The 51,393-nt window shown below is 39.2% G+C and carries 43 protein-coding genes; 16 read left to right on the forward strand and 27 right to left on the reverse strand.

Annotated features, from left to right (window positions below):
• The 3 genes from I6F44_RS16390 to gltB form a co-directional block, all read right to left on the reverse strand.
• A partial coding sequence (locus I6F44_RS16390; RefSeq protein ID WP_197174199.1) for a transposase domain-containing protein occupies window positions 1–361 on the reverse strand: 361 nt, incomplete at its 3' end.
• 136 nt (window positions 362–497) lie between these two features.
• Window positions 498–1,913 (reverse strand): FAD-dependent oxidoreductase, encoded by a 1,416-nt coding sequence (locus I6F44_RS16395; RefSeq protein WP_197174200.1) that lies wholly within the window; start codon window positions 1,911–1,913, stop codon window positions 498–500.
• A gap of 9 nt (window positions 1,914–1,922) precedes the next feature.
• Window positions 1,923–6,380 carry a glutamate synthase large subunit gene (gltB, locus tag I6F44_RS16400; RefSeq protein WP_197174201.1) on the reverse strand — a complete coding sequence of 1,486 codons (4,458 nt, stop codon included), beginning with the start codon at window positions 6,378–6,380 and terminating at the stop codon, window positions 1,923–1,925.
• A gap of 698 nt (window positions 6,381–7,078) precedes the next feature.
• On the opposite strand from gltB, the gene I6F44_RS16405 reads away from it, so the two are divergent.
• The 6 genes from I6F44_RS16405 (at window position 7,079) to I6F44_RS16430 (ending at window position 14,388) form a co-directional block, all read left to right on the forward strand.
• Window positions 7,079–8,332 carry an efflux RND transporter periplasmic adaptor subunit gene (locus I6F44_RS16405; RefSeq protein WP_197174202.1) on the forward strand — a complete coding sequence of 418 codons (1,254 nt, stop codon included), beginning with the start codon at window positions 7,079–7,081 and terminating at the stop codon, window positions 8,330–8,332.
• Window positions 8,333–8,374: 42 nt separating this feature from the next.
• Complete coding sequence (locus tag I6F44_RS16410) at window positions 8,375–9,085, forward strand: ABC transporter ATP-binding protein (protein ID WP_004335374.1); 711 nt, start codon at window positions 8,375–8,377, stop codon at window positions 9,083–9,085.
• 3 nt (window positions 9,086–9,088) lie between these two features.
• A complete protein-coding gene (locus I6F44_RS16415; protein ID WP_197174203.1) occupies window positions 9,089–10,402 on the forward strand; it encodes an ABC transporter permease in 1,314 nt (437 codons plus the stop codon).
• 11 nt (window positions 10,403–10,413) lie between these two features.
• Window positions 10,414–11,622 (forward strand): ABC transporter permease, encoded by a 1,209-nt coding sequence (locus I6F44_RS16420; protein ID WP_024607684.1) that lies wholly within the window; start codon window positions 10,414–10,416, stop codon window positions 11,620–11,622.
• 121 nt (window positions 11,623–11,743) lie between these two features.
• On the forward strand, window positions 11,744–13,075 hold the full coding sequence (locus I6F44_RS16425; RefSeq protein WP_197174204.1) for a sigma-54-dependent transcriptional regulator: 1,332 nt from the start codon (window positions 11,744–11,746) through the stop codon (window positions 13,073–13,075).
• A complete protein-coding gene (locus I6F44_RS16430; protein WP_007584583.1) occupies window positions 13,075–14,388 on the forward strand; it encodes a sensor histidine kinase in 1,314 nt (437 codons plus the stop codon). The genes I6F44_RS16425 and I6F44_RS16430 overlap by 1 nt, the downstream gene beginning before the upstream one ends.
• Before the next feature lie 90 nt (window positions 14,389–14,478).
• Here the strand turns inward: I6F44_RS16430 and I6F44_RS16435 are convergent, their stop codons facing one another.
• Window positions 14,479–14,817, reverse strand: a complete 339-nt coding sequence (locus I6F44_RS16435; RefSeq protein ID WP_004335359.1) for a Grx4 family monothiol glutaredoxin — start codon at window positions 14,815–14,817, stop codon at window positions 14,479–14,481.
• 266 nt (window positions 14,818–15,083) lie between these two features.
• Between I6F44_RS16435 and I6F44_RS16440 the strand changes: the two genes are divergently transcribed.
• The 4 genes from I6F44_RS16440 (at window position 15,084) to I6F44_RS16455 (ending at window position 20,647) form a co-directional block, all read left to right on the forward strand.
• On the forward strand, window positions 15,084–15,665 hold the full coding sequence (locus I6F44_RS16440; protein ID WP_197174205.1) for a superoxide dismutase: 582 nt from the start codon (window positions 15,084–15,086) through the stop codon (window positions 15,663–15,665).
• 210 nt (window positions 15,666–15,875) lie between these two features.
• Complete coding sequence (locus I6F44_RS16445; protein WP_165722493.1) at window positions 15,876–17,798, forward strand: PrkA family serine protein kinase; 1,923 nt, start codon at window positions 15,876–15,878, stop codon at window positions 17,796–17,798.
• A gap of 31 nt (window positions 17,799–17,829) precedes the next feature.
• Window positions 17,830–19,113, forward strand: coding sequence for a YeaH/YhbH family protein (locus tag I6F44_RS16450; protein WP_197174206.1), 1,284 nt, complete (start codon window positions 17,830–17,832; stop codon window positions 19,111–19,113).
• 19 nt (window positions 19,114–19,132) lie between these two features.
• Window positions 19,133–20,647: a SpoVR family protein gene (locus I6F44_RS16455; RefSeq protein WP_197174207.1), complete on the forward strand. Its 1,515-nt coding sequence runs from the start codon at window positions 19,133–19,135 to the stop codon at window positions 20,645–20,647.
• Between the two features lie 100 nt (window positions 20,648–20,747).
• Here I6F44_RS16455 and I6F44_RS16460 read toward each other — a convergent pair whose 3' ends face one another.
• Window positions 20,748–21,719, reverse strand: a complete 972-nt coding sequence (locus I6F44_RS16460; RefSeq protein ID WP_024590826.1) for a sensor domain-containing diguanylate cyclase — start codon at window positions 21,717–21,719, stop codon at window positions 20,748–20,750.
• 3 nt (window positions 21,720–21,722) lie between these two features.
• Window positions 21,723–22,727, reverse strand: a complete 1,005-nt coding sequence (locus I6F44_RS16465) for a response regulator (RefSeq protein WP_007584074.1) — start codon at window positions 22,725–22,727, stop codon at window positions 21,723–21,725.
• A gap of 233 nt (window positions 22,728–22,960) precedes the next feature.
• On the opposite strand from I6F44_RS16465, the gene tpx reads away from it, so the two are divergent.
• Window positions 22,961–23,542, forward strand: coding sequence for a thiol peroxidase (gene tpx, locus I6F44_RS16470; RefSeq protein ID WP_024598337.1), 582 nt, complete (start codon window positions 22,961–22,963; stop codon window positions 23,540–23,542).
• Window positions 23,543–23,630: 88 nt separating this feature from the next.
• Here the strand turns inward: tpx and adk are convergent, their stop codons facing one another.
• From adk to I6F44_RS16525, 12 genes are all read right to left on the reverse strand, one after another.
• Window positions 23,631–24,275, reverse strand: a complete 645-nt coding sequence (adk, locus tag I6F44_RS16475; RefSeq protein ID WP_010553395.1) for an adenylate kinase — start codon at window positions 24,273–24,275, stop codon at window positions 23,631–23,633.
• A gap of 188 nt (window positions 24,276–24,463) precedes the next feature.
• A complete protein-coding gene (gene htpG, locus I6F44_RS16480) occupies window positions 24,464–26,377 on the reverse strand; it encodes a molecular chaperone HtpG (protein WP_197174208.1) in 1,914 nt (637 codons plus the stop codon).
• A gap of 118 nt (window positions 26,378–26,495) precedes the next feature.
• Window positions 26,496–27,221, reverse strand: coding sequence for an RluA family pseudouridine synthase (locus I6F44_RS16485; protein ID WP_197174209.1), 726 nt, complete (start codon window positions 27,219–27,221; stop codon window positions 26,496–26,498).
• A 4-nt stretch (window positions 27,222–27,225) separates the two neighbouring features.
• Window positions 27,226–29,127 carry an MFS transporter gene (locus I6F44_RS16490; protein WP_197174210.1) on the reverse strand — a complete coding sequence of 634 codons (1,902 nt, stop codon included), beginning with the start codon at window positions 29,125–29,127 and terminating at the stop codon, window positions 27,226–27,228.
• 295 nt (window positions 29,128–29,422) lie between these two features.
• On the reverse strand, window positions 29,423–30,031 hold the full coding sequence (recR, locus tag I6F44_RS16495) for a recombination mediator RecR (RefSeq protein WP_008165968.1): 609 nt from the start codon (window positions 30,029–30,031) through the stop codon (window positions 29,423–29,425).
• Between the two features lie 7 nt (window positions 30,032–30,038).
• Window positions 30,039–30,365 (reverse strand): YbaB/EbfC family nucleoid-associated protein, encoded by a 327-nt coding sequence (locus I6F44_RS16500; RefSeq protein ID WP_002962306.1) that lies wholly within the window; start codon window positions 30,363–30,365, stop codon window positions 30,039–30,041.
• Between the two features lie 60 nt (window positions 30,366–30,425).
• Window positions 30,426–32,951 (reverse strand): DNA polymerase III subunit gamma/tau, encoded by a 2,526-nt coding sequence (dnaX, locus tag I6F44_RS16505; RefSeq protein ID WP_197174211.1) that lies wholly within the window; start codon window positions 32,949–32,951, stop codon window positions 30,426–30,428.
• A 3-nt stretch (window positions 32,952–32,954) separates the two neighbouring features.
• The gene (apt, locus tag I6F44_RS16510) at window positions 32,955–33,500 is read right to left on the reverse strand and encodes an adenine phosphoribosyltransferase (protein ID WP_007584093.1); all 546 of its coding nucleotides are present in this window, start codon (window positions 33,498–33,500) and stop codon (window positions 32,955–32,957) included.
• Between the two features lie 170 nt (window positions 33,501–33,670).
• Window positions 33,671–33,793 (reverse strand): hypothetical protein, encoded by a 123-nt coding sequence (locus I6F44_RS19690; RefSeq protein WP_002962301.1) that lies wholly within the window; start codon window positions 33,791–33,793, stop codon window positions 33,671–33,673.
• Between the two features lie 72 nt (window positions 33,794–33,865).
• Entirely contained in the window at window positions 33,866–34,618 is a 753-nt protein-coding gene (locus tag I6F44_RS16515; protein ID WP_101217249.1) for an HvfC family RiPP maturation protein, read from the reverse strand.
• Between the two features lie 36 nt (window positions 34,619–34,654).
• The gene (locus I6F44_RS16520) at window positions 34,655–35,512 is read right to left on the reverse strand and encodes an HvfB family MNIO-type RiPP peptide maturase (RefSeq protein WP_101217250.1); all 858 of its coding nucleotides are present in this window, start codon (window positions 35,510–35,512) and stop codon (window positions 34,655–34,657) included.
• Window positions 35,513–35,579: 67 nt separating this feature from the next.
• Window positions 35,580–36,113 (reverse strand): HvfA family oxazolone/thioamide-modified RiPP metallophore, encoded by a 534-nt coding sequence (locus I6F44_RS16525; RefSeq protein WP_197174212.1) that lies wholly within the window; start codon window positions 36,111–36,113, stop codon window positions 35,580–35,582.
• A gap of 225 nt (window positions 36,114–36,338) precedes the next feature.
• Between I6F44_RS16525 and I6F44_RS16530 the strand changes: the two genes are divergently transcribed.
• Both I6F44_RS16530 and I6F44_RS16535 read left to right on the forward strand, forming a co-directional pair.
• Complete coding sequence (locus tag I6F44_RS16530; protein ID WP_197174213.1) at window positions 36,339–37,319, forward strand: tRNA-dihydrouridine synthase; 981 nt, start codon at window positions 36,339–36,341, stop codon at window positions 37,317–37,319.
• A 61-nt stretch (window positions 37,320–37,380) separates the two neighbouring features.
• The gene (locus tag I6F44_RS16535) at window positions 37,381–37,707 is read left to right on the forward strand and encodes a TraR/DksA C4-type zinc finger protein (RefSeq protein ID WP_024590816.1); all 327 of its coding nucleotides are present in this window, start codon (window positions 37,381–37,383) and stop codon (window positions 37,705–37,707) included.
• 16 nt (window positions 37,708–37,723) lie between these two features.
• Here I6F44_RS16535 and I6F44_RS16540 read toward each other — a convergent pair whose 3' ends face one another.
• The 9 genes from I6F44_RS16540 to pyrC form a co-directional block, all read right to left on the reverse strand.
• Window positions 37,724–38,767, reverse strand: a complete 1,044-nt coding sequence (locus tag I6F44_RS16540; RefSeq protein ID WP_197174214.1) for a hypothetical protein — start codon at window positions 38,765–38,767, stop codon at window positions 37,724–37,726.
• Window positions 38,768–38,828: 61 nt separating this feature from the next.
• Window positions 38,829–40,088 (reverse strand): tetratricopeptide repeat protein, encoded by a 1,260-nt coding sequence (locus I6F44_RS16545; RefSeq protein WP_010553387.1) that lies wholly within the window; start codon window positions 40,086–40,088, stop codon window positions 38,829–38,831.
• Between the two features lie 11 nt (window positions 40,089–40,099).
• Complete coding sequence (locus I6F44_RS16550) at window positions 40,100–40,717, reverse strand: energy transducer TonB (protein ID WP_007583869.1); 618 nt, start codon at window positions 40,715–40,717, stop codon at window positions 40,100–40,102.
• Complete coding sequence (locus tag I6F44_RS16555) at window positions 40,717–41,121, reverse strand: ExbD/TolR family protein (protein WP_007583867.1); 405 nt, start codon at window positions 41,119–41,121, stop codon at window positions 40,717–40,719. The genes I6F44_RS16550 and I6F44_RS16555 overlap by 1 nt, the downstream gene beginning before the upstream one ends.
• Window positions 41,122–41,135: 14 nt before the next feature.
• Window positions 41,136–41,660 carry a MotA/TolQ/ExbB proton channel family protein gene (locus tag I6F44_RS16560; protein ID WP_002961709.1) on the reverse strand — a complete coding sequence of 175 codons (525 nt, stop codon included), beginning with the start codon at window positions 41,658–41,660 and terminating at the stop codon, window positions 41,136–41,138.
• A complete protein-coding gene (locus I6F44_RS16565) occupies window positions 41,660–43,024 on the reverse strand; it encodes a MotA/TolQ/ExbB proton channel family protein (protein WP_007583865.1) in 1,365 nt (454 codons plus the stop codon). Before I6F44_RS16565 ends, I6F44_RS16560 begins: the two co-directional genes overlap by 1 nt.
• Before the next feature lie 6 nt (window positions 43,025–43,030).
• A complete protein-coding gene (locus I6F44_RS16570; RefSeq protein WP_024590812.1) occupies window positions 43,031–43,801 on the reverse strand; it encodes a DUF3450 domain-containing protein in 771 nt (256 codons plus the stop codon).
• A gap of 1,097 nt (window positions 43,802–44,898) precedes the next feature.
• Entirely contained in the window at window positions 44,899–45,102 is a 204-nt protein-coding gene (locus tag I6F44_RS16575; protein WP_002961702.1) for a cold-shock protein, read from the reverse strand.
• A 332-nt stretch (window positions 45,103–45,434) separates the two neighbouring features.
• A complete protein-coding gene (pyrC, locus tag I6F44_RS16580; protein WP_024606980.1) occupies window positions 45,435–46,487 on the reverse strand; it encodes a dihydroorotase in 1,053 nt (350 codons plus the stop codon).
• Between the two features lie 290 nt (window positions 46,488–46,777).
• On the opposite strand from pyrC, the gene I6F44_RS16585 reads away from it, so the two are divergent.
• The 3 genes from I6F44_RS16585 to I6F44_RS16595 all read left to right on the forward strand — a co-directional run bounded on the left by I6F44_RS16585 (window position 46,778) and on the right by I6F44_RS16595 (window position 51,262).
• A complete protein-coding gene (locus I6F44_RS16585; protein ID WP_197174215.1) occupies window positions 46,778–49,147 on the forward strand; it encodes a GGDEF domain-containing protein in 2,370 nt (789 codons plus the stop codon).
• Between the two features lie 408 nt (window positions 49,148–49,555).
• Window positions 49,556–50,443 carry a LysR family transcriptional regulator gene (locus tag I6F44_RS16590; RefSeq protein WP_002961689.1) on the forward strand — a complete coding sequence of 296 codons (888 nt, stop codon included), beginning with the start codon at window positions 49,556–49,558 and terminating at the stop codon, window positions 50,441–50,443.
• A gap of 54 nt (window positions 50,444–50,497) precedes the next feature.
• Complete coding sequence (locus tag I6F44_RS16595; RefSeq protein ID WP_197174216.1) at window positions 50,498–51,262, forward strand: YdcF family protein; 765 nt, start codon at window positions 50,498–50,500, stop codon at window positions 51,260–51,262.
• The last annotated feature ends 131 nt before the right edge of the window (window positions 51,263–51,393 follow it).

Below are 51,393 nucleotides of genomic sequence, written 5' to 3' on the forward strand. Positions count from 1 at the left end.
GAGGATGATTAGCGCCATTATTCCAATGCCTTTGGGTGCATTCAAATAAGGCTTTCATGGCGGCTTCACCTAGGTTTTTACGACGCTGAGTTAAAGCACTTGGCGCAACAAATGGCTTACCCTCGCGGTCAACAATGTCGAGCATATTAACGACATCGGCCATCGATTTGTCATTATAAATAACCATCCCGATCAACAACCAAGCCATCGATTCTAGAGTTAGTTTTCTTTTTCGTAGTGTAACGGTTTCGGTCAGTGCATAGGCTTCTTCGATAAGAGATAAAGGGAGTAAGTCTGCGAGTGTTTCAACGTCATTAGGTTTGATGTTGTTAATAATATCGAGAGCATTAGAAAGTTGCATAAAAAAATCCGAATTCTACAAAAGAATTCGGATTCTTACATACCTAGAAGATCGTTCAAGTGCTATTAACTAATTCTTAAATGATCGGCATTAGCCTCTTGGCTTGCTTTAAATATCGTTATTTTAACACGAAAAATTAAACTTTTAAGTAATCCATAATACCTTCTGCAGCGTTACGTCCTTCAAAAATAGCAGTTACCACTAAATCTGAACCACGTACAATGTCGCCACCAGCAAATATCTTAGGGTTAGTAGTTTGATGTGTAAACTCACCTTGTTCTGGTGCGTTAATACCGCCCCAGTTGTTTATTTCTACATCGTATTTGTCTAACCAATCCATTTTGTGAGGCTGGAAACCAAACGCCATAATAACTTGATCAGCTTCAATAACATGTTCTGAACCAGGTACTTCTTCAGCACGGCTTCTGCCTTTTGCGTCAGGTTCACCTAATTTAGTTTTAACCATTTTAACGCCGGTCACTTTACCTTTATCGTTCAGTACAATGCCCTTAGGCTGAACGTTATACGTAAATATAACGCCTTCTTCTTTCGCGTTTTTAACTTCACGTTTAGAGCCTGGCATATTTTCTTTATCACGACGATAAGCACACGTTACTTTTGCAGCATTTTGTCGAATAGACGTACGCACACAGTCCATCGCTGTATCACCACCGCCAAGTACAACTACTTTTTGATTAGCCATATCAATACACGGTTGTTTTGTCTCGTCGTAGCCCATTACACGGTTCGTGTTACCAATCAAAAACGGCAATGCATCGTGAACACCCGCTGCATCTTCATTTTCAAGACCTGCACGCATACTCTGATACGTACCAACCCCTAAAAACACAGCGTCGTAATCAGCTAAAATTTGATCAAGTGTAATATCAACACCTACTTCAACATTTAACTTAAATTCTACGCCCATTTCAGTGAAAATTTCACGGCGCTTTTGCATTACTGATTTTTCAAGTTTAAAAGAAGGAATACCAAATGTGAGTAGTCCACCTATTTCTGGGTGACGATCAAACACTACTGGTTTAACGCCGTTACGGACCAAAATATCAGCACACCCTAAACCTGCAGGGCCCGCACCAATAATGGCTACTTTTTTGTCAGTCCATGTTACATAAGACATATCAGGCTTCCAGCCCATTTTAAATGCCTCATCAGTAATGTATTTTTCAATATTACCAATTGTAACCGCACCAAACTCTTCATCGAGCGTACACGAGCCTTCACACAAGCGGTCTTGTGGGCAAACACGCCCACAAACCTCTGGTAAGCTATTTGTACGATGAGAAAGCTCAGCCGCCTCTATAATACGGCCCGTGCGTATTAACTTTAACCATTGTGGAATGTAGTTATGTACTGGACATTTCCACTCACAGTATGGGTTACCACAATCTAAACAACGGTCAGCTTGTGAGTTAACCTGATTCTCTGAAAAGGGTTCGTAAATTTCTACGAAAGATTTTTTACGTGACGAGATTGGTTTTTTGCGTGGGTCTACACGCTGCACGTCTATAAATTGATATACATTTTCGCTCATACTGCCCCCTTATTGCGCCTGAACACGTAGTTCGGCACTACTGCGAGCGCGATGCCCGAGTAAACTTTTTACGTCACTTGATATTGGTTTTACTAATTTGAACATCGGTAAGTACAATTCAAAGTTAGCCAAAATACTTTCTGCTCTGCACGAACCCGTAAGCTCTAAATGCTCAGCAATTAAGCCGCGTAAATGTTCTTGATGCGACGTTAATTCGTCTAGTGTTACTATTTCCACAAGCTCTGGATTAATGCGTTTTTCAAAATCATTTCGCTCATCTAAAATATAAGCAAAACCACCTGTCATACCCGCGCCAAAGTTAACGCCTACATTGCCCAGTACACATACAACGCCGCCGGTCATGTATTCACAACAGTTGTCACCTACACCTTCAACAACCGCTTGCACACCTGAGTTACGAACTGCAAAGCGCTCGCCTGCACAACCTGCAGCAAACAGTTTGCCGCCTGTTGCACCGTATAAACATGTGTTGCCTGCAATTGTGGCTTTGTGACTTTCGAACGACGAGCCAAGTGGTGGACGAATAACTAACTTGCCACCCGCCATGCCTTTACCTACGTAATCGTTTGCATCGCCAACCAGTGTCATTTCAAGGCCACCGGCATTCCACACACCAAATGATTGACCCGCAGTACCATGTAGCTCAATTGCTACAGGATCTGCCGCCATACCTTGGTTGCCATATTTATCAGCAATATAGCCAGAAAGCATTGCACCTACCGATCTGTCCGTATTACAAATACGACTTACTAGTGAAATACCGCTTGAAGCATCAATTGCGTCTTGCGCCTTAGCAAGTAGGCTCTCATTAAGTTTTCCTAAATAATGTGAGCTATTAGGCGCACTACAATAAAGCGTTTCGCCAGTTGGGTTATTAGGCTGAGCAATTACTGAAGATAAATCAATTTTCTTCTGTTTTGCTGTTTTGCCTTCAATTGCTTCAAGCAAATCTAAACGACCGATTAAATCAGTTAAGTTTACAACACCCAAGCTTGCCATGATTTCACGTGCTTCTTGCGCTATAAACTTAAAGTAGTTCATCGCCATTTCTGGTAAGCCGTGGTAATGCTTTTGACGAAGTGTTTCGTCTTGTGTTGCAACACCGGTCGCACAGTTGTTTAAATGGCAAATTCGTAAGTATTTACAACCAAGCGCAACCATTGGGCCGGTACCAAAGCCAAAGCTTTCTGCACCTAAAATTGCCGCTTTAATTATATCTAAACCTGTTTTTAAGCCACCATCTGTTTGCAAGCGAATGCGATGACGCAGTCCATTTTCAACAAGGGCTTGCTGCGTTTCAGCAAGTCCTAGCTCCCATGGGCTACCTGCATATTTAACTGAAGTAAGTGGGCTTGCGCCTGTACCGCCATCGTAGCCAGAAATAGTAATTAAATCGGCATACGCTTTAGCAACACCTGTCGCAATGGTTCCTACGCCTGGTTCTGAAACCAGTTTCACAGAAATTAGTGCTTTAGGGTTTACTTGTTTTAAATCGAAAATTAGCTGCGCTAAATCTTCAATTGAGTAAATATCGTGATGTGGTGGTGGCGAAATTAACGTAACACCTGGAACCGAATAACGAAGCTTAGCAATATATGGGGTTACTTTTTCACCCGGTAATTGACCGCCTTCGCCTGGTTTTGCACCTTGCGCTACTTTAATTTGAATAACGTCAGCACTGCGTAAGTAATGCGGCGTTACGCCAAATCGACCTGAAGCGACTTGCTTAATACGCGAGTTTTTCTCGGTACCATAACGCAGCTTATCTTCACCGCCTTCACCAGAGTTTGAACAACCACCTAAGCGGTTCATTGCAATTGCTAGAGCCTCATGCGCTTCTGGCGATAATGCACCAATACTCATTGCTGCTGAATCGAAACGCTTGTATAGGTTTTCTGCAGGCTCTACATCATCGATGCTAATGCCTTGCTCTGGAATTTTAAGCGCAAGCATGTCACGTAAAGTGGCAATAGGACGCGTATTAACAAGTTTTGCATATTCACTGTAATCACTATATTCACCAGAACGAACTGCTTTTTGCAGGGTTTGGATTACATCAGGATTATAAGCATGATACTCGCCGCCATGTACGTACTTAAACAAGCCGCCGTGGCTTAATAATTTACGCTTACTTAGAGCGAGTTTGTGTAAGCTTTGCTGATCGTCATCAAAGTCGGTAAAGCATGCGCCCTGTATGCGACTCGCCACACCTTTAAAGCACATTTCAACAATAGCGTCAGATAAACCAACCGCTTCAAACAACATTGAGCAGCGATATGATGCAACCGTACTTATGCCCATTTTAGACATGATTTTGTATAAGCCCTTGTTAATGGCTTTACGGTAAGCAAGAGTTACTTCGCAATACGACTTATTAATAATTTTGCTGTCGCTCATTGCAACTAATGATTCATACGCAAGGTATGGATAAATTGCCGTAGCACCAAAGCCTAATAACACAGCAAACTGATGCGCATCACGCACGCTACCGGTTTCAATGATAATGTTTGATTCACAACGAAGATTGTTATCAACTAATCGTTTTTGTACCGCACCTACAGCCATAGCTGCTGGAATCGGCAAATTTGCTTCATTAAAGTTACGGTCAGTTAAAATAAGCATTATACAACCAGCGGCTGCTTTTTCTTGTGCTTGGTCACAAATACGCCTTACCGCATTTTCTAAACCTTCTTCAACTGTGTAGGTAATATCAATTTTACAGTAGCTGTAATGCGCTTCATCAGCATTTAATAGCTGCTGCATATCTGCGTACATTAAAATTGGCGTATCAAACTGTAGACGCTTAGCATGGCCTGTTGTTTCGTTAAATACGTTTTGCTCACTACCAATACATGTCGCAAGTGACATTACATGATTTTCACGCAGTGGATCGATAGGTGGATTTGTTACTTGCGCAAATTTTTGGCGGAAGTAATCATAAAGCGAACGATGCCCTTCACTAAGCACTGCAAATGGCGTGTCATCACCCATTGAGCCGGTTGCTTCTTGGCCGTTTTCACCCATTACACGAATAACACTATCAAGCTCTTCGTTGGTATAACCAAACATTTTTTGATATTTAGCTAGCGTTTCGTCATCAAATGAGCGATTACCGGCATCTTGTTCAGTAAGCTCTTCAAATGGTACTAAACGCTTAACGTTCTCCTCAAGCCACGACTTGTAAGGATGGCGAGACTTTAAATCTTGATCGATTTCATCTGAGTGCCAAATTTTGCCAAGCTTAGTATCAATAACTAATAATTCACCTGGACCAACACGGCCTTTTTCAACTACTTCATCGGCAGTGTAATCCCAAATACCCACTTCTGATGCAAGCGTAATAAAGCCATCTTGTGTAATTACATAGCGCGCTGGGCGAAGTCCATTACGGTCAAGGTTACAAGCCGCAAAACGACCATCCGACATAACAATACCTGCCGGGCCATCCCATGGTTCCATATGCATAGAGTTAAAGTCATAAAATGCACGTAAATCGTCGTCCATTGCACGGTTTTTCTGCCATGCAGGTGGTACGAGCATACGCATAGCGCGGAATAAATCCATGCCACCAGCTAAAAATAGCTCAAGCATATTATCTAGGCTTGATGAATCAGAGCCGGTTTCGTTTACAAACGGCGCTGCGCTTTGTAAATCAGGAATAAGCGGTGACGCAAACTTATATGAGCGTGCGCGTGCCCACTGGCGGTTACCTTCAATAGTATTAATTTCACCATTGTGTGCTAAATAGCGGAAAGGTTGAGCTAAAGGCCAACGCGGCTGAGTATTAGTAGAAAAGCGCTGATGGAAAACACAAATCGCACTCGTCATACGAATATCAGCTAAATCTAGGTAAAAATTTGGTAAATCTGCAGGCATCATTAAGCCTTTATAGATAGTTACCAAACCAGATAGACTTGCGATATAGAAAGCTTCGTCATCAACAATGCGCTTTTCAGCGCGGCGGCGTGCTACATATAAGCGACGCTCTAAGTCTTTAGAACGCCAACCTTCTGGCGCGCTAACAAAAATTTGTTCAAAACCTGGTAATTGCTGTACAGCAATAGGACCCAACATAGATGGGTCAGTTGGCACAACGCGCCAACCTAAAATATTTAACGTTTCTTTTTCTAATTCTTCGCTAAGTATTTGTTTTGCAGCTTGCGCTAAAACAGGGTCTGAATTTAAAAATATCATACCCACTGCGTAGTTTTTGCCTAAGTGCCAGTTATGTTCACTAGCAATAGCACGGAAAAAGCTATCTGGTTTTTGTAATAATAAACCACAGCCATCACCTGTTTTACCATCGGCAGATATACCACCACGGTGCTGCATGCGATCTAGCCCCGTAATAGCAGTACGAATAAGCCTATGACTAGCTTGACCATTAACTTGGGCTATTAAGCCAAAGCCACAATTTTCTTTTTCTAACTTTGAGTCGTATAACATAGACCCCTCCCCTTGCTGCACTGTTAGCGTGGATGAACTGCTCGACGATTTGCTAACAGACGGACAAAACTAGCCTCTATCTTAAATAGAGTCAATAGCACTTTGAATACATATTCACATTCTTGAATATTTCTCACTTCATAGCAAGATTTCTTTTTATCATTATTTTTAACATTTAGCGTTATTTCAACCACTATTTTTTCATGACACTGGTGTCAAGTTTAACATATTGTAAAAAACACAAGCCTTCAGTGTGCCAGCTTACGTAAACGTAAAGGCAACCGAAAGTGAATAAGTATTCAGCGCTAGAGGGGCTATTCAGTTAACATTTAGATAGTTTTATGCTATTTCATTACTTTAATGGCTTAACATCCCCGATTATTGCTGCTCATTAGTATAGTTATGAAAGTTCATGTCATTTTTTGTACGTTAATAGTGAATTTTTATTTAAAACTATGTCCGATGCGGACACATAAACTGTCCGCGGACATAAATTCCAATAACAAAAAAATAAAATCACTTAAATATCAATAGGATAATAATTGGCATATTAATCGTATAGCTTTATATATAATCGCTAATTGGAATTACTATGTTTACTCTAAGCTTATTTTTACTCTCTCCTATTGCCGCTATTTGCACAGCAGCTTTATTACTGCTGTGCGAAAAATACATAAAAGCAATTTAGGGGAAATTAAATGATTAAAGATACCAGCGCACAAGACATACAAGTAAAGGCACCTATAAGCTATAAAAAATACGCGATAATCACTGCGATTGTTTTCATTGTGGTCTCTACAATTGCTTATATTTTTTTAACGAGCCATAGCGCTAAAAGCTCTATTAGCCGCTCAAAAGTACAGATTGCAAAAGTACATGTTAAAGCGCTCATTCGAGACATTGCCGCCAGTGGTAAAATTGTTGCTGCTAATGCTCCTAAAATCTACAGTCCAGAACGTGGATTTATAGATTTAAAAGTAAAGGCCGGCGATACAGTAAAGCAAGGCGACACTCTTGCACTGTTGCAAAGCCCTGAGTTAACTAATGAATTAAAGCAACAGGAGTCTGTACTTAAAAGACTTGAAGGCGAACAGCAAAGGCAGCATTTGCAAGCAAGACGCCAAACACTCACTTTAAATAAAACACTCGATATGGCACAAGTTGAGCTTAACGCCGCTGAGCGCGAAAATCGTCGCGCACAGTTATCAATACAAAAGCACTTAATTAGCCAAATTGATCTAGAAAAAGCAGTTGATGATTTATCCCGAGCTAAGCTCTCCTATAAGCATGCGCAGCAAGAGGTATTGCTTGCCAAAGACACGCTCGCTTTTGAACTACAAGCTGCTAAAAGTGATGTGACCCGCCAACAACTTATTGTTGATGACTTAATCCGAAAAGTAAGCAACCTATCTATTAAGGCTACCGTTACAGGGATCGTGGGTAACCTATTAGTGCAACAAAAAGCCGCTGTGACGCAAAGCCAACCTCTTATGACTCTCGTCGACTTAAGTAATTTTGAAGCCGAACTCCAAGTTCCTGAAAGTTACGCAAACGAATTAGGGCTCGGTATGGAAGTAGAGCTTAAGTTAGGCAATGAAACAGTGATGGGGAATTTATCCGCCATATCACCAGAAGTTAATAATCGTGAAGTAACAGCACGCGTCCGGTTTAAAGGTGTTACTAACAACATTCGTCAGAACCAACGCTTAACTGCACGTATTTTACTCGACAACCGAGAAGGTGTAATGCAAGTAAAGCGTGGTGCATTTATGCAGCAAGGCGGAATTATAGCTTATAAAGTCGATGGCAATATCGCAAAGCGTATACCTATTACAATAGGCGCCACCAGCATTAATGCGGTTGAGCTTTTAAGCGGACTAAAAGAAAACGATGAAATTATTATTTCAAGCTACAGCGACTTTAAGCAAGCCAACACGATTTTATTAAATTAAACAGACGTTCTCAACCAACGCTAAAAATAATTAGGAACAACCATGTTACAAATGAACAATGTAAGTAAAGTATACCAAACAGAAATGGTACAAACCCATGCGCTTCGAGATTTTAATCTGCAAGTAAACGAAGGCGAATTTATTGCTGTTACCGGTCCTAGCGGCTCAGGAAAAACAACCTTTTTAAATATTGCAGGTATGCTCGAGCCTTTTAACGAAGGTGAATACCTGTTGGATGGCGTTAATGTTGGCAGCCTAAACGATAACCAACGTGCTGATTTACGTAATCAAAAAATTGGCTTTATATTCCAAGGCTTTAATTTGATCCCCGATTTAAATTTATATGAAAACATAGAAGTTCCTCTTCGCTACAGAGGGATTAAAGCAAATGAGCGAAAACGTCGAATTGAGCAATGCCTTGAACAAGTTGGTTTAGCATCTCGCGCTAAACACTTACCTCAACAACTCTCTGGTGGCCAGCAACAACGTGTGGCAATAGCCCGTGCGCTTGCTGGTGAACCTCGTTTTTTACTTGCCGATGAGCCAACAGGTAACCTTGACAGCTTAATGGCTCGCCAAGTTATGGAGTTACTTGAACAAATCAATCGCGACGGTGCCACTATTGTAATGGTAACGCATGATAGCGAATTAGCTCGCCGTGCTCCGCGTAATATTCAAGTAGTTGATGGGCAGCTTGCCGACTTTACACTTTATCAGGGCGCGCAAACTATAAAAACAGCATCGGGGGTTTAACTAATGTTTATTCATTATTTAGATTTAAGTTGGCGCAGCTTCAAGCGCACCCCACTGGTTAGCTTTTTAATGGTACTTGCCATTGCGATAGGTATAGGCATAACAATGACCAGCCTAAGTGTTTATCATATGATGTCGGCCGATCCTATCCCAGAAAAAAGCAGCCAACTTTACAGTGTGCAATTACAAACAATGGACGATGGTAGTACGTGGTGGACAGAAGATAACATGCCACTGCAACTGACCTATCAAGATGCTGAGAACTTATTAAACGCACCCACGTCAGAGAAAAAAGTGGCTATGATGCGTACCGGCTTTTCAGTTTATTTAGACTCCGACAAAATAAAACCTTTTATAGGTAATGCTCGCATGACAACGCCTGACTTTTTTAGCATGTTTAATTTGTCATTTCTATACGGAGGGGCTTGGAGCAAAGAGCAAGAAGACTCAGCCGCACCTGTGGTTGTTATTACCCAAGAGATAAACGAGAAACTATTTGCAGGAAAAAACTCTGTCGGCAAGCTGATTTACTTAGATGATGCAAGCTATCAAGTAGTTGGTGTTATTAACCATTGGCCTCTCAATATTAAATATTATGATTTAAATAACGGTGCATTTAATCAAGTAGAAGAGTTATTTATGCCCTTTAGCTTAATAAAGGCAAAAGAGCTAGTAAGTTGGGGCAATAGCAATGGATGGAAACACGAAAACACACCAACCTTTGCAGATAAACTGCAATCTGAGCAAGTATGGATCCAGTTTTGGGCAGAGCTAAATACGCTTGAACAAAAACAAGCCTATCAAAATTACTTATTAGCCTACATGCAAGAACAACAAAAGCGTGGTCGATTTAATCGTAAAGAACTTGAGTATAAACTTCGCGATGTAAACCAATGGATGCAATACAACAACGTCGTCACCGAAGACAATAAAATTTTAGTGGGCCTGAGCTTTATGTTCTTAGGTGTCTGCTTAGCCAATATTTTAGGTTTACTTTTAGCTAAGTTTTTACGCAGAGCACCAGAAGTAGGTGTAAGACGCGCATTAGGTGCTAGTAAAAGGCAAATATTTTTACAGCACTTAGTTGAGGTCGCCATGCTTGGCTTTATAGGTGGCATGCTAGGAATTGTACTAGCACAACTTGGCTTAATGGGCGTAGGGCAAAGCTACGACTACTATGAAAACTTAGCGACAATGGATTTAACCATGCTATTGAGCGCCCCATTGATTGCAATTACAACCTGCATTTTGGCTGGTTTGTACCCAGCTTGGCTAGTGTGTAAAACCAACCCTGCTATTTATCTTAAGAGCCAATAAGGGATTTAACAATGTTAGAAATAAAACCTATATTTAACGCCTTATGCCGCTCAAAGGTGGGCGCTGTATTACTGCTAATTCAAATTGCAATCACAACGGCAATAGTCAGTAATGCTGCATTTATCATTCAAGACAGAATTAGCTATTTAAACCAAGAAACGGGCTACCCTGAACAAGATATATTTAAGTTTAATGTAATGACCTTTGGTACTGATATTAACTTAAGTCAGCAGTTTGAGCTTGATGAAAGCATGCTTAGAAAAATGCCAGGCGTGGTCGATGCCGCATTAAGCAGTAGTATTCCACTATCAGGGAGTGGCAGCGCTTCGAGCTTTAATTTAAAACCTGCTCCACAAGAAGGCCTAAGTGTCAGGACCGCTTATTTTTTTATAGATGACCACGCAATTAATACCTACGGCGTTAACTTAATTGCAGGGCGAAACTTTACCGAAGATGAAGTGCTAGTTACAAACGAAATTACACAAAAGCGCACCAACGTCACTATAGTCACTAAAGCCTTACTTGATGAGCTCTACCCTGATGGAGATGGTTTAGGAAAAATAGTTTATTTTGGCGACCTACCACTTAAAATTATTGGCGTGATCGGGAAAATGAAAGGCCCGTGGCTCAAAGACAGTAAACCCGATAATCTTGCGTTTATTCCTTATATTAAAGCAGCAAGTTATGCACAAGTTGCCGTTCGTACAGAGCCTGGTCAGCGAGCAGCTGTAATGAAAGAAATAGAAAATACTATGCTCGAAAATTACAGCAAACGCGTTATTAATAACATTAAAGGACTTGATGAATTAAAAAATGAGTATACCGCTCAAGATCGCCTCATGATGCGCATGCTCATAGTATTAATCACTATTTTAGTGCTTATAACCGCTCTCGGTATTTTTGGCTTAACCTTATTTAATATTAGCAAACGTACTAAGCAAATTGGTACACGCAGAGCACTTGGCGCAAGAAAGTCAGCTATTGTTAGCTACTTTTTAGTAGAAAATGCATTAATTTGTAGCCTAGGTTTAGCCTTAGGTGTAGTAACAGCAATACTGCTTGGGAAAATGTTAATGCAGTATTTTTCTGTAGCTGCACTACCGCCAAGTTATATAGCCGTTACCGCCATTGCCGTATTTTTAATGAGCTTACTTGCGGTATTAGCGCCGGCTAAACGCGCTGCTAATATTTCGCCCAGTATCGCAACTCGCACAATTTAACCTAGAATCCGCTTGAGGTAGATTTATTATCCAGAGTTTAGGTTACTAAATCATGCAAAAATCACTATGCTACACTGATTAGTAAGGCAGTGTAGCCATTATAAAATTATAAAAATAACCTATGACTCATAAAATACTCATTGTTGATGATAACCAAGCAGTACTCGATGCACTTTCATTGTTGCTCGAGATCCACGACTTTCCGGTAGTCACTGCAACAAACCCGTTTGATGCTCTGCAAATAGTTCGCTATCAGCGAATTGAGCTTGTAATTCAAGACATGAACTTTACCAGCGACACAACCTCTGGCGAAGAAGGTAAAGCCTTGTTTTATGAACTACGAGAAATAAACCCACACCTCCCTATTATACTTATTACAGCCTGGACCGAACTTGCTACCGCTATTGAGCTTGTAAAAGCAGGTGCTGCCGATTACTTACCAAAACCCTGGGATGATGCAAAACTACTAGTTTGTATCGCTAACTTAATAGAGCTAGGCAGTGCTAAAAAAATAGTTGCTACACATAATCGCCATCAACAAGAGCGTGAAGGTACATTTAAAGGCGCAGACCTTGCCGGGCTAATATTTAAAAGCACGGCTATGGAACGACTGGTCACTATGGCGCTCCAAGTAGCTAAATCTGATATATCTGCATTAATTACAGGCCCTAATGGGAGTGGTAAAGAGTGCATTGCGCATATCATTCAAAAAAACTCCCCACTTGTATCGCAACCTTTTATTAAGGTAAACGCAGGCGCACTACCACAAGAACTTATAGAAGCCGAACTTTTTGGCGCTGAAGCCGGCGCATACACGGGGATAACTAAACAACGTATTGGTCGATTTGAAGCAGCTGATGGCGGTACATTATTTTTAGATGAAATTGGTAATTTACCACTCTCAGGGCAAATAAAATTACTACGCGTAGTACAAACCGGCGAGTTTGAACGTTTAGGCTCAACACAAACACAAAAAGTAAATGTGCGAGTAATATCGGCTACTAACGAAAACTTACTACAAGCAATTGAACAAGGTCGATTTAGGGAAGACTTATATTATCGCCTTAATGTAATTGAACTCAATGTGCCTGCCCTTAGCGAAAGGCAAGATGATGTTTTAGCACTCATTAGCCACTTCTTACCTCACCGAGAGCTGACTATAAACACAGAGCAAGCACTTCAACATTATAAATGGCCAGGTAACGTTCGAGAGCTAGAAAACGCCTGTAAACGTGTAGCGGTACTAAAACCAACAGGTGCGCTTACCGTCGATGACTTTGCACTTTCGTCATCGGTTACTGCTCAACAAGAAGCAAAAGCAGAGCCGACCAAACAGGAAATAGAACACGCAATGCGCGCTCATCAAGGTGTTATAGCCAAAGTGGCCCGTGAATTTGGTTTAAGCCGACAAGCACTTTACAGGCGGTTACAAAAAATGGGTATTGATTATTAATGCCAAACATTATTAGCCACTTTACCCTAAGCCAAAAGGTTGTGTTAATTTGCGCACTTTGTAGCGCGCTGCCTGTTTTTATTATTGCCGCACTTAGTGGTTTTGATATGTACTACACTCTGTTTTTAATATTACTAACGCTTGCATTTAGCACCTTGCTTTCAAGAGCTCTCACCAAGCCAATAAAGCTTGGCATGCAATCGCTCGAAACCGGGTTGCTTAATTTTAAAGATGGTGAGCTCTCCAGCTTACTAGCGTATAAAAGTAATGATGAACTTGGAAAACTATGCCGACTTTATAATCAAACCGCTAAACAGCTTCGCCAAGAAAAACAATGGATTTACCAGCGCGAGTTAATGCTTGATAAAGTATTGCAAAGCTCGCCGCAAGCGTTATTACTGGTCAATGATAATAATACGGTGGTATTTAGTAATTTAATTAGCCGTAGTTTATTTAATAGCGCAACCCGCCTTGAAGGTATGCAGCTAAGTAAATTGCTCGAAAATTCGCCCCTGCAATTAATAGCAGCTATAGAGCACGGTGTTGATGGCCTCTTTAATATAGAAATAGAGAATCAAGACTCGCAAACTTGGCATTTAGCCACCGGGGAGTTTTTACTCAATAACCAAAAGCATCATTTATATATATTTAAACAATTAACCCGTGAGCTTAGTCGCCAAGAAGTTGCCGTGTGGAAAAAGGTAATACGCATTATCAGCCACGAATTGAATAATTCACTCGGCCCTATGTCGTCCATGTTACACAGCGCACAATTGCTCGCAAATAAAGTTGATGAGCCCCGCCTTGCCCGTGTATTTGCAACTATTGATGAGCGAATTAGTCATTTAACTGAATTTGTACAAGGCTATGGCAAGTTTGCTAAATTACCTCAGCCACAAAAAACACGGATTAACTGGCAAAACACACTCAATAATTTAAAGAATCACTGGCAATTTAGCTACGAAATAAAAAATTCACACAATGAATTACAAGCTGATCAAGCCCAACTCGAGCAGCTGCTCATAAACTTATTAAAAAATTCACACGAGTCAGGCTCCAACGCCAATGAAATACATATTCAGGTCGAATTTGTACCCCAAGCTTGTGTTATAAATGTGAGCGACTGTGGCAAAGGAATGAGCGAGCAAGTAATGGCAAATGCTTTAGTGCCCTTTTATTCTACAAAAAGTACGGGGAGTGGTTTAGGGCTAGCCTTATGCAGAGAAATAGCAGAAGCGCACCAGGGGCATATAAGTTTACATAACAAAATAGAGGGCGGCTTAAACGTACAAGTGAGCCTTCCTTATTCGTAAATTCACAAAAATTAAAAACAACAAAGCCACTTAAAAAGTGGCTTTGTGTTTAAAGAGCTTAATAACCTGATAGCAGGTTGAGTAATAAAATTACTCTGCGTCAGCTTCTTTATATTTAGCAGCAGTTTCTGTAATTAACGGCTGTAATTCACCGCGTTGAAACATTTCGATAATAATGTCACAACCACCAACTAACTCGCCATCTACCCAAAGTTGTGGGAATGTTGGCCAATTTGCGTATGCTGGAAGCTCAGCACGAATGTCTGGGTTAAGTAAAATATCAACGTATGCAAATGGTTCACCACATGACATTAACGCTTGCGATGCTTGTGAAGAAAAACCACAATTAGGTAATTTTGGTGACCCTTTCATGAAAAGGATTATTGGGTTTTCTGAAATTTGCTGTTTAATTTTATCAATGGTTTCCATCTACAACCTCAAAGTAACGATAGCTAAATATATTTAGGTCTTGAAAATAACTCATCGTGACCACAAATATATAACTTAATATGGGCAAATAAAGCCGCAATTGAAATAGTCTTTCGCAATAGCATTGCTGTTTGCTTAAACTTGAGTAAAATACTCAACAATTATAGTAACACTATATTACCGCTTGGTATAGGTAACTGCTCTGTTTCAACAGACATTACGTATTACCAAATGGACTATCAACCAAAGAAGATGGAGATAAAAAAATGGCATTTGAACTACCGTCACTACCATATGCAATCGACGCACTTGAGCCACATATTTCAAAAGAAACACTAGAGTTTCACCATGGCAAACACCACAACACTTACGTGGTTAAGCTTAATGGTTTAATCCCTGGTACTGAGTTTGAAAACAAATCTCTAGAAGAGATCGTATGTTCATCAGAAGGCGGCGTATTTAACAACGCAGCACAAATCTGGAACCATACTTTTTACTGGAACAGCTTATCTCCAAACGGCGGCGGCGAGCCTACTGGCGCAGTTGCTGATGCAGTCAACGCCAAATGGGGTTCTTTTGATGCGTTTAAAGATGCATTAAATGACAAAGCAGTAAATAACTTTGGTTCAAGCTGGACGTGGTTAGTTAAGCTTGCTGATGGTTCACTAGACATCGTTAATACATCTAACGCTGCTACACCATTAACTGATGATGGCGTTACTCCAATCCTTACAGTGGATTTATGGGAACACGCTTACTACATTGATTACCGTAACGTTCGTCCAGATTACCTTAAAGGTTTTTGGTCGCTTGTTAACTGGGAATTCGCGAACGCTAACTTCGCTTAATTAGCCTTTAAACGCTAATGTAAAAAAGACGCTTAGGCGTCTTTTTTTGTTTCTTGTTTATCACACCTAAGCGCCTCATCATTTAATAAAACACTTTTAGTAACATGATCTTTTTTCACTTAAATTTTTAATTTTATTGCACAAAAATACAAATTCGTGACTAGACTTTAAAATGTAAGCACCTTTTTACAGCGGGTTTCGGAGGTTATTATGACGATTTTTGAGCATTACCAAGCACGATACGAAGCGGCACAGGAAGAAGAATACAGTATCGCTGAATTTCTTGAGATTTGTAAAACCGATAAGTCTGCCTACGCCAGCGCACCAGAACGCCTACTCATGGCAATTGGCGAACCAAACATGGTAGATACCGCAACGGATGCACGACTAAGCCGGTTATTTTCTAATAGAGTAGTTGCGCGCTACCCTGCCTTTGCTGATTTTTATGGTATGGAAGACGCCATTGAGCAAATAGTCTCTTATTTAAAACACGCCGCCCAAGGGCTTGAAGAATGCAAACAAGTGCTTTATTTACTTGGACCTGTTGGTGGGGGTAAATCATCCATTGCCGAAAAACTAAAATATTTAATGCAACAAGTGCCTATTTATTCAATTAAAGGCTCTCCGGTAAACGACCATCCTCTTGCATTATTTGACCCAATAGAGGACGCCGAGGTACTTAAGCAAGAATACGGTATTAAACCGCGCTACTTAAAAACCATTATGTCCCCTTGGGCTGGCAAACGCTTAAAAGAATTCAATGGTGATATTAGCCAGTTTAGAGTGGTTAAGCGCTACCCCTCAATTTTAAACCAAATAGGCATTGCCAAAACCGAACCTGGAGATGAAAACAACCAAGATATTTCGGCGCTAGTGGGTAAGGTCGATATTCGCCAGCTTGAGCACTTTGCTCAAAACGATCCTGATGCATACGCCTACTCTGGCTCTTTATGTTTAGCTAACCAAGGGCTGATGGAATTTGTAGAAATGTTTAAAGCGCCTATTAAAGTGCTGCATCCTTTACTTACCGCAACCCAAGAAGGTAACTATAACGGCACAGAAGGCATTAGTGCTCTGCCTTTTAATGGCATGATCCTCGCTCACTCTAATGAGTCTGAGTGGCAAACCTTTAAAAACAATAAAAACAACGAAGCATTTTTAGACCGTGTTTATATTGTAAAAGTACCTTACTGCTTACGTGTAACTGAAGAAATTAAAATTTACGACAAATTACTTGAGCACAGCGAGCTATACAACGCGCCATGCGCGCCGGGTACACTTAAAACATTGGCGCAATTTACGACGCTATCACGTTTAAAAGAGCCAGAAAATTCAAGTATTTATTCTAAAATGCGGGTATACGATGGCGAAACTCTAAAAGACACCGACCCTAAAGCAAAATCGTATCAAGAGTATCGTGATTACGCAGGTGTTGATGAAGGTATGACGGGGCTCTCTACTCGCTTTGCGTTTAAAATTTTATCCCGCGTGTTTAACTTTGATACCACAGAGGTTGCCGCAAACCCAGTGCACTTATTTTATGTACTTGAGCAACAAATAGAGCGCGAACAATTTTCAAGCGAAATAGAAGAGCGTTATTTAAGCTTTCTAAAAGGCTATTTAATTCCGCAATATGTAGAGTTTATAGGTAAAGAACTGCAAACCGCTTATTTAGAATCGTATTCAGAATACGGACAAAACATTTTTGACCGTTATGTTATTTATGCAGACTTTTGGATACAAGACCAAGAATATCGCGACCCTGATACGGGACAACTATTTGACCGCGAGGCACTTAATGCCGAACTTGAAAAAATAGAAAAGCCAGCAGGTATTTCTAACCCTAAAGATTTCCGTAATGAAATAGTGAACTTTGTATTGCGTGCCCGTGCGCATAACAACGGTAAAAACCCACTATGGACAAGCTACGAAAAACTACGCACGGTGATTGAGAAAAAAATGTTCTCTAATACCGAAGATTTACTCCCTGTTATTTCGTTTAATACTAAAACGTCTGCAGAGGATCAGCAAAAGCACGAAGACTTTGTGAACCGTATGGTCGAAAAAGGCTATACACAAAAACAAGTTCGCTTGCTTTCTGAGTGGTATTTACGGGTTAGAAAATCGCAATAACCTTCATAGTCGTAGTATATAGGAGGTCAATATGGCGCATTTTATAGATAGGCGTTTAAACGGTAAAAACAAAAGTACGCTTAATCGCCAGCGCTTTATTAGGCGCTATAAAAAGCAAATTAAAGAAGCGGTTTCAGATGCGATTAACAAGCGCAGCGTTACAGATTCAAGCTCTGGTGAGAGTATTTCTATTCCACAGCGCGATATCAGCGAACCTACATTTCATCAAGGGCAAGGCGGGAATAGAGAACAAATTCACCCAGGCAACGATCAATTTTCTACAGGTGATAAAATTGAGCGCCCTAAAGGCGGACAAGGCGGCGGTGCCGGTGAAGGTGACGCCAGCGATTCGGGCGAAGGACAAGATGAGTTTGTATTTTCAATATCAAAAGATGAATACCTTGATTTACTGTTTGAAGATTTAGAGCTCCCCAACTTACAAGAAAACCAGCTTGATAAGTTAGTGCAAATGAAAACCCATCGCGCAGGGTTTTGTAGTGATGGTATACCTAGCAATATTGATATTGTCCGCTCATTACAAGGCTCGCTTGCACGGCGTGTTGCCATGAGTGCAGGTAAAAAACGCCGTTTAAAAGAGCTCGAAGAACAACTTGCTCTGCTGCTTGCTGGTCCACATAACGATAAAGCAGCAATTGCTTTATTACAAAAAGAAATTGCAGCATTAAAAGTGCAAATTAAGTCGGTTCCATTTATTGATAACTACGATTTACGTTTTCGTAATTACGAAAAACGCCCTCATCCCACCAGCAAAGCGGTGATGTTTTGTATTATGGATGTGTCAGGCTCAATGGATCAGCCAACAAAAGACATGGCAAAACGGTTTTATATTTTGCTCTATCAATTTTTAACACGCAGCTATAAAGACATAGACGTTGTTTATATTCGCCACCACACACAAGCAAAAGAAGTAGACGAGCAAGAGTTTTTTTATTCTCAAGAAACTGGCGGCACTATTGTTTCAAGCGCACTTAAATTAATGAACGAAATAATAAAAGAGCGTTATCACGCAAACGAGTGGAATGTATACGCCGCACAAGCCTCTGATGGCGATAACTGGGCGGACGACACCCCGCAGTGTGGTGAAATTTTACGTAATAAGCTCTTAAGCGCAGTACGCTATTTTGCTTATATTGAAATAACCACTCGTGCCCATCAAAGCCTATGGCGCGAATATGAATCCATAACACACAGCCATAATAATTTCGCCATACAGCATATTCAAAGCGTTGAAGATATCTACCCAATTTTTAGGGAGCTATTTAAAAAAGGTCGTCAGCAGCAAAACTCTGCATAGCCTAAAGCGAGGTAGCATTATGAATGATAAACGAATGAGTGATGGCCCAGATTGGACCTTTGATTTATTAGATGAGTACCAAAGTGAAATTGCCCGTGTTGCAGCTCACTACAGGTTAGACACATACCCTAATCAAATTGAAGTGATAACCGCAGAGCAAATGATGGATGCTTATTCAAGCGTTGGTATGCCTATTGGCTACAGTCATTGGTCTTACGGTAAGAAATTCATCCAAACAGAGCAAAATTATAAGCGCGGACAAATGGGTCTCGCTTACGAAATAGTGATAAATTCGGACCCTTGTATTGCGTACTTAATGGAAGAAAACACCCTACCTATGCAAGCGCTTGTAATGGCACATGCATGTTACGGACATAACTCATTTTTTAAAGGTAATTACTTATTTAAAACCTGGACAGATGCAGGTTCAATTATTGATTACTTGGTATTTGCTAAAAACTACATAAGCCGCTGTGAAGAAAAACACGGTATTACACAAGTAGAAGCCCTACTCGACTCATGTCATGCATTAATGAATTACGGAGTCGATCGCTACAAACGTCCACAACAAATATCGCTATTTGAAGAGCAAAAACGCCAACAAGAGCGTGAAGACTACCTTCAATCGCAAGTAAACGAATTATGGCGAACTATTCCCGAGCAACAGCAAGAAACCAAAAAGAAAGTACGCCATTTTCCTTCTGAACCTCAAGAAAATATTTTGTATTTTATTGAAAAAAATGCCCCATTACTCGACTCTTGGCAACGTGAAGTTATACGTATTGTTCGTAAAATTTCGCAATACTTTTACCCACAAAAGCAAACTCAAGTAATGAACGAAGGTTGGGCAACTTTTTGGCATTACACCATCCTTAATCACTTATATGATGAGGGAAAACTCACCGACTCTTTCATGTTAGAGTTTTTACAAAGCCATACCAACGTAGTTTATCAGCCACCTTATAACAGTAAGTATTATTCAGGTATCAACCCATATGCTTTAGGCTTTAATATGATGGTTGATATTCGCAGAATATGTGAGCACCCAACTGAAGAAGATAAACGCTGGTTCCCTGAATATGCAGGCAGTAATTGGCTAGATACACTGCATTTTGCAATGGAAAACTTTAAAGATGAGAGTTTTATTAGCCAGTTTTTATCGCCTAAGTTAATTCGTGATTTTAAATTATTTACTATTATTGACCATACTAATAACCCCCATTTAGAAATTGGCGCAATACATAACGACAATGGCTATAAAGCAGTAAGAGAAGCGCTCTCAGCGCAGTACAACTTGAGTAATCATGAGCCCAACATTCAAGTATATGACGTTGATATTAGAGGTGACCGTTCACTAACCCTACGCTATGTACCCCATAACAACATTCCTTTAGCAAACTCGCACGAGGAAGTACTTAAGCATCTTTACAGATTATGGGGCTTTAAAGTAAAACTAGAGCAAGAGTCAAATTCTGCTGAGGTTTCAATGATTGGTCAATGCCCAATAGATGATTCTAGACACACAACAGAATAATGAAGGGCAATAAAATTTTCATACTGATTGGGTTTGCTCAGCAGATCGTAAAAAAACACACTATTATTTAACCCTAAATTCTGGATATAAAAAATGACGCTCAAGCGTCATTTTTTATATCTTCGTAGGCTATTACTTTATTTCGCCCTGTATTTTTAGATTGGTACAGTGCTTTATCTGCAGCCTCTATCCAGCGCTCATGATTTTTAAAATCATTACTCCTACCAGCCAGCCCTATACTTACCGTCATTGTTATTTCAAAGTGTTTATACTTCACAGGGTTAGTTTCAATCAATACCCTTAAACGCTCAGCAAACACAAAAGCGCCTTCTTTATCTGTATCAAGTAATGTCACTGCAAACTCTTCACCGCCATAACGCCCTGCAACATCAGTTTCGCGCAGCGTCGTACGTAGTAAGTTAGATAAATGACGAAGCGATTCATCACCACAGCTATGGCCATATTCATCATTTATTTTTTTAAAGTGATCAATATCAAACATTAATAATGTACTACAGCCACCACTTCGCTTAACTCTTAAAAACTCTTGGCGTAGCGTACCTTCCCAGTGTCCACGGTTTGCAAGCTGCGTTAAGCTATCTGTTTGACTTACTTGTTCTAATTTTTTGTTTAACTCTTCAAGCTCTTTTTTATTTACCGCGACATCTGTTACATCATACAAAATAATACAAATATGGCTAACTTCGCCCATCGTATTTGTAAGAGGGATAAATGTCGCATTTTGATACATGTAATCAGCTTTACCAGTAATAGGTCGATAATTTTTAAACCTAAAAATGTATGGCTGCTGCTCCCAAATCGTAAAAGAGCGGTTTTTTAAAACAAAAACCGATTCTGATTTACTTCTAAACCATTTTTCGTCTATTGCTGGAAATAAATCAAATAGGTCTTTATCTTTTACTGCGCTTGGTAGAAGCCCTGAATGGTTTTCCATAAAACCATTCCATACACACACCTTATAATCTCTATCAAGTACTACAAGGCCTACATCAACGGTATTAAACATATCCATAAGCCAATGGATCTCATTCATTTCTAAATCTGCAGCCATAACTTAATCTTCTAATAGGTAAGCAACTTTATACTTCAAAGTTTTAAGTGAATCTTCAGTAAATAACAGCATGAGGTCGCAATTTATATCATGGTTTTCAATACCGTAACTAATCTCTATAGCAAGGGTACGTTGCCAACGTGACTTGTTTGATTTAACCAGCTCAGACACATCTCTGTGTTGGCCAAGTACTATGGGGTGCCCTTGGCTAAATGACATATCGAGCTGTTTTGAAAGACCCGTTAAAATAGCGCCTATCAAAATATTACTAATATCCATAAGCAGCTCAAGTTCAATTTTATCGTTTAACTCGCCGTCATAATTCATCAAAGAAGCTATTTCTTTAAAGCTTGAATCATTTAAAAGTAATAGCGCCTCGCCCGAAATGCCACCGCCAATAAAGCCCTGGCACACACCCGATGTAGCTGCATTATTATCTATAGACTGCAGCGCCATATCGAGTTCATTAACTTCCAAAATATTCACATTAGGAATTGGTAGCTCTACGAACACATTAAGAAGGCGTGCAAGTAAATCCCCAGCCTGTCCCATAGCAACGTTAGTTAGCTCTTGGTATATATCCCGAACATCAGGGTCGACTTGCTCTCCTAGCGAATGAGAGAGACGTTCACGCATGGCTTTATCTTTAATCCCATGGTGTTCAATTATGCTGGCTAGTTTTTCGGGGGAACATGGTTTTTGAATAAAATCGATAGCACCCAGTTCAAGCACTCTTTGATGTGCACTTGGCTGTATATCACCAGAGACAACAACAGTGAGTATATTTAGCCCCTGTTCTTTCATAGCGATTAATACTTCATACCCATCCATTTCAGGCATGTTTAAATCGAGAAAAAGTATTTCTGGTTCAATTAACTTTATTTGCTTTATGCAATCAACGCCGTCGAGTGCAAATTCAACTTTAATATCCCAATCTTCAGGTAATGAACGAGCTAGCTGACGCCTAGCTAATTTTGAGTCATCACATATTAGTACCGATGTTGACATATTATCTCTCTATTTCTAAACCAGTAATGAGCATTAAAATCATTTTATGATGGTTTTTATTTTTATTATTGAAGATATATTTTGTAACTTCATGTTAATCAAAGTTTAGCACAGTTACAATTTTTATATTGCAGAACTAATCCCAACTTCATCAGAGCGGTATAATCTCTTGGTTACTATAGCGCAGTATAATACACTGACGCCCATTGCGTTAATTTAAAAGGAAATACCTTATGTTACGTTCACTTACCTTTGCTTTGAGCGCATTTTGCTCTGTGGCTATTGCAGCCGATTACCCAGAAAACACGCTAGACATAGGAAAAGTATCTGCACAAGGCAAACCAGTCACTTTATTAGGCAAAGGGATCTCTGTTGGAGATAGCGCGCCAAATTTCAAAGTAGTTGATGACAACTTCATCCCTGTGACACTTGAGGATTACAAAGGCCAAGCTGTATTGATAAGTGTAGTGCCAAGTCTTGATACAGGTATTTGTAGCCTGCAAACTAAGCATTTTAATGAAAAAGTAGCCTCGCAATTTCCAAGTGTTGTAATGCTAACAATTAGTGCTGATCTACCATTTGCTCAAAAGCGTTTTTGCAAAGCTGAAAATATCGATAAAATCACTACGTTATCAGATTCTGTTTGGCGCGATTTTGGCCAAAAATACGGATTGATTATTAAAGATATGGGCTTATTAACGCGAACGGTATTTATTTTAGATGAAAGCCATAACGTCATTTATAAACAATTAGTTAGTAGCCTTTCAACTGAACCAGAATACAACAGCGTAATTGAGAAACTTAAAACGTTGTAAAGCCGATTAAATAGCACTGATTAAGCAATGCTAAACAGCCTTAAAACAAAAAACCGCCAATTGGCGGTTTTTTAATGTGCTTTTATATTTAACCTAAAAGCTCACCAAGTTGTGAACTTACAGCTTCAACAGCTTGTGTACCATCTAGTTTGTGGTATTGAGTATTACCAGCAGCTGCTTCTGCTTGGTAGTAATCAACTAATGGCATAGTTTGCTCGTGATAAATACCTAAACGTTTACGTACTGTCTCTTCAGTATCATCAGCGCGAACAATTAAGTCTTCCCCAGTTTCGTTGTCTTTACCTTCCACTTTTGGTGGATTATATACAATATGGTAAACACGACCAGAACCAGGATGAACGCGACGTCCGCCCATACGTTCAACAATCACTTCGTCAGCCACGTCAAATTCAATAACGTGATCAACCACTACGCCATTTTCTTTCATTGCATCAGCTTGAGGAATTGTGCGTGGGAAGCCATCAAGTAAAAAACCTTTCTCACAATCAGCTTTAGTAATACGCTCTTTTACTAAACCAATAATAATATCATCAGAAATTAGTTGACCAGCATCCATTACTTTTTTTGCTTCTAAGCCTAATGGCGTGCCCTCTTTAATTGCTGCACGTAACATGTCGCCAGTAGAAATTTGTGGAATACCGTATTTGTCCATTAAAAACTGAGCTTGAGTACCTTTACCTGCACCCGGCGCGCCCAAAAGAATAATGCGCATATTATTGTCCCCTAGTATGGATATTTATTTTAAAGCCTGAATTCTTCCACAAGCGCCGCCGATACTCAAGCAACTTATACTAATTGATGAGTTGTTGATGTATTTACAGCGCATTAAAAAAGGGAACATACGTTCCCTTTTATTTAAAGTATATAATTTATACTTTTATTAACTAAATAGTTAACTGACTACTTGCTTAGTTCAAGCATTAGTTTGTTTAGGCGAGTAACAAATCCTGTTGGATCTTTAAGTGTACCGCGCTCTGCAAGTAATGCTTGGTCTAATAAAACATGTGACCACTGTGAAAATTTATCTTTATCTTGTTCGTCATTCAAATGCTTAACAAGTTGATGCTCTGGGTTTAGCTCAAACACAGGTTTTGCTTCAGGGGCTGCTTGACCAACAGATTCCATTAGCTTTTGCATTTGTGAGCTCATGTCGTTGTCGTCGCTTACAACACATGCTGGAGAATCTGTTAGGCGGTGCGTAAAGCGCACTTCTTTAACGTCATCACCTAGTGCTGTTTTAATACGCTCAACAAGGCCTGCCATTTCTTTTTCAGACTCTTCTTGTGCTTTTTTAGTTTCTTCGTCGTCCAGCTTACCTAAATCTAAATCACCACGTGTGATTGACTGTAGTTGCTTATCAGCAAATTCAGTTAAGTGGCTCATCATCCACTCGTCAACACGGTCACTTAGTAACAATACTTCAATACCTTTTTTGCGGAAAATCTCTAAATGAGGAGAGTTTTTCGCAGAAGTAAATGTATCAGCTACTACATAGTAAATTTTGTCTTGGTCTTCGTTCATGCGCTCAACATATTGCTCAAGCGACACATCTTGCGTTTCTGAATCAGTATGAGTAGAAGAAAAGCGTAATAACTTACAAACAGCTTCTTTATTTGCTGCATCTTCAGCTGGGCCTTCTTTCATTACTTGGCCAAACTCATTCCAAAATACTTGGTAATCGTCAGCTTTGTTTTTAGCCATACGCTCAAGCATTTTAATAATGCGCGATGTACACCCTTTACGAATAGCCTGCGTTACTTTGTTATCTTGTAGGATTTCACGAGATACGTTTAGAGGTAAATCGTTTGAATCTAGTAAACCTTTCACAAAACGAAGGTAGCTTGGCATGAACTGCTCAGCATCATCCATTACAAATACACGTTGTACGTAAAGCTTTAAGCCACTTTGACGTTCACGGTTCCATAAATCGAAAGGTGCTTTTTTAGGGATGTATAAAAGGCTCGTGTATTCAGTTTTACCTTCAACCTTATTATGTGCCCAGCTAAGTGGATCTTCCCAGTCGTGGCTTACGTGCTTGTAAAACTCTTTGTATTCTTCATCAGAAAGCTCTGACTTATCACGCGTCCACAATGCAGTTGCGCGGTTAATGCTTTCCCACTCACCTGGTACTGCTGGAATTTTTTCGCCGTCTTCGCCTTCAGACTCTGGTACTTCTGCTTTAAACATTTGTACAGGTGTTGAAATATGGTCTGAGTATTTTGTAACGATGCCACGTAAGCGGTAATCGTCAGCAAATTCTTTTTCTTCATCACGAAGATGTAAAATAATGTCGGTACCACGGCCTTCTTTTTCAATTTCTTGAAGCGTGTATTCGCCTTCACCTTGAGATTCCCACTCGTAAGCTGTTGTTTCACCCGCTTTACGTGTACGAACAGTCACTAAATCGGCAACAATAAATGCTGAGTAAAAACCAACACCAAATTGACCAATTAATTGTGAATCTTTACTTTGATCACCCGTTAAGTTTTTGAAAAACTCAGCAGTACCTGACTTTGCAATAGTACCTAGCGAGCTAATTACTTCATCGCGTGTCATACCAATACCATTATCAGAAATGGTAATTGTATTTGCTTCTTTATCTGCACTAATACGTACACGTAAGTCGGCATCACCTTGATAAAGGTCGCCTTGAGATAGCGCTAAAAAGCGTAACTTGTCTGCTGCGTCTGATGCATTTGACACAAGTTCGCGTAAAAATATTTCTTTATTAGAATAAAGAGAGTGAATCATTAAGTTTAATAATTGTTTTACTTCTGTTTGAAAGCCTAATGTTTCTTTTTGTGCTGCAGTCATTTATATATCTCCAATTTGCAAAGTGTCTGCGTTATGCACTTAATATGGGGTGAGGTGTTAGAACTTCAAGGGAAAAATCAAAAAAAGGTGAAACGAAAAAATTGAATATCTCATTTATCTAAAATGGGTGCGGACAATTAATATGAATCTTTTCACCTGTTGTTGGATGTTCAAAATATAAATCGCTGGCATGTAATTGTAAGCGTCCTGCCATGTACTCACTTTGTGCACTTTTATATAAATCACAGCCTAAAATTGGGTGCCCTATAAACTGGCTGTGTATTCGTAATTGATGGGTACGTCCGGTAACGGGCGTAAATTGCACTAAGGTTCTGCACGGTTGTTTAAGCCGATCAAGCACACTGTATTCACTCACCGCTACTTTGCCCGTCGTTTGGCAAATTTTAACTCGCGGAAAAAGCAGTTTATCTTTTGCTATTGGTGCAGTAATTTCCCCCTCACTAACAGCCAAGCCCCCTTCAAGCATCGCTACATAACGCTTTTGGATAGTACGCGCCTGAAACTGTTTATTAAGATGCTTTGATGCTTTGGCGTTTAATCCGACAATCATAATGCCCGATGTACCCAAATCTAACCGATGCGGTAACTTAGCCTCAGCAAAAGCGGCTGTTAACCCTTTTTGACCATGTACTAAACGGTAATGTACTGAGTCCCAGTTAAGCGGATTTTTACCCGACAAACTTAATAACCCACTGGGTTTATTGATCAGTAAAATATCATCATCTTGATATAATATTTCAATAAACCCGTCGCACTTAGGCGCTACAAAGTCATCAACAATCATTTGTGACTCTACTGGTGTATCCAATATTGAGTTAGCCATTAAATTAATCAATATCTTTTGAATGAAGCGCTTTTAAAGCCAATACTTGCTCACGCAAATCGTCTGCTACTACTTTGTCAGCAGCAATCGGGGTACCTACTGCAACCGACACCAAAGACCATTTTAATCGTGGTAGTTGCCACTTAGCTTTTCGGCTAAACATACTTCCCCACAGGCCCCCTAAATGCACAGGAATAACAGGCACAGGTGAGCGCTCAATAATGCGCTCGATTCCACGGCGAAAAATATCGATAGAGCCGTCACTGGTTAGTTTTCCTTCAGGGAAAATACCAACAAGTTCGCCTTTATTAAGCGCAGCAGCCACTTCGTCAAACGCTTTTTTAAACGCTTCTGGATTGGTTTTTTCACTGTTAATGGGAATAGCTTTGGCCATTTTAAATAACCAATGTAGGGCTGGCGAATAATAAATAGGGGCAAATACCATAAATCGGATAGGCCTTGGTGATGCTGCTAAAATAAACATCCAATCGACAAAGCTCACGTGATTACACACTATAACGGCAGCGCCTTCATCTGGAATATTACTTTCACCTTTTGTACGCACTCTGTACATACAAATAGCTAAAATATATATAATAAATCGTAAAAAGAACTCTGGTACTTTGGTATAAATATAAACAGATATAAGCAAGTTTAGCCCAGCAAGTAACAGTAGCAACTCTGAAATACTCCACTGAAAAACAGACAGCGTTACAATACTTAAAACAGCACTGCCCACCATAAACAGTGCATTTAATACATTGTTAGCCGCTATAACTCGTGAGCGACTCGACTCTTCAGTACGCTGTTGAATAAGCGCATACAGCGGTACAGTGTAAAAACCAGAGCCAATACCAATGCCTGCCATCCATACAAAATGCCACAACATGTCGCCTGTTTTTAATAACTGCTCAAGCGTCAATAATTCAAGGTTTTGAGGTAAATAAGAGCTAATAGCGCTCTCTTGGCTCAGTAAGTATAAAAACAAGGTAATTAAAATAGCGCCAAAAGGCACAATTCCTAATTCTATTCGAGAGCGAGAAAGCTTTTCACATAATAACGAACCAATAGCAATACTTAGTGAAAACACAACAAGCGCGATAGTTACAACCAGTTCATCGCCGCCCATTGTGTGTTTTACATAATTTGGTAAGGAGGTTAAAATAATTGCGCCAATTAACCAAAACCAACTGATCCCAAGTACTGATTTACCAACCGATTCTGTTTGCGAATTAAGTGCTGAAAATACGTTTTTTGTGGATGAAAATATATTATAGGTAAATTTTAAGTTAGGCTCGTTTGCCTCACTAATGGGTATAAAGCGACTGCTCACATACCCCATAACGGCCAGTACTAAAACGGCAATACTTATAAGCGTAGGCCCTACTGATTGAGTAATATAATAGGTGCCAAAAATTGTACCAATTAATATTGCTACAAACGTGCCTGATTCAACCAAGCCATTCGCTTTTGTTAATTCGTTAGGGGCTACGTGCTGCGGTAAAATAGAGTATTTTAATGGACCAAAAAACGTACTTTGTACGCCCATTAAAAATACGGTGGCTAACATCAGCCAAACATACTGCGTTAAAATAGAGACAGCCCCTACAACCATAATAGGGATTTCACATAGCTTTACGATTCTGATTAGTTTAGATTTTTCTGTTTTTTCAGCTAGCTGCCCCGCCATCCCTGAAAATAAAAAGAAAGGTAGGATAAATAACCCAGCAGCAATATTTGAATAAAGTGCGCCATCAGCAAGCGTTGCAGCCTGAAATATCAATAGAATAAGCACTGATTGCTTATACACGTTATCGTTTATCGCTGAGAAAAACTGCGTAATAAAAAGCGGTAAAAAACGCTTACTACCCAGTAATGTACCTTGGTAGGGTTGATTATCTTTCATTGTATTCCTTACTAATTAGAGACATAGCCCAAAAATATATTATACCAATTCGTTTAATTAAATGATCTATTTTGAGGGCGGAAAAACGTGTTGATAGCTAGGCAAAAAATTCGCTATTTAGTTGTTCTAAATGAGAATTTTTTAACGCAGGTAGCGACACGTTTAGCCCCGCAAAATGATTAAGTATTATTGCGAATTGGTATTTGATTGCTTCTAAGCTTACCTTAAAAACAAAAAGCCTACATAATTTAATCATGTAGGCTTTTATAATATCTTTTCAAATAGTAACTTAGAGTTAGTCTTGTGTAACTAAACGCCTGCCGCTAAAAGCATGCATAAGCGTTCTACCATCTACTAAATCAAGCTCGCCCCCCACAGGAATACCGTGAGCAATACGCGAAGCACCTACTTTATATTTATGACAAAGCTGAGCAATATAATGAGCTGTAGTATCGCCTTCAACGGTAGGGTTAGTCGCTAAAATAACCTCATTAATACCGCCTTGAGCAAGTTTTTGCTCTAAAACGTCTAAGCCAATTTCTTTAGGGCCGATACCGTCAATTGGCGATAAATGACCCATTAAAACAAAGTATAGCCCTAAGTACTGACCCGTTTGCTCAATGGCAAGCACATCAGTAGGCGATTCAACAACACATAATATGCCGCTATCTTGGCGTTTTGTACTTAAACAAATATCGCACTGAGCTTGTTCGCAAAAAGTACGACAAGACTGACAATGCCCTATGGCTGTCATTGCTTTAGTCAATGCATTGCCCAGCTGAGTGCCTCCCTTTCGGTCGCGCTCAAGCAAGTGAAAAGCAATACGTTGCGCTGACTTTGGACCAATGCCCGGTTGACAGCGCAGTGCTTCTATAAGCTGATTTAAACTATCTGAAAGTTGCATTATTTACTTAAAACGGCATTTTCATACCTGGTGGTAATTGCATACCGCCAGTTACTTTACCCATGCGCTCTTGTGTTTCTTCAGCAACACGGCGTACAGCATCGTTACATGCTGCTGCAAGTAAGTCTTCAATCATGTCTTTGTCGTCTTCCATAAGGCTTTCATCAAGCTGAACACGACGTACATTGTGGTTACCAAGCATAGTTACTTTAACTAAACCGGCACCGGCTTCGCCAACAACTTCTAATGTTGCGATTTCGTCTTGGGCTTTTTGCATGCGATCTTGCATTTGCTGCGCTTGCTTCATCATGTTGCCCATTCCACCTTTAAACATAACTTTCTCTCTTTCTTTTAATACATTAATTAACATGAACATAAGGGCGATTGTAAGTAATTACAATGCCTGAATACTGTTTTCGTCAATTTCGGCGCTAAATACTTGCTGAAATTGTACTATGTTTTCATCAGATGTGATCACATCGATTGCTTGTTGATGACGACCTGCATCAATTTTTTGCTGAATAAGATAAGGAGAGTCAATAACTCCCTTAGCAAAATTAATACTTAACGACACGTTATGCTCATAAATACTCGACAATGCGGCATCTAATCTTTGGCGAAGCATCGGTGTATCTAAATGCTTTTGTGATTCATCAACGTCTATATGTAAACAGTTGCCTTGCTTGGTAAATATTGAATGCAATGCAAATTGGCGCATACGACCACCCAGTCCCATACGTTTAATTAAATAAGCCCATTCATCTTGTTGATGTGCAAATCTAATTTCACTAATTGGGCTTTGAAAATCATCAGGGGCAGGAATACTTACTTCCTCTGGCACTATTTCAGGCGCTTTTAGAGGGTTTATTTGCTCAAGTAATTCTGGCGCAAGATTTTCAGTAATTGTTTGGTGCTTTGCTTTAAAATCAATCTTACTAGTTGGCTTTATGTTGGAGTGATTATGTGCCTGAGTTTGGCCCCCTGTTACTGGGAGCTCATGCTTTTTTTCACTCTCACCTTCGCTATCAGTCGCCCAAGGAGGGATATCGCCAGACGCAGTACTTGAAGGGCTATTAAGCTTACTTGCACTTGTATCTGCACTACCTTGATGAACACTTTGGGCTTGAGGCATTCTTGGATGCTGTTCTGGCTTTTTAGCAGGCGCTTGGCTTGGCTGCACTGCTACATTATTTGCAGATGTACTTGTACTCTTGCCTGATAACCTACCCGCACCCGATATGTTTCTGTCACGTAAAATACGAGCAATGGCAGATTGCGCCTGCGCTTCTTGTTCAGCTATTGGCGTACTTGCATTATCATGAGTAACAGGCTCTGGAGAAGGCTCTGAGTTTATAGTAGTTACAGGTTTAAAACCCTGATCTACAGCGCTACTCATTATATCGTCAAACTGCGAAGCTAACGTTTGCTCTGCATCACTATGTTGCATGTAAGCTTCATCTTCACTTTGGCGCTGGGCTTGAGCATCCGAAACAACATTGGTTTGTGGTTGATCATTAGCTGAAGCCTGTTGCTTTAAAGCGTTTTCACTTTGTTGAACCGGTTGCTCTACTGCAACTTGGGCAGGCTCATTATTACTTTGTACGACATCATTATTCGATGTCTGAGCGGCAACATTTGGTAAAGGCTCTATCTCAAGGGATTTAGTCTGCTCTGTATTGCTAACTGGCTTAGTATTATTTACAGGGACACTACTTTGGCTAGCTACAGTGTTTTGCGATGTTTTATTTTTATTTAATATATCTCGCAGTGCATTTGCACGGCCTTGTTTATTTGGGGCAGGCTCTTCGTTTACTGTGTGTACAGTTTGTTGAGCGTCTGTAGGCTTAAATGCTAATAATCTTAGCATTATCATTTCAAAACCTAAGCGAGGCTCTGGTGCCCATTGTAAATCTTTTTTACCATTTAACAGTAACTGATAATAAATTTGAATTTGTTGTGGGCTCGTATGTTGTGCAACATGAGCAATATAATCTACATTTTTTTCATCTAGCCCTGCCGCTTCTGGCACTAACTGGGTTAGTTGAGTCAAATGCGTAAGTGCAATTAAATCATCAAGCAATGCCACATAATTAGGATTACGACTTGCCACCTGCGCAATCTCATCCATTAGCGCAGCGCCATCTTGTGCAAGTAATGCTGCAAGCAAGCTTTGGCTATAATGAGTATCCATTAAACCAAGCATTGTTTGTACTGCTTGATTATTAATATCACCATTTGTTTGTGCGATAGCTTGGTCGGTTAAGCTAAGCGCATCACGCATACTGCCATCAGCGGCTTTTGAAATAATGCTAAGTGCATCGGTATCAAAGCTAAGCTGCTCTTGAGTAAGTACGTGTTCAAGCTGTGTTTTAATTTCACTTTGCGACAAGGCATTTAAGTTAAATTGTAAACAGCGAGATAAAATAGTAACTGGTAGTTTTTGAGGATCGGTCGTCGCCAATAAAAATTTCACATGCTCTGGTGGCTCTTCAAGCGTTTTTAAAAGCGCATTAAAGCTGTGCTTAGAAAGCATGTGAACTTCATCGATTAGGTATACTTTATAACGTCCACGTGTTGGTGCATATTGAACGTTATCGAGTATTTCGCGGGTGTCTTCTACTTTTGTCCGAGAAGCCGCATCTATTTCGAGTAAGTCAATGTAGCGCCCTGCTTCTATATCTAAACAGCTGCTACATTGGCCACACGGATTTGCAGATATACCTTCGTCGCAATTTAAGCTTTTAGCAAAAATACGCGCAATAGTGGTTTTACCTACACCGCGGGTTCCAGTGAATAAATAAGCGTGATGCAGTCTATTTTGTGTAAGCGCATTTACAAGCGCTTGCTTAACATGAGACTGCCCAACCAATTCATGAAAGGTTTGAGGACGCCATTTTCTCGCTAGAACCTGATAACTCATCGATTACTCGCCTTCGAATTCAACCAATTTTAGGATTTTAATACCCATTTTTTTGATGCGCTGCTCGCCACCAAGCTCTGGTAGTGATACAACAAATGCAGCATCTGTGGCTTCGCCACCTAGTTTATGAACTAATTTAGCGGTGGCTTCAATTGTGCCGCCAGTTGCTAATAAGTCATCAACTAATAATACTTTATCGCCAGGTACAATTGCATCAACATGCAGCTCTAGCGTGTCTTCACCGTACTCAAGTAAGTAATCTTGACGAATAACTTCGCGTGGTAACTTACCTGGTTTACGAACTGGAATAAACGGAATGCCTAATGCGTAAGACAGTGGCGCACCAAAAATAAAGCCACGTGATTCTGTGCCAATTATTTTAGTAAAACCCTGATCTTTATATTCTGCGATAAACGCGTCAATAGTTGCTTTAAAGGCTTCTGGATTTGCCATTAAAGTGGTTACATCGCGAAACATGATGCCCGGCTTTGGATAATCAGCAATTGTAGTTATGCTGTTTTTGATAATTGCTGGTGTTACTTGAGTCATAATTTTAACTGCTCAATTGTTTATATTACAAAGCAGGTGATTATAACCTTAACTAACCTTTAATTGCGAGTTTGGCGTTACTATAAAAGAAGTATTAACTATGGGGGTGTAATTAAAATAAAGTGGTTCAAGGCTGAAGTAAGCAACAGCCTTAATAAACGCTATGCATTTTAAGTTAAGCTAGTGATCCAGCCTAATATTGCATTTAAACAACCAATCCCTGCAAATACAGCTAAGAAAGCAAGAAAATAAGTAGCATTGAACGGATCTTTAAAGTCTTTATCATCTGACATTGGTACAACCTTTTATTAAGCACGACAAATAAGGCTGCCATAATAGACGATGTAAAATCATCAATAAAGACCTTAATCTTGATTTTTTGTCACAATTACACCGCGTTCAACCATTGCATTAAGGGTAACCAATGCGCCTTGAGCAATTTGATCTGCATTAAATTGTGGTGCATGAGCGAATACCTGTTGGCAAACGTCGTCAAATGTCGCTCCATCACTTGCCTCAATAATTGATAGCAACAAAGCAGTCATCGCATTCGTAGCCAGAAATTGAACGTCATCATCTTCATCTCTATATACAACAAAATAATTAGGCTGAGGTGATGGCTCTTTTGGTATAAAGCGATTGCTAATATTTTGAACCGGAAATTGATAACTTAAATTTCTTGCCGTTTTCGATAAATGCAAAGCAGAACTAGTAAGCGCTGTTGTTTGTAATTTTTGCTCTTGCTCATCTTCGTGTGCAATCGATACATCTAGCTCTACCCACTCATAATGTGCAAGTTCTAGCATAAACACGGGATCGTATCTTTTCATTTTATAATCACTTGATAAGTAATTAATAAACTCCCCTGCTATATCTAAAAAGTACGGCGAATGACAATCATATTCGCTAAAAAATTTGCGTACAAGGACCAGCCATTGCTTGTCTGTATATAAGGTTTTTAATACCGGAAAACCTGATGATATAAAACCTTCAATGTTATTAAAAAATAGGTCGCGATAAATGGCCATACGTCTGTCTTCGATACCGCTGGGCTTTTTATTTTTTTTAGGCTCGCGAATATGCGCCATAAATTCGTTTTGTATTTCAATAAAGCTCATAACCAGGCACTCTTTTAATATTTATAAAGGCTTATATTAAGCTCGTTGTTTTAAAACAGTTGAAGTAATGTGTTTAGCTTGTAGCTCATGAATTATATCTAACTCTTTGGTTAAAATATTCATGGTAGGGATATTAAAATCGCGCTCAAGCAAGGTTGGAAATACGCCATGCACTTCATATGCTTTATCCAGTAGCTCCCACACAGGATCAATGACATCAGCACCATGTGTATCAACTATTAAGTCATCAGCCTCATTATAATGGCCTGCAACGTGCCCATAGGCGATACGATTAGAGGGTAACCCTGTTAAAAACTCTTGTGCGTTATAGCCATGATTAATCGAATTCACATAAATGTTATTCACATCCAGTAAAAGCTTGCAGTCTGCTTGCTCTAAAATGGTATTTGTAAATTCCAGCTCTGATAATTGCTGTCCAGGAGCGCCATAATAGGAAACATTTTCTATCGCAATTTGCTGCTCAAGTATGTCTTGTACTTGTTTAATACGAGGGACAACATGTGCTATTGCATCTTGTGTAAACGGAATAGGCATTAAGTCATACATATGGCCTGTACCGGAACAGTAACTTAAGTGCTCACTGAAAATTTTTATATTGTGCTCTTCAAAAAAAACTTTTAAAGATTTAACAAATTCAACATCCAGTGGTTCGGGTGAACCGATAGACAGTGATAATCCATGACACACAAAATTATTTGCATCTGTTAATGTTCTAAATTGCTTTTTAAAGCGTCCACCTAGTTTTAACCAGTTCTCTGGCGCAACTTCCAAAAAATCTACTTGATTAGGTACGTGTTCAAGCAGTTCATCAAGCATTTCTCGTCGTAGGCCAAGGCCCACCATCCCGAAATCTGTACTCTGGATTTGTGTCATAACTACCTCTAACTTATCAAAAAAGGGCCTTAAGGCCCTTTTAGCATAACTTATTTAGAATAAGATATTAACGACCGCCACATTTACCTTCGCCGCACTTACCTTCTTTTTTAGTTTTTTTAGCATCGCCGCCGCATTTACCTTCACCACATTTGCCTTCTGTTTTAGCTTTTGCATCTTTTGCATCGCCGCCACATTTACCTTCACCACACTTGCCTTCTGTTTTAGCTTTTGCATCTTTTGCGTCGCTGCCACATTTACCTTCGCCACACTTGCCTTCTGTTTTAGCTTTTGCATCTTTTGCATCGCCGCCACATTTACCTTCGCCGCACTTACCTTCTGTTTTAGCTTTTGCATCTTTTGCATCGCCGCCACATTTACCTTCGCCACACTTACCTTCTGTTTTAGCTTTTGCATCTTTAGCATCGCCGCCACATTTACCTTCACCACACTTACCTTCTTTAGCGTCTAGTTGGTAACCTGTCACTAATTGTTGAAACTCAAATGGGTTGGCTTGTACATCTGCAGATACAAAGCTTGCAGAGCCAACAACTACTGCACCTAAAGTTAACGCGATTGTATTTTTTTTAACTGTATTCATTTTGTGACTCTCTTTAATCAAGTATTGTAAATCTCAGCAATAAAAATGTATTTTAAATTGCTTGTATGCTTAAGTAGACCTGTACAAGAATAAAAACTTTCATTTATTTTCATAATATTTACTTTTGCGGTTTCTACATTAAATATGGTTGGTAATTACAGATTTATCAATGTGTGATTTACAGGTAAACTATGCGTCCAGTTTTTTATCAAAATTAATCACTTTATGAAACTTGTTTTAGCACCTATGGAAGGTGTCGTTGATTTTAAAATGCGCCAATTACTCACAGACATTGGTGGGTTCGATTTGTGCGTTACCGAGTTTGTAAGAGTGGTTGAAACATGCTTACCTGATAAAGTTTTTCATCGATTTTGCCCTGAACTACATAATAATGGATTTACGCGAGCAGGTACTCCTGTGCGTGTTCAATTACTCGGCCAAGAAGCAAATCCGTTAGCCGAAAATGCAGTAAGAGCAATTGCTTTAGGATCTCATGGGGTCGACCTTAACTTTGGTTGCCCAGCAAAAACCGTTAATCGTAGTCGAGGGGGTGCTGTATTGCTTAAAGATCCTGACCACATGTATACGATTATTAAAGCAGTCCGAGATGCTGTAGATGATAAACATGAAGTAAGTGCAAAAATTCGCTTAGGCTTTGATGATGACAGTAACAGCCAAGAAATTGTTGATGCTGTGGTAAGCGCAGGCGCAAATAGTGTAGCTATACACGCCAGAACCAAACGTGATGGTTATAACCCGCCAGCTTATTGGGAAAAAATTCCACCAATAATAAAAGATAAAAATATTGCCGTTGTTGCCAATGGTGAAATTTGGCAAGTTGAGGACGCAATGCTTTGCCAAAAACGAAGTGGATGTACTGATTTGATGCTTGGTCGTGGCGCCCTTTCGCACCCTGATTTAGCAAAAAAAATTAAAGCTCATGTAAATAATGAACAATATAATGGCCTTCAATGGGAGCATATTATTTATCACTTAATCCACTCTGCTATTCATCAAGACCCTGCAAAAGATGAAAAGTATTTTGCTTCTCGTACAAAGCAATGGCTAGGTTACCTTAAACGCCAATACCCGCAAGCGATCGATTTATTTGATGAAATCAGGCGTTTAAAAAGTAAAGAAGATGTGGCAAGCGTATTAAATAAATACGCCAAAGCACCGCAACTTGATTCAAATCATAACGGCTAACCTAAAGCCTCTAGATAATATCAGTATAACGTGAAGCCAATTTAATAAGGTTGTACTGATAATGCATCATCAAAAAAGACTAAACGATGAAATAGCACAAATTAAATTAAATATATTAACTATGCTTTCTAAATCAGCCTACCCTACACATCAGCATTTAATACAAATTTTAGATAATACAGCAAACAATGAATGGTTAGACTGTGCAGCAGAGAAGCTAGGTCCTGAGTATGCGTTTTTGATCAGTCGCATGACTAAATTAGAAGCGGCGGTCAGCCAAATAGAAATTGGGCAATATGGCTACTGCTGCGACTGTGAAGAAAAAATACCAGCCAAATCACTTGAACTAGACCCCGCAACTCAACGGTGTACAAAGTGCGCACAATAAGCGCACTTTCAAATCATTATATAATTTGTTGTATAAAGCTAAATGATTGCCCTGGGTAGAGTATTATATCTTCAACTAAATATTGAGCCTCTTCTTGGGTGATTTCTAAGCGTTTCATAAGGTTTACCTTCGCCTGTGGCAAAGTCCACGCATGGTAATGAATGCCAATATCTGATTCCATCATTGCAAGCATCAATGTTTTATCTTTATCAGACATGTTCATATTACTCGCCATTGCAGGTAAGTCGTGATAATCAGCCTGCCAATCAAGCCCTTCAATTAATTTTTCATTCGATAGATACTGCACTAAAAACGATTTTTTATGAGAAATAGACAATTTACTATCGATTGCAACACGATCTAATACTTTTATATTTTCATTTAAAAGAGTAACCCACTCTAGCGGTGAATGTACTTCGCCACTAAAGTAATTGAGTTTGCTCTGATACCACTGTGACCCATTTGGCAGGCCTCTCAGACCAACACTACCTCTAGGCTTGTAACTAGCTAAATAATCGCTAAAAGCTCTTATATGACTCTTAAGCGCTGGTTGAACGTCATTACTACCTATCGCACTCAATACATAGCTTTGTAGTAGTGTGAGCTCAATTTTATTCAGCTTTAAATTGCTTTGTTTAGCACTGTCTAGCGTATCTTGGGTTAACTTAAGCCAAGTAATAATATTATCCGGCGTACTTTTTGACCCCTCAAAAGCAAGCATGTTTTTTAATACGTTTACTTGAGCCGGCCAATTAAAATAGCGCTCAGGAAAGCGCTCTGCAATAACCAAGTAGTTTACTTGTGCAATTTGATTGAGATTAAGCTCCATACCCATTAGGTTCTGATAAATAGTATGACGTTTAACTAAATACGCATCAGAAAAGACCAATTGCTCTTTAGTAATCCTATCGATTTTTTTAGCGTCTGGTTGTACAAGTGTTATGTTTAAAGTTTTTAAAGCAACTTGTGCGTCTTCAAATGACTCATAAGGTTGAGGCTGCTTTGAACATGCAGCTAAAAATAAGCACAGTAGTAATGAAAAAGAGAGCTTTTTATACATAGTAGTTCCAATAAAAAAAGCCCCAGAGGGGCTTTTTATAAGTTGCTTTAGCTAATTAAAATTAAATTTTAACACCGTTGCGAGCGGCTTTATCTTTAATATATGTAGACCAACCTTTTGCAAACTTACGTGTGCGAGGGTCATCCATAGCTTTAGTAATTGCAGCATATGCTTGCTTATACTTACCTTGATAGTAATACGCTTCAGCTAAATCTGAATAAATAGTACCTTTTTTGTCAGAGCCAAGCTCTAATGCTTTGTTCAAACGAACAACAGCAGCACTGAATTTTTCAGATTGTAAAAGTAATGAACCAGCTTTACGGTAAAGTTCAGCGTCGTCATCAAATTTAGCAGCTTCTTCGTAGTACTTAGCAGCTTTTTCTAGATCCTTAGAGCGATGATAGTTACTAGCAATCGCGCTAACATTCTGCTTCGTACGTTTTACTTTTTCACTCTTAACGGCCTTTTCTAGCGTTACAGCTGCTCTAAAAGGGATCTCGTTTAGAGAGTAAAAGTTAGATAAGACTTTATACTCAACTTCATTTTCAAAGTAACCGTTCTTGTAAGCAACTTCCATCGTTGCTAAACCTTTTTGATAGTCTTCGGTTTGTAGGTAATATTTACCTAAGCTAACCCAAGCTTTTTTATCATCAGGCCATACACGAACAATCTCTTCGCCAATCTTAACCATGTTTGCATAATCTTTAAGTTCAAAGTATGCACCCAGTTTTAATTGGTAAGGACCTTTATTAGGTTCTTTTTGAAGTTTAATTGCCTTATCTGCTGGTTCAAAAACATCACGAAATTGCTCTAACTGATAGTTAGCTTGGGCAATACGCGTGTAAACCGTAGGATCTTCTTCACCTGTAAAATCCATCCAAGTAACATAAGCTTTTTTGGCTTCTTGATACTTTTCTGTGCCAGCGTATAAATCGCCTAACAGCTTTAGAGTTTGTTCTTGATCAGCAAAGTTTAAAACATCAGGGGCAACTGCTTGCTTAGAGTACTTAATCGCTTCGTCATACTTTTCTTTTTGAGCGTACATGCTACCTAAGTAACGATTTACGGTCGCTTTATCAAAGTCATTCGAAGGTTCAATCTCTCTAAGCAAAACAATTGCTTCATCAACTTTTTCTTCGTTGTACAAGTCAAATGCTTTAATTACCTTTTTACCAGTACGCTCGCCCATGATTTTAGTTTTTGCTTTTTTACGCTCTTCAATCTTTGCGTAATCTGGCGCTGCTAAAACAGATGCACTTAAAGTAGCACCCGACACAGACATAAGAATCGCAAGAGCAGTTACTTTAGAAAAATTTCTCATTACTCGCCTCCTTAGTTGCCTTGGTTAAGTTTAAAGTCTAATTGAACTTGTAAACCTGGTTGTTTCTGTGGTTTTCCGTCAATGATCTTAGGACGGTACTTCCACTTACGCAGTGCGCGTTTAGCTTCACGGTCAAAGATACGTTTCGGATCTGCGTCAATTACTTCAACGTCAGTTACTCCACCTAACTCATCAATTGTGAATGAAAGTTGTACCCAACCTTCTTTGCCATCACGTGCTGCTTGCGTTGGATATTTTGGTTCTATACGAACGATAGGTGTCGCATCACCATCTCGTCCAAATGCACCAGGACCACTTAGTCCACCAGCTGAACTACCAACATCAATGCTACCCATGTTAAATGACATAGCACCAGGGTTTGGATTATTATTTTCCGGCTGTGGCGGCTGCGGTTTAGGCGGCTGCTTTGGCGGTGGTGGAGGAGGAGGCGGTACACGCTTCCTCTCCTGCACCTTAGATTCAGGCGGATTCGTCATTATTTCGACTATGATCTGCTCTTTTTGTTCCGTATTACGGTCAGCCCCACCAGAGATGAGGAAGGCCATGAAGTAGAACAAGCCGAAAGTAACTGCCCCACCTGCAATCAGTGAAAACAGAAAACGAATCATTACTGATCTCCAGCTATTGAAATTCTAAGGTTGTCACCCGTCGCTTTAATCTGGTCCATAACTTTAACCACTGTGCCGTGTTTAGCTTCTTTATCAGCTTGTATAATCACAACTTCAGTAGGTTGTTCTGCTAATAAACTTTCGATTTTTGCTGAAATACGTTCAACATCAATTTGTTGTTTATCAACCCAGATTTCGCCGTTACTACGAATAGCAATAAAAATGTTAGCATTTTTTTGCTTAGTAGCTTGGGCAGCTTTTGGTTTATTGACCTCGATACCAGCCTCTTTAACGAACGATGTAGTTACGATAAAGAAAATAAGCATGATAAATACGATGTCAAGCATTGGCGTCATATCAACCGCTGCTTCTTCTTCTTCACGAAAACGTTGTTTACGTGCCATATTTAATTCTCTCTCTAGTGATGAGGCATACTATCAATAAGTTTGGCTTTCACCATTTTAGCTTTTGTCTCAAGACGTGAGCTAAAAAATACTCCAGATAGTGCCGCAACCATTCCAGCCATTGTTGGGATTGTTGCCATTGAAATACCTGATGCCATTAAGCGTGCATTACCCGTACCCTGGTTGGCCATGGTTTCAAAAACCGAGATCATACCAGTAACAGTACCAAGTAAGCCTATTAAAGGACAAACAGCTACTAATGTCTTAATCAACAACATACGCTGATCTAATTTTTCAGACGCTTCAGAAATCCATGCTTCACGGATTCTGTGTGCGTACCAAGACGTAGTGTCTTGGCGGGCATCCCACTTTGCTACAATTTCTTTCGCTGTGCGAGGAAACTCTGCAAGTAGAAACCAATAGCGCTCAATCATTAAAACCCACATCAGAAAGAGTGCTATCGCGACCACGTATAAAACCTGGCCGCCTGTGCCAACAAAATCCCTGATAGATTCCCATATCTCCATCAGGACTAGCATTAGGCTTTCTCCTTCTCCGCGTGAGTAGCAACGATACCCGCGCTTTGCTCATCAAGGATGTGTAATACCGACTTACTACGACCAGCTACAAGAGCATGAAGTAGAATTAGTGGTAATGCAGCAATTAGACCTAGCGCTGTAGTTACAAGTGCTAGAGAGATGTTACCTGCCATGATCTTCGGATCACCCGTACCGAACAATGTGATTGTTTGGAACGTTAAGATCATACCGATTACTGTACCTAGTAGACCTAGTAATGGTGCGATTGCAGCAAGAATCTTAATTATGTTGATACCAGCTTCGATGCGTGGCGTTTCACGTAGAATCGCTTCATCAAGTTTAAGCTCAAGGTTTTCAACATCTTGGTTCTTGTTGTCATGGTACACTTTAAGAATACGACCCAGTGGGTTATTTGTATTCGGTGTAGCAACATTTTTAAGCTGGCTCTTAATCTTACTAGTAGTAAGTGTAAGGTCAACAAAGCGAATTAGAGTAATTAGCATACCTAAAGCTAGTAAAGCTGTAATGATATAACCAACTACGCCACCTTGATGGAAGTATTCCATAAGTGTCGCTTTTTGAGTGTTGATACGTAAGATAGCACCACGAGTCGGATCGATATAAACACCAGCGTAGTTATCTGGTGATGTATTTTCAAGATCAGTGATACCGTCTAAAATATAGCTATCAGGCTGTTTACCTAGAGGCTGAATAGACTTAGTTTCTGGTGAATAAATTAAGTAACCATCGTCTGTAACTAAGTTAAAGTTACCGATACGCGTTACTTTCTTCATTGACGGGTTACCGTCAAGACCAGCAACTTCAGTTTCAAAAGTTGAAACTTTAGCTGATTCAGTCATTTCTGTTTGAAGTGAAATCCAAAGCTCTTCAAGTTCGCGAACAGTTGGAAGTTCTTTAGCAGCAGCTAATGAACGTAAGATTTCTGCACGGCCAGGTTTCTCAGCACTAACTAGTGATGCTTCGATAGAACCGATAGCGTCTTGAGCTGCACGACGTACAACACCAAACATCTCACCCAAAGTACCTTGAGCACTTTGAAGAGCAGCTTCTTTTTCAGCTAACGTGTTTTCATTTTGTGCATATTGCTTAGTTAAGCTTTCACCACGAGACTTCTCAGAAGCAAGTTGGCTTTTAGCTTTATTAAGTAAAGATTGCTTGTCAGCACGATCTGATAAGAACTCTTGTTCACGTTTCTTATCGATTTTACCTTCAGAGATACGCTCTTGCTTTACTTGCTCAAGTATTTTATCTAGAGCTCCAGTATTTGCATGTGCATTTAACGCGGTACCTGCAGAAACAGTTAGTACTGCGGCAACAGCAAAACCTTTAAATAGTTTCTTCATTATTGATTACTCCGCGCCAAAGATAGGTAGTTTAACAAGTTCTAATGTCGCTTGCTTACGCGCCATACGAATAACTTCTTTAACAGGTTTTAGGTATTCTTCACCTAATTCTTTCCACTGTTTAGTGTTGTTATCCCACACCCAAGCATGTTTCAAGTCAAAAGACTGAGCAACGTAAGTAATACGACCTAACTGACCGATATCAACGTTAATACTTTTGCCATCAACTTCTAGTGTACCTTGTGAAGCAGATACAAGTGAGCTGTATGCTGTTTCAATAGTGTAAGCTTCAAGTACTTGACGGAATTTTTCAGACGTCGTTACAGACGCAGAAACCATGATTTCACGTAGTCTTTCAACACGTCCTAAACGCGTCTCTAGATTAAATGGAACGTCCGCTTTGATGAATTGCTCAAGCGTATCGATCATGCGATACATCAAAGGCACAACGTTTTGTTTCGTGTTATCAATCGTAGCGATTTGACGATCAAACGATTCAATAGACGCGTTTTGGCTATCAACCAAGCGCGACACGTGATCGTTATACACTTTCATAAGTTCAGTCTCATCAACAACGCTACGGTACTCAGCGATTAGCTCCTGAGTTTGACCATATACATTGTCAATTTTAGTTTGAGACTTAACCGCAGCCTTTTGAATTTGTTGACCTGCTTTTTGCACGTCATTCAAAGGATCTGCAATCACATTGCTGCTTGCAAATGCAAATGCGCCAACCAACGCAGTTGCTACAAGACTCTTTCTGATTTTAACAGACATAGTTCCCAACCAATTAAGTAATGTTACTTTTATAATTTAATTATCCTCCGAAGAGAACAACCCTGATATCTTTTAATAGATATCAACCTTCCAATAATGCTAAATGCAATTAGCGCTGTCAACTTGATGTTTACTAATCTCCGCAAATAAATAGCTAAGTTAATGCTTAAACAAAAGTACCAGCACACAACTGTTAACATTATTGCAACCAAGCTTTTGCTTAATATTTCGATTAAAGCCTTTTGAGGGGTGTATTTATTCGCATTGTACTGACATAAAACAACATTATTGCAACATTTAGCCAAAGCTGAATTCGCACTGAAAAAAAACAAAAAAAAATATAGATAGATATAACAAAAGTTATTTTTTAAACGATTTCAGCACATTTTATCTCCCCAATAACACTTCATCTGAAAAAACAAACCATTTGTCGCACAAAAAAACAACACTGGATAATCTACAATACCGCCCACCTTGCTTTATGCACGCAATGCCTAAAGCCATTTATAAAACGTGTTTCCCATAAATAGTAATAATAAGTTTCTTTTAGCAAGGCCTGAAATAGCCAAATAGCTTTCGATAATTAGACGAGTTACATTTACCGCTTTAGAGTGCTCATTAATACTATTTAACAGTTAAATTTATTTAGTAACAAAGTTAATCACAAAAAGCTGCTCAACTTTAATAATAATGGACTATAAATGATGCCTAACGCTTCCATAATAAGCTATCAGAGGTCTATAGAGGTTCCCTTGCCCATTTATAGTTAAAGTACAAAACTTCAATCTGATTGCACTAGCAAGACTTACACTAAAATTTACACAGATTGTTATTTGGCATCATTTTTATGTATATAAGTATCAGACCAGTTGGATAAATTGTAAGGGATGTTTTAAATGCGATAGAAAGTGGTTCGATTGTATAAGTTATTCAGATAATTGAATTTTGGGTGTGTATTAAAATAGAAGATTTAAGAATATACGAAATTTGTGTTCAAGGATTTAAAAAGAAGGATTTTATTAATTATGTACATAGAGAGGAATTATGGTGAAACAGAGACCTGCTTCACCAAGATGAACTAGAGTTCACATAATAAATTATGCTGCTTCTACGTTCTCAGCTTCAGGGCCTTTTTGACCTTGTTTGATGCTGAATGTCACTGCTTGACCTTCGCTAAGAGTGCGAAAACCAGAACCAGTGATTGCGCTGAAATGTACAAACACGTCAGGACCATTTTCTTGTTCAATGAAACCAAAGCCTTTAGCTTCGTTGAAAAACTTTACTTTACCAGTAACCGACATACTAAATTTTCCTGTAAGTCAATAATTAAAATTCAGCCATATTATTATGGCAATATCCTCCCTGAGTCAATGCTCAAAAATATGGAGGTACAGTACAGGAACAAGTAATAACCTAACCGGTAACCTTAAACGCAGCACAATATCCGTAAATTCAATACATAAAAACTCAAAGCAAGGTAAGATTAACACATTATATTTTTTTTCGCTCTATTAATTGGGAATTATTTATTAAAAATATAAATTTGTTTTAAATCGCCTTTAACTGACTAATTTCCAAGCAAAAAAGCCGCTTTAAAAATTAAGCGGCTTTTGGTTTAAATATAAAATATTAACTATTTAACAGACCAATCAATAGTATCTTCTGCTTTTATAGGCACAACTTCAGAGTCGCCTAGGGTATAACTTGCAGGTACGTCCCATGGTTTTCTTTGTAATGTTATTGTATCGGCATTACGCGGCAACTCATAAAAGTCAGGACCAAAGTGGCTTGCAAATCCTTCAAGCATGTCCAAAGCTCCCGCTTCTTCGAATGCTTCAGCGTATAACTCAATAGCGGCATGGGCCGTATATGCACCAGCACAACCACAAGCAGCTTCTTTTTTATCTTTATAATGTGGTGCAGAATCAGTTCCTAAGAAAAACTTTTTATTTCCACTTATAGCTGCGGCCATTAATGCTTGCTGGTGAATGTTACGTTTGAGGATTGGCAAACAGTAATAATGTGGGCGAATTCCACCCGCTAACATATGATTACGATTATAAAGTAAATGATGAGCTGTAATTGTTGCTGCTACATTGCTAGGTGCATTAACTACAAACTCTACTGCATCTTTAGTTGTAATATGCTCTAGTACAATTTTAAGTTCAGGAAAGTCACTTACCACATCCCCTAAAATCGTCTCTAAAAATACTTTTTCACGGTCAAAAATATCAATTGATGAATCAGTAACTTCTCCGTGTACTAACAGCAACATACCTACTTCTTGCATTGCTTTTAAAACCGGGTAAATATTTTTGACTGATGTAACACCCGAATCAGAATTGGTTGTAGCGCCAGCAGGATACAGCTTTGCAGCTACTATTTTACCCGTTGCTTTTGCTTTCTTTATTTCATCTGGTGTCGTTTTATCAGTAAGGTAAAGTACCATTAAAGGCTCAAAGGCACCTTGTGGGCCTGCTGCCATAATACGTTCTCGATAAGAAAGAGCGGTATCAGTACATGTTGCCGGCGGAACAAGGTTTGGCATAATAATAGCGCGACCCATGTATCTGCTAATGTCTCGTACAGTATCCTTTAGCTGGTCGCCATCACGTAAATGTACATGCCAGTCATCTGGGCGAGTGATAGTAAGGGTTGTTACAGAGTTTGTATTATTGCTTGTCATTACTTTATTCCAAGGCTGAATTTATCCGATCATAGGCATATGATGTTTTCGAGTAAAGATTTTATTAAAAATAATGCATATGCTAATGACATTACCGAGTTGTGTAATTAAAGCTTAATACTCCAATTCAATTGGGATTAGCTATTGTTATTACTTACAATTAATTAAAGTCATTCGTCATAATAATTTACAGCCAATTAAAACCACTCATCGCTTTATTTTGTACAAAATCCAAGATTAGGTTAACTTAGCTACGTATTTAAAAATAAAAAGAATAATATAAATTGCCTATGTCTTACAAAAATGATTCCTCAAGAGCACTTGAGATAAAAACTGATCAACTGAGTATTATCAATCAATTTTCATCAAGCTTATTGCAACTAGACACACTAGACGAGCTATTTGAGTATGTTACAACGCACGTTGTTAACCGTTTAGGATTTGTTGATTGCGTTATTTACCTTGCCGATAACAATGCTTATACATTAAATCAAGTTGCCTCGATGGGTATTGCTCACGCCCGTGATAAATATCAAGCCGAACGTAAAGTAATACGTTTTAGTGAAGGAATTACTGGGGCTGTAGCCACAACTGGTAAAGCCGTAGTTATCGATGATGTAACAAAAGATAGCCGTTATATCGCAGATGAGCGCCCTGCCCAATCAGAACTATGCGTCCCTCTTATATATAAAGAACAAGTTTTAGGTGTTATTGATTGTGAGCACCCTATTAAAGGCTACTTTACAAACGCACATCTTGAAATTCTTACAACAGTTGCCCACTTACTCAGTGCTAAAATCAACCAGGTAAATACGGTAAATAACTTACAAAAAACAGTTGAGCAACTTAACAACGCACAAAAATTAGAAAATAGCTTATTACAAATAGCTAACCTAACCTACAAAGCTAACGACTTAGATACCTTCTTTGAAGCTTTGCATTCAATTATCAATAACTTACTTCGTGCTGATAACTTTTTTATCGCTTTATATGACAAAAAAGTAGATATACTTGACCTTGTTTATATAGTCGAAGAAGGCATAAACACTAAAACACATCAAAAAATATCTAAAGAACAGCTAAAAGACACTGCTTCATATTACCTACTGCAAACAGAGCAAACCTTATTACTCAATAAAGATGCCTTTCAAAGTCATATTGATAACGGTGATTTTAAAATGGTAGGTAGACAATCAGAGTCTTGGTTGGGTGTTCCATTTAAAACAAGTGATCGTATAAGCGGTGTTATTGTTGTACAAAGCTACGATAAAACACTGCAATACAACGAACACGACAGCGCTCTTCTAACTTACGTAAGTCGCCAAATAAGTATGGCAATTGATAGGCAACTAGCCCGACAAGAGCTCGAGCATAAAGCATTGCATGACGAGCTTACCGGCCTTGCTAACCGCTCATTACTCATTGAGAGAATAAAGCATGCTATTTTACGTTTAACGCGTGCTAAAAAAAGTACTAGCCATGCCCTGCTGTATCTAGATTTTGATCGTTTTAAAAGTATAAATGATTCGCTAGGGCATGAAGTCGGAGACCATTTTCTTATAAAAATATGCGACTTAATTAAAAGTACAGTACGAAGCACGGATACATTTGCTCGTTTAGGCGGTGATGAGTTTGCTATTTTCATGGAAAATATCACACATAAAAACCAAGTTAATGAAGCTTTAAACAGAATTAAAAGCGCATTATCAAAACCTCTTAATGTAGATAGCCACTTACTCCAAGCTTCTACTAGTATTGGTATTGCCTATACCGACAACATAAACGATAAAGCTTATATATTACTGCAACAAGCTGATGCTGCTATGTATGAAGCAAAATCCACCGGGCGTGGACAAGTTAAGTTTTTTAATAACACGATGCGTAAAAAACTTAAAACCCATGCCGATATCGAAAACGACTTGCAACACGGTATAGAACACAACGAATTTGAACTCTATTTTCAGCCAATTTTTACAATTACCACAAGTGAAGTTATCGGATTTGAAGCACTTGTGCGCTGGCATCATCCAAAAAAAGGATTTGTACCACCTAATGACTTTATACCGATAGCTGAAACTACAGGGCAAATTATAAATCTTGATTTACATTTACTTGATTTAGCCGCTCAGCAGATTTCTAATTGGCACCAGCAAGGTCATCGCTTTTTGAAAGTAACGGTTAATGTATCGTCACGACATTTTGCAAGCCTCGATTTTGTAGCGCAAATACATTCTATTTATAATAAATACCAATTACCTCTGGGTTCTTTATGTTTAGAAATTACCGAATCAGGCTTAATAGAAAATCTAGAACTCGCCACTCAAATAATAGAAGGTCTTTCACCTTTAAAAGTAAAATTGTGCCTTGACGATTTTGGAACGGGTTATTCAGCACTGGGCTACTTGCATCAACTGCCTATTCATATTTTAAAAATAGATAAAAGCTTTATTGACCACCTACAAGATTCCACCAACCCACTTGTTGAAGCCATTTTATCACTTGCGCAATCATTAAAACTTGAAGTTGTTGCTGAAGGGATAGAAACACTTGAACAATTAGCCATTTTACAATCCACCGCGTGCGACTATGGCCAAGGTTTTTTAAAGTCAAAACCGGTCACAGCCAAAGAAGCCATATTACTTATTAATAAGCCTTTATAAAAAGAGCCAGCGAGTTGGTCGCTGGCTTAGGTATTACGTATATACTCATCCATTAAACTAAAGCTAAAAAGCAAAATGACTTTAGTTTTTAAACCACAACCTAAAGTAACCATTCCCCACCCCACACAGTTATTTATATAGTCAAAATTCACACTGAGGTGAAGCACACCGCAATCGATATACTTAAAATACAACATGAAGCAAACTCATCTAAAACTCATCAAACCAGTTTTTGAATGACTTTTATCGTTACTAATTCTAATATTTTCGCGATTCATAGCAACAAACTGCAATAAACCACAATAAATCGCAAACTTTTAGCCATCTAGACGTTGAAACGTTTTTTGTATAGGCGTAGTATGTGGTTAATCTGAGCTGAACTCACTTTTCCCATGAGAATTTTTAAAGATGATTGGTATTAAACATTTAAAAACCATAGCAACCCTAAAAGAAACAGGATCTTTGGTTAATACAGCACGAGAGTTATTTTTGACACAGTCTGCTTTATCTCATCAAATCAAAGATTTAGAGAATAAATTAGATTGCCAATTATTTGAGCGTAAAACTCAACCAGTCCGCTTTACCCCTCAGGGAATGCTATTACTTGAGTTAGCTCACGAAATATTACCAAAAATGGAAGCGACTAAATGCCGTTTGAAAGAAAGCTTAAATCAGCCTATTTCTCAACTGCGTTTAAGTGTGGAATGCCATGCATGTTTTCATTGGTTGTTGCCTACTATTAAAGAATTTAATAACTTTTGGCCTGATATAAAAATTGATTACGAGCGCGGCTTTAGTTACGACGCTATTCCTGACTTACTAAGCGATGAGCTAGATTTAGTTTTAACATCTGACATACGTGAACCCGACACATTAGAGTACGCGCACTTATTTGATTTTAAATTGAAGCTTATTGTGGCACCGGATCATGAACTTGCTAAAAAAGCGTATGTAACAGCGCTTGATTTAAAAAACGAAACTATTATTTCATACCCTATCCCGCGTGAACGCCAAGATATATTTAAGCATTTCATTCAAAATGCACGTTTTGACGGTACGTTAAAAACGGTTGACCAAGGATTACTTATTTTTCAACTAGTAAGTGCCGGCATGGGCGTTGCCGCTTTACCTGATTGGCTAGTTACACCTTATGAAAGCCAAGGCTTAATTAAATCAATTCCTTTGGGCGCTCTTGGCCTTACTCGTCCTATGTATTTAGCGATGAAAAAAGACATGAAAGATAACCCTGTTTATCGTCACTTTTTAAATACGTGTAAGCTAAATAACGGTCGATAATCATCAATATAATGAGTAATATCGCTGTAATTAACTCTACAGCGTTTAACTCTTATGTTTGTTATTAAAAAAATGATTGGTGGCTTACTTATGCCACTGCCTCTATTTGGTTTATTTGCGTGCCTGATGCTCCTACTCGCATTTAAAGGCCGCAAATCAGCTCTCTTCTTATCTACTTTAAGCTTAATTGTATTACTTGCATTGAGCACACCCTTTATCGCCAATTTAATTATCCAAAATAATGAACCTGCGTCGCTTGCATTTAATACCCTAAAGCATCCAAAAATAGACAAAATAGTTGTACTAGGTTGCGATATAAACCCAAACCCTGCACTCAGTGCTAATAATCAATTAGGTAATTGTGCACTAACGCGCTTAGTAGAAGGTGTAAAGCTAGCAAAGCACTACCCTAATGCAGAGCTTATAGTGTCAGGCGGGGGTTATCAAAATATCACTAATAGCGGGCTTATGTATCAAACGGCAATTAGTTTAGGCGTTAATAAGAGTCGTATATCCCAAAACCCAAAAGCAATGGATACAGGTGAAGAAGCTAAGTTACTGGCATCAAAATTAGTCGACTTTAAAGTTGCACTAGTAACATCTGTGCTGCACATGCCACGCGCAAAAGACTTATTTAATGCTCAAGGTATTGAAGTCATAACCGCAGCCACTGATTATCATAATTTTGCTGCACTTCCATGGAGCAAACAGTTTATTCCCAATGCTCATGCCTTACTTGTGGTTACGCAATACAGTCACGAAGTAGTAGGAAACACATGGATAAGTTTACGCCGCTGGATAGATCAAGAGGCACTGTAGCTCATTTCGTCTAACTAACCTGATGTAATGGTCTCCTCCCTATACGGCATCTATGTGCCATGATTAAAGTGGTTACAATAATCAAAGGGAGAAGACCAAAATGAAGATTACAACAATTGGTTTAGACATAG

The sequence above is a fragment of the Pseudoalteromonas sp. NZS11_1 genome, assembly GCF_015864275.1.
In the GTDB taxonomy this organism is placed as follows: Bacteria; Pseudomonadota; Gammaproteobacteria; order Enterobacterales; family Alteromonadaceae; genus Pseudoalteromonas; species Pseudoalteromonas arctica.

Bases quoted from the DNA above. Each gene is read 5' to 3' on its own strand.
- I6F44_RS16395 (WP_197174200.1), bottom strand. From the start codon at position 1,913: ATGAGCGAAAATGTATATCAATTTATAGACGTGCAGCGTGTAGACCCA.
- gltB (WP_197174201.1), bottom strand. From the start codon at position 6,380: ATGTTATACGACTCAAAGTTAGAAAAAGAAAATTGTGGCTTTGGCTTA.
- I6F44_RS16405 (WP_197174202.1), top strand. From the start codon at position 7,079: ATGATTAAAGATACCAGCGCACAAGACATACAAGTAAAGGCACCTATA.
- I6F44_RS16410 (WP_004335374.1), top strand. From the start codon at position 8,375: ATGTTACAAATGAACAATGTAAGTAAAGTATACCAAACAGAAATGGTA.
- I6F44_RS16415 (WP_197174203.1), top strand. From the start codon at position 9,089: ATGTTTATTCATTATTTAGATTTAAGTTGGCGCAGCTTCAAGCGCACC.
- I6F44_RS16420 (WP_024607684.1), top strand. From the start codon at position 10,414: ATGTTAGAAATAAAACCTATATTTAACGCCTTATGCCGCTCAAAGGTG.
- I6F44_RS16425 (WP_197174204.1), top strand. From the start codon at position 11,744: ATGACTCATAAAATACTCATTGTTGATGATAACCAAGCAGTACTCGAT.
- I6F44_RS16430 (WP_007584583.1), top strand. From the start codon at position 13,075: ATGCCAAACATTATTAGCCACTTTACCCTAAGCCAAAAGGTTGTGTTA.
- I6F44_RS16435 (WP_004335359.1), bottom strand. From the start codon at position 14,817: ATGGAAACCATTGATAAAATTAAACAGCAAATTTCAGAAAACCCAATA.
- I6F44_RS16440 (WP_197174205.1), top strand. From the start codon at position 15,084: ATGGCATTTGAACTACCGTCACTACCATATGCAATCGACGCACTTGAG.
- I6F44_RS16445 (WP_165722493.1), top strand. From the start codon at position 15,876: ATGACGATTTTTGAGCATTACCAAGCACGATACGAAGCGGCACAGGAA.
- I6F44_RS16450 (WP_197174206.1), top strand. From the start codon at position 17,830: ATGGCGCATTTTATAGATAGGCGTTTAAACGGTAAAAACAAAAGTACG.
- I6F44_RS16455 (WP_197174207.1), top strand. From the start codon at position 19,133: ATGAATGATAAACGAATGAGTGATGGCCCAGATTGGACCTTTGATTTA.
- I6F44_RS16460 (WP_024590826.1), bottom strand. From the start codon at position 21,719: ATGGCTGCAGATTTAGAAATGAATGAGATCCATTGGCTTATGGATATG.
- I6F44_RS16465 (WP_007584074.1), bottom strand. From the start codon at position 22,727: ATGTCAACATCGGTACTAATATGTGATGACTCAAAATTAGCTAGGCGT.
- tpx (WP_024598337.1), top strand. From the start codon at position 22,961: ATGTTACGTTCACTTACCTTTGCTTTGAGCGCATTTTGCTCTGTGGCT.
- adk (WP_010553395.1), bottom strand. From the start codon at position 24,275: ATGCGCATTATTCTTTTGGGCGCGCCGGGTGCAGGTAAAGGTACTCAA.
- htpG (WP_197174208.1), bottom strand. From the start codon at position 26,377: ATGACTGCAGCACAAAAAGAAACATTAGGCTTTCAAACAGAAGTAAAA.
- I6F44_RS16485 (WP_197174209.1), bottom strand. From the start codon at position 27,221: ATGGCTAACTCAATATTGGATACACCAGTAGAGTCACAAATGATTGTT.
- I6F44_RS16490 (WP_197174210.1), bottom strand. From the start codon at position 29,127: ATGAAAGATAATCAACCCTACCAAGGTACATTACTGGGTAGTAAGCGT.
- recR (WP_008165968.1), bottom strand. From the start codon at position 30,031: ATGCAACTTTCAGATAGTTTAAATCAGCTTATAGAAGCACTGCGCTGT.
- I6F44_RS16500 (WP_002962306.1), bottom strand. From the start codon at position 30,365: ATGTTTAAAGGTGGAATGGGCAACATGATGAAGCAAGCGCAGCAAATG.
- dnaX (WP_197174211.1), bottom strand. From the start codon at position 32,951: ATGAGTTATCAGGTTCTAGCGAGAAAATGGCGTCCTCAAACCTTTCAT.
- apt (WP_007584093.1), bottom strand. From the start codon at position 33,500: ATGACTCAAGTAACACCAGCAATTATCAAAAACAGCATAACTACAATT.
- I6F44_RS19690 (WP_002962301.1), bottom strand. From the start codon at position 33,793: ATGTCAGATGATAAAGACTTTAAAGATCCGTTCAATGCTACTTATTTT.
- I6F44_RS16515 (WP_101217249.1), bottom strand. From the start codon at position 34,618: ATGAGCTTTATTGAAATACAAAACGAATTTATGGCGCATATTCGCGAG.
- I6F44_RS16520 (WP_101217250.1), bottom strand. From the start codon at position 35,512: ATGACACAAATCCAGAGTACAGATTTCGGGATGGTGGGCCTTGGCCTA.
- I6F44_RS16525 (WP_197174212.1), bottom strand. From the start codon at position 36,113: ATGAATACAGTTAAAAAAAATACAATCGCGTTAACTTTAGGTGCAGTA.
- I6F44_RS16530 (WP_197174213.1), top strand. From the start codon at position 36,339: ATGAAACTTGTTTTAGCACCTATGGAAGGTGTCGTTGATTTTAAAATG.
- I6F44_RS16535 (WP_024590816.1), top strand. From the start codon at position 37,381: ATGCATCATCAAAAAAGACTAAACGATGAAATAGCACAAATTAAATTA.
- I6F44_RS16540 (WP_197174214.1), bottom strand. From the start codon at position 38,767: ATGTATAAAAAGCTCTCTTTTTCATTACTACTGTGCTTATTTTTAGCT.
- I6F44_RS16545 (WP_010553387.1), bottom strand. From the start codon at position 40,088: ATGAGAAATTTTTCTAAAGTAACTGCTCTTGCGATTCTTATGTCTGTG.
- I6F44_RS16550 (WP_007583869.1), bottom strand. From the start codon at position 40,717: ATGATTCGTTTTCTGTTTTCACTGATTGCAGGTGGGGCAGTTACTTTC.
- I6F44_RS16555 (WP_007583867.1), bottom strand. From the start codon at position 41,121: ATGGCACGTAAACAACGTTTTCGTGAAGAAGAAGAAGCAGCGGTTGAT.
- I6F44_RS16560 (WP_002961709.1), bottom strand. From the start codon at position 41,660: ATGCTAGTCCTGATGGAGATATGGGAATCTATCAGGGATTTTGTTGGC.
- I6F44_RS16565 (WP_007583865.1), bottom strand. From the start codon at position 43,024: ATGAAGAAACTATTTAAAGGTTTTGCTGTTGCCGCAGTACTAACTGTT.
- I6F44_RS16570 (WP_024590812.1), bottom strand. From the start codon at position 43,801: ATGTCTGTTAAAATCAGAAAGAGTCTTGTAGCAACTGCGTTGGTTGGC.
- I6F44_RS16575 (WP_002961702.1), bottom strand. From the start codon at position 45,102: ATGTCGGTTACTGGTAAAGTAAAGTTTTTCAACGAAGCTAAAGGCTTT.
- pyrC (WP_024606980.1), bottom strand. From the start codon at position 46,487: ATGACAAGCAATAATACAAACTCTGTAACAACCCTTACTATCACTCGC.
- I6F44_RS16585 (WP_197174215.1), top strand. From the start codon at position 46,778: ATGTCTTACAAAAATGATTCCTCAAGAGCACTTGAGATAAAAACTGAT.
- I6F44_RS16590 (WP_002961689.1), top strand. From the start codon at position 49,556: ATGATTGGTATTAAACATTTAAAAACCATAGCAACCCTAAAAGAAACA.
- I6F44_RS16595 (WP_197174216.1), top strand. From the start codon at position 50,498: ATGTTTGTTATTAAAAAAATGATTGGTGGCTTACTTATGCCACTGCCT.